At 45.7% G+C, this 42,376-nt stretch carries 36 protein-coding genes (1 of these 36 only partly in view); 23 read left to right on the top strand and 13 right to left on the bottom strand.

What is annotated here, in order from left to right:
* Together BK120_RS25875 and BK120_RS25880 are read right to left on the bottom strand one after the other, a co-directional pair.
* Positions 1-555: the 5' portion of an SDR family oxidoreductase gene (locus tag BK120_RS25875; RefSeq protein ID WP_076270427.1), read on the bottom strand. The gene continues 288 nt to the left of window position 1, outside the view; the window shows 555 of its 843 coding nt (coding positions 1-555); it begins with the start codon at positions 553-555; its stop codon lies off the left edge, out of view.
* Positions 556-590: 35 nt separating this feature from the next.
* On the bottom strand, positions 591-1,493 hold the full coding sequence (locus BK120_RS25880) for a LysR family transcriptional regulator (RefSeq protein ID WP_076270393.1): 903 nt from the start codon (positions 1,491-1,493) through the stop codon (positions 591-593).
* A 171-nt stretch (positions 1,494-1,664) separates the two neighbouring features.
* On the opposite strand from BK120_RS25880, the gene BK120_RS25885 reads away from it, so the two are divergent.
* From BK120_RS25885 to BK120_RS25900, 4 genes are read left to right on the top strand one after another with little or no spacing between them, the layout of a single operon-like run.
* On the top strand, positions 1,665-2,777 hold the full coding sequence (locus BK120_RS25885; RefSeq protein WP_076270394.1) for an extracellular solute-binding protein: 1,113 nt from the start codon (positions 1,665-1,667) through the stop codon (positions 2,775-2,777).
* A 15-nt stretch (positions 2,778-2,792) separates the two neighbouring features.
* Complete coding sequence (locus tag BK120_RS25890) at positions 2,793-4,463, top strand: ABC transporter permease (protein WP_083682448.1); 1,671 nt, start codon at positions 2,793-2,795, stop codon at positions 4,461-4,463.
* On the top strand, positions 4,460-5,644 hold the full coding sequence (locus BK120_RS25895) for an ABC transporter ATP-binding protein (RefSeq protein ID WP_083682450.1): 1,185 nt from the start codon (positions 4,460-4,462) through the stop codon (positions 5,642-5,644). The genes BK120_RS25890 and BK120_RS25895 overlap by 4 nt, the downstream gene beginning before the upstream one ends.
* Positions 5,645-5,653: 9 nt before the next feature.
* Positions 5,654-6,316: a metallophosphoesterase gene (locus BK120_RS25900; RefSeq protein ID WP_076270396.1), complete on the top strand. Its 663-nt coding sequence runs from the start codon at positions 5,654-5,656 to the stop codon at positions 6,314-6,316.
* Between the two features lie 64 nt (positions 6,317-6,380).
* On the opposite strand, the gene BK120_RS25905 is transcribed toward BK120_RS25900, so the two are convergent.
* The 3 genes from BK120_RS25905 to BK120_RS25915 all read right to left on the bottom strand — a co-directional run bounded on the left by BK120_RS25905 (position 6,381) and on the right by BK120_RS25915 (position 9,478).
* A complete protein-coding gene (locus BK120_RS25905; protein ID WP_076270429.1) occupies positions 6,381-6,755 on the bottom strand; it encodes a DUF2500 domain-containing protein in 375 nt (124 codons plus the stop codon).
* A gap of 295 nt (positions 6,756-7,050) precedes the next feature.
* The gene (gene thpR / locus BK120_RS25910) at positions 7,051-7,599 is read right to left on the bottom strand and encodes an RNA 2',3'-cyclic phosphodiesterase (RefSeq protein WP_179089896.1); all 549 of its coding nucleotides are present in this window, start codon (positions 7,597-7,599) and stop codon (positions 7,051-7,053) included.
* Between the two features lie 94 nt (positions 7,600-7,693).
* Entirely contained in the window at positions 7,694-9,478 is a 1,785-nt protein-coding gene (locus BK120_RS25915) for an ABC transporter substrate-binding protein (protein WP_076270398.1), read from the bottom strand.
* A 127-nt stretch (positions 9,479-9,605) separates the two neighbouring features.
* Here BK120_RS25915 and BK120_RS25920 point away from each other — a divergent pair, with 127 nt between their 5' ends.
* From BK120_RS25920 to BK120_RS25960, 9 genes are all read left to right on the top strand, one after another.
* Entirely contained in the window at positions 9,606-11,111 is a 1,506-nt protein-coding gene (locus BK120_RS25920) for a DUF4153 domain-containing protein (protein ID WP_076270399.1), read from the top strand.
* A gap of 24 nt (positions 11,112-11,135) precedes the next feature.
* Positions 11,136-12,098, top strand: coding sequence for an alpha/beta fold hydrolase (locus BK120_RS25925; protein ID WP_256711027.1), 963 nt, complete (start codon positions 11,136-11,138; stop codon positions 12,096-12,098).
* Between the two features lie 21 nt (positions 12,099-12,119).
* Positions 12,120-12,980 carry a metallophosphoesterase gene (locus tag BK120_RS25930; RefSeq protein WP_083682454.1) on the top strand — a complete coding sequence of 287 codons (861 nt, stop codon included), beginning with the start codon at positions 12,120-12,122 and terminating at the stop codon, positions 12,978-12,980.
* Positions 12,981-13,205: 225 nt separating this feature from the next.
* On the top strand, positions 13,206-15,449 hold the full coding sequence (locus tag BK120_RS25935; RefSeq protein WP_483874406.1) for a 5'-nucleotidase C-terminal domain-containing protein: 2,244 nt from the start codon (positions 13,206-13,208) through the stop codon (positions 15,447-15,449).
* 315 nt (positions 15,450-15,764) lie between these two features.
* Positions 15,765-16,919 (top strand): type III polyketide synthase, encoded by a 1,155-nt coding sequence (locus tag BK120_RS25940; protein ID WP_076270401.1) that lies wholly within the window; start codon positions 15,765-15,767, stop codon positions 16,917-16,919.
* On the top strand, positions 16,912-17,646 hold the full coding sequence (locus BK120_RS25945) for a methyltransferase domain-containing protein (protein ID WP_076270402.1): 735 nt from the start codon (positions 16,912-16,914) through the stop codon (positions 17,644-17,646). The genes BK120_RS25940 and BK120_RS25945 overlap by 8 nt, the downstream gene beginning before the upstream one ends.
* Position 17,647: 1 nt before the next feature.
* The gene (locus BK120_RS25950) at positions 17,648-18,793 is read left to right on the top strand and encodes an NAD(P)/FAD-dependent oxidoreductase (protein ID WP_076270403.1); all 1,146 of its coding nucleotides are present in this window, start codon (positions 17,648-17,650) and stop codon (positions 18,791-18,793) included.
* A gap of 54 nt (positions 18,794-18,847) precedes the next feature.
* A complete protein-coding gene (locus BK120_RS25955; protein ID WP_256711028.1) occupies positions 18,848-21,001 on the top strand; it encodes an MMPL family transporter in 2,154 nt (717 codons plus the stop codon).
* 147 nt (positions 21,002-21,148) lie between these two features.
* Positions 21,149-21,769, top strand: coding sequence for an FMN-binding negative transcriptional regulator (locus BK120_RS25960; RefSeq protein WP_076270404.1), 621 nt, complete (start codon positions 21,149-21,151; stop codon positions 21,767-21,769).
* 95 nt (positions 21,770-21,864) lie between these two features.
* Here BK120_RS25960 and BK120_RS25965 read toward each other — a convergent pair whose 3' ends face one another.
* The 4 genes from BK120_RS25965 to BK120_RS25980 all read right to left on the bottom strand — a co-directional run bounded on the left by BK120_RS25965 (position 21,865) and on the right by BK120_RS25980 (position 26,778).
* On the bottom strand, positions 21,865-22,929 hold the full coding sequence (locus tag BK120_RS25965) for a ParB/RepB/Spo0J family partition protein (RefSeq protein WP_076270405.1): 1,065 nt from the start codon (positions 22,927-22,929) through the stop codon (positions 21,865-21,867).
* Positions 22,930-23,517: 588 nt separating this feature from the next.
* On the bottom strand, positions 23,518-24,912 hold the full coding sequence (locus BK120_RS25970; protein WP_076270406.1) for an ABC transporter substrate-binding protein: 1,395 nt from the start codon (positions 24,910-24,912) through the stop codon (positions 23,518-23,520).
* Between the two features lie 82 nt (positions 24,913-24,994).
* Positions 24,995-25,825 carry a carbohydrate ABC transporter permease gene (locus BK120_RS25975; RefSeq protein WP_076270407.1) on the bottom strand — a complete coding sequence of 277 codons (831 nt, stop codon included), beginning with the start codon at positions 25,823-25,825 and terminating at the stop codon, positions 24,995-24,997.
* The gene (locus BK120_RS25980) at positions 25,822-26,778 is read right to left on the bottom strand and encodes a carbohydrate ABC transporter permease (RefSeq protein WP_144376860.1); all 957 of its coding nucleotides are present in this window, start codon (positions 26,776-26,778) and stop codon (positions 25,822-25,824) included. The genes BK120_RS25975 and BK120_RS25980 overlap by 4 nt, the downstream gene beginning before the upstream one ends.
* Positions 26,779-26,962: 184 nt before the next feature.
* On the opposite strand from BK120_RS25980, the gene BK120_RS25985 reads away from it, so the two are divergent.
* The 3 genes from BK120_RS25985 (at position 26,963) to BK120_RS25995 (ending at position 30,409) form a co-directional block, all read left to right on the top strand.
* Positions 26,963-27,640, top strand: a complete 678-nt coding sequence (locus tag BK120_RS25985; protein WP_144376861.1) for a hypothetical protein — start codon at positions 26,963-26,965, stop codon at positions 27,638-27,640.
* Positions 27,641-27,715: 75 nt separating this feature from the next.
* On the top strand, positions 27,716-28,522 hold the full coding sequence (locus BK120_RS25990) for an AAC(3) family N-acetyltransferase (protein WP_076270409.1): 807 nt from the start codon (positions 27,716-27,718) through the stop codon (positions 28,520-28,522).
* A 129-nt stretch (positions 28,523-28,651) separates the two neighbouring features.
* Positions 28,652-30,409 (top strand): methyl-accepting chemotaxis protein, encoded by a 1,758-nt coding sequence (locus BK120_RS25995; RefSeq protein ID WP_076270410.1) that lies wholly within the window; start codon positions 28,652-28,654, stop codon positions 30,407-30,409.
* Between the two features lie 64 nt (positions 30,410-30,473).
* Here BK120_RS25995 and BK120_RS26000 read toward each other — a convergent pair whose 3' ends face one another.
* On the bottom strand, positions 30,474-31,250 hold the full coding sequence (locus BK120_RS26000) for a class I SAM-dependent methyltransferase (RefSeq protein WP_076270411.1): 777 nt from the start codon (positions 31,248-31,250) through the stop codon (positions 30,474-30,476).
* Between the two features lie 254 nt (positions 31,251-31,504).
* Here BK120_RS26000 and BK120_RS36485 point away from each other — a divergent pair, with 254 nt between their 5' ends.
* Positions 31,505-31,705 (top strand): DUF2197 domain-containing protein, encoded by a 201-nt coding sequence (locus BK120_RS36485; protein ID WP_076270412.1) that lies wholly within the window; start codon positions 31,505-31,507, stop codon positions 31,703-31,705.
* 789 nt (positions 31,706-32,494) lie between these two features.
* On the opposite strand, the gene BK120_RS26010 is transcribed toward BK120_RS36485, so the two are convergent.
* Complete coding sequence (locus BK120_RS26010; protein WP_076270413.1) at positions 32,495-33,163, bottom strand: AlkZ-related protein; 669 nt, start codon at positions 33,161-33,163, stop codon at positions 32,495-32,497.
* Positions 33,164-33,298: 135 nt separating this feature from the next.
* Here BK120_RS26010 and BK120_RS26015 point away from each other — a divergent pair, with 135 nt between their 5' ends.
* Genes BK120_RS26015 through BK120_RS26030 form a run of 4 tightly spaced genes read left to right on the top strand, consistent with a single transcriptional unit; the run spans position 33,299 to position 36,538 of the window.
* The gene (locus BK120_RS26015; protein WP_076270414.1) at positions 33,299-34,339 is read left to right on the top strand and encodes a YhfM domain-containing protein; all 1,041 of its coding nucleotides are present in this window, start codon (positions 33,299-33,301) and stop codon (positions 34,337-34,339) included.
* A gap of 21 nt (positions 34,340-34,360) precedes the next feature.
* On the top strand, positions 34,361-35,260 hold the full coding sequence (locus BK120_RS26020; RefSeq protein WP_076270415.1) for a copper amine oxidase N-terminal domain-containing protein: 900 nt from the start codon (positions 34,361-34,363) through the stop codon (positions 35,258-35,260).
* 37 nt (positions 35,261-35,297) lie between these two features.
* Complete coding sequence (locus tag BK120_RS26025) at positions 35,298-35,753, top strand: GNAT family N-acetyltransferase (RefSeq protein WP_076270416.1); 456 nt, start codon at positions 35,298-35,300, stop codon at positions 35,751-35,753.
* A 17-nt stretch (positions 35,754-35,770) separates the two neighbouring features.
* On the top strand, positions 35,771-36,538 hold the full coding sequence (locus BK120_RS26030) for a spermidine synthase (RefSeq protein ID WP_076270417.1): 768 nt from the start codon (positions 35,771-35,773) through the stop codon (positions 36,536-36,538).
* Between the two features lie 14 nt (positions 36,539-36,552).
* On the opposite strand, the gene BK120_RS26035 is transcribed toward BK120_RS26030, so the two are convergent.
* Positions 36,553-37,437, bottom strand: coding sequence for an AraC family transcriptional regulator (locus BK120_RS26035; protein WP_076270418.1), 885 nt, complete (start codon positions 37,435-37,437; stop codon positions 36,553-36,555).
* Positions 37,438-37,581: 144 nt separating this feature from the next.
* Between BK120_RS26035 and BK120_RS26040 the strand changes: the two genes are divergently transcribed.
* Entirely contained in the window at positions 37,582-40,500 is a 2,919-nt protein-coding gene (locus tag BK120_RS26040; RefSeq protein ID WP_305953905.1) for a family 78 glycoside hydrolase catalytic domain, read from the top strand.
* Positions 40,501-40,612: 112 nt separating this feature from the next.
* Here BK120_RS26040 and BK120_RS26045 read toward each other — a convergent pair whose 3' ends face one another.
* Positions 40,613-41,104 (bottom strand): DinB family protein, encoded by a 492-nt coding sequence (locus BK120_RS26045; RefSeq protein WP_076270419.1) that lies wholly within the window; start codon positions 41,102-41,104, stop codon positions 40,613-40,615.
* Between the two features lie 120 nt (positions 41,105-41,224).
* Between BK120_RS26045 and BK120_RS26050 the strand changes: the two genes are divergently transcribed.
* Positions 41,225-42,172, top strand: coding sequence for a helix-turn-helix transcriptional regulator (locus BK120_RS26050; RefSeq protein WP_076270420.1), 948 nt, complete (start codon positions 41,225-41,227; stop codon positions 42,170-42,172).
* Positions 42,173-42,376 lie beyond the last annotated feature (204 nt).

Here is a 42,376-nt window from a genome sequence, read left to right on the forward strand (position 1 = left end):
CGTACCTGCGAGACGCTTTGCCAGCTCATTCGTGAATAAAATATTCGCCAGCTTCGATTGCGCATAACCTTTTGCGACATTGTAGCCCCTCGTCAGGTTCGGATCGTCAAAATGTATTCTTCCGGCCTTATGGGCACCTGAAGATACATTGATAATTCTCCCTTGCGGAGCACGTTGAAGAAGGTCAAGCAGCTCGTTAGTCAGCAAAAAATGACCCAAATGGTTGATGCCGATTTGCGATTCAAATCCATCCGAGGTTATGCTTCGTTTCAAGGCGACAACCCCTGCATTGTTGATCAACACATCAAGCTGGCTATATTTCTGCTTAAATGCAGCAGTGAAGGTGCGAATGCTGGCAAACGAGCCCAAATCGCAGGTCATGAGGACAATATCGCTGCTACCGCTTTGGCTGCGCGCTTGTTCAAGTGCAAGCTCGCCGCGCTCCTTGCTGCGGCATATCATCACGACGTGCGCCCCTTGCTTCGCAAGCTCGACCGTTGTCGCAAGCCCCATGCCGGAATTGGCACCAGTTACGGCTACGACCTTTCCTGTCATATTGCTCATCCAAGCCACCTCCGTCTATTCGTTATTTACAGCTTACCATGTGCAGCAAAGGTATGTCGTACAAATTCAATAAACGATCTGACATGTGGAGACAGCTGATCCTCGTTGCGGTACGCCAAACAAATATGCCGCTGGTTTACATACTGAGGCAGATCGCGCATAACGAGCTCGCCGGCTTCGATTTCTCGGATGACGCTTCGGCGCGGCAGGATGCCAACACCCATATTGCATTTTAGAGCTTCCTTGATCGTTTCGATCGCACCCAGCTCCATAACACTTTCCCACTGCAAGCCAGCCCCGGCTGCCCACTCATCGGACAAGGTACGCGAGGTTGAGCCAACCTCATGCAGCAGAAATGTTTCATGTCTAAGCTCTTCGACCTCTACTTGCGCCTGGTTAGCTAACGGATGCTCAGGCGCAAGCAGCAGCTTCAGCTCATCAGCGACTAACGGCTGTATAATAAGGCCTTCTTCCAGCGATTCGCCAAGAGAGACGATGCCTATATCGATCTCATAGCTGCGCAGCATTGCAAGCACAGAAGCTGCTTGCTTCACGGTCAGCATGAGGCTTACTTTTGGATACAGCTTGCGGTAGGCGGCAAAGTGCGGCGGCATCACATAGGTTGCTGGCGTGTAGCTCGCCCCCAGCCTCAAACGGCCTTCCCCTTGTTCACGGCGCTCCAGCATGGCAAGTCTAGCTTCTTCCATAAGGAAAACGATTCGCCTCGCATAGGGGAGCAGATCTACAGCAGCTTCACTTGGCTGAAGGCTCCGCGAGTGCTTGCGGAACAGCTCCACGCCAAGCTCCTCCTCAAGCCTTTTGAGATGAAAGCTGATTGTCGGCTGCTTAAGTCCCAGCTTATCTGCAGCTTCTGCGAGCGTTCGACCGCTGCATACCTCCATAAACACATGCAGCTGCTGTACATTCATCCCGTGCTCACTCCCTCGCTTTTTGCCTATTAATATAGATTAAATCTATATGTATATCAATATCTATCGATTACATTTCATAATATCTCGACATTACGTTAACAATCATCTGACAAACCGTTGCTAAAGTTAGGAGGTAAGCAAAACAGATAGTGGAGGGAAATCAAAACGATGAAAACGAATGGGAAACGCTGGCTTGGAACCGTTTTGCTAGCTGGATTGATGGCACTAACTGCTGCATGCGGCAACGGAAATGCCGGAAATACGAATAAAGGGGCAGCAAATGCCGGAAATACACAAACGACGGCTCCTACCGAAGAAGCGCAAGCGACAGAAACAGCTGCCACGGAGGATAAAGGAACGCTTACTGTATATTTGAACGATTTTGACAGCATTATCGCTCCATTATTTGAGGAAGCTACCGGCTACAAGCTGGAGGTCGTTGCGGGCAACGGAGCAGAAATTATGTCCCGCGTTGAAGCTGAGAAAGGCAATCCGCACTGGGATGTCATTTGGCTGGATGCGATGCCTTCCATTTATGGACTAGGAGCAAGCGGTCAACTGCTTGAAGGCTGGTCGCCGAATAACGTCGCTAATCTAACTGACTTTGCCAAAGCTTTTGTGCCTGAGAAGCAATGGTATGTTCCTACTGGAGCACATGCTGCGGGAGTTATTGTATATAACAAGAACAAAGTGAAGGCGGAGGATGCGCCTAAATCATGGGAAGACTTCTCGAATGCGAAGTATAAGAGCTTGATTGGTATGGCTGACCCAGCGATCGCAGCTCCTGCTTATCCTTTTGTTTCTTGGTTTTTTAAAGAAAAAACAATCGATGGCGGACAAACGTTCTTTAGCTCGCTGATGGACAATGGGCTTCGTGTATATCCCAAAAATCCAAACGTTGTCAAAGCGCTCGCCGCTGGTGAAATCTCGATCGCTGCGCTGCAAGAGAGCAATGCCTATGCGATGAAAAACGATAACGAGCCTATCGAAATTATTTGGCCGGCAGAAGGCGCTCCTGCATCCGTACGGGTAGCTGCGATTCAGAAGGATACCAAAAACCCGAATGCAGCTAAAGCGTTTATCGAATTTTTGCTCGATCCAAAAACGCAGCAAGCTTTAATTGATCAAGGTGACGAGAGTTATTTCCAGCCTTCCGTAAATGGCGTAAATGCCAAGCAAGATCGCGCAGCCGATGCGAAGCTCGTTGCAGCCGACGCTTCCTGGGCATCTGAAAATGAAGCGGCAATCAAGCAATGGTTCGCCGACCAGTCCGTTAAGTAAACGATGCAAACCTTTATGAAGGATCGGTTAGGATGGTTTGTCAGTATCATCCTATTCATCCTCGTCTTATATCCCTTGGCGGCAGTCATTATTCAAGTCCTGCTGCCTGGGGTTTTCTTCGGCAATTGGCAACTCGGGGATCTTGCGCTGCTGCTCGAAATATTCAAGCGTCCCTTATGGCAAAAATCACTCGAAAATTCCGTTGTGCTTGGACTTGGAACGACGGTGCTCGCTACGATTCTCGGCGGTGTACTGGCAACGATACGCGCCAACTGGTCATTTCCAACAGCTAAGCTGCTGGATGCCTCGGTTTGGCTGCTCATTATTACACCTTCGTTTATTTTAGCGCAGGGCTGGGTGCTGTTTGCTGCCGGAGGCGGCATCGCTGTTAACCTGCTCGGCTGGCACTGGGTTACGAGCGCTGTTTTTCAGCCTGCCGGACTTATTTTTATTATGACTTTAAGCAAATTTCCGTTCGCCTATTTGAGTGTTCATGCGGCGATGGAGTGGAAGGTTGATCAGCTGTCTCACGCAGCTCGCCTATCCGGAGCATCTGCTTTCACGGTATGGCGTACGATCCAAGCGCCTCTACTTATGCCAGCCGTTTGGGCTGGAGCAGCGCTTGTCTTTATGGATACAATCGGCGATTTCGGGCTTCCTGCATCGATTGCCGCTGTTTATCGTTTTCCGACGTTGCCTTACTCTATTTACTCAGCAATCTACACATCGCCCATACGATTCGATATGGCAGGCGTCCTGTCCTTTTATCTCGTATTGTTAATCGGTATTGCGATGTTCGTCCAATTTTATGCGATGCGCCGCTCGCGCTTTGATTTCTTATCGGCACGGGCGCAGCGGTCTGTACCGAAGCCGGCTGGAAAGTTTGCTGTGCTTCTTACCACACTAAACTTGTTATTTCTTGCCGTAGTCATCGGCATTCCGATAGGCGCAAACGTACTGATGTCCATATTCAAAACACAGTCAGGCGGTATGAAGCTAGCGAATCTCACCTTGGAGCATTACCGGGAATTGTTCCATAGCTCAAGCACGCTGCTGAAGGGTTTGTCCCATTCCTTAATGATCGCTGGAGTCGCTGCTCTGCTTGGCCTCTTGTTCGGACTGTGCGTCGCTTATGTCTTAACCTATTCACAGTTCAAATTTAAACGAACGATTGAGGTGTTCTCTGTCGTCACGCTTGCTGTTCCCGGCGTCGTGCTGGGCATTGGGTATATTTTCGTCTGGAATCAAAAATGGCTCGATTCAATAGGCTTGCTCCTGTACGGAACGCCTTGGATTCTTGTGCTTGCCGCAATCGCCGGCGCTATTCCCGTCATTACGAGATTGATGGTCGGCGCAATGGCGAAAGTACCGCTTAGCCTGCTTACTGCCGCGCAGCTGCAAGGGGGTACGCTCGCAAGCCGCGTCCGTTTCATACTTGTCCCTTTAATACGCGGCGCTTTGCTCTCTGCGGGCCTTGCTGCATTTGGCTCCAGCGTGTTTGACTTAGCGGTGAATTCGATCCTGTTCCCGCCAAACTTCCTTACGCTGCCTGTTACGATCAACAAGGCATTTGAGGATTTGGATTTTGGTTATGCTTCAGCGGCAACCGTCGTTGGATCATTTATCGTTATTATGATTATTTTGGCGGTTGAGCTCATGCTCCGCCGCAAGGAGGCAAATACATGACATCGACTGCGATTCAGCAAAGGTATGACGAGGTAAATGAGCCTAAGCCAGCCGCTCTCAAACCGCTGCTTGCAGCATCTGGTTTAATGAAAAGCTACGGATCGTTTCAAGCGCTTAAAGGAATTTCTTTCGACATGCGTGAAGGCGAGATTATTAGCGTGCTTGGACCGTCAGGCTGCGGCAAGTCGACGCTGCTCCAGCTCGTCGCTGGCTTATCGAAGCCAGATGGCGGCCAGCTTAAGCTGGGCGATGAGATTATCGCCTCTCCGTCCGTCATGATGCCCCCTGAGAAACGCGGGGTTAACATGGTGTTTCAGGACTATGCGCTGTGGCCGCATATGAATGTGTTCGATAACATCGCTTATGGGCTGCATAGAAGCAAGATGGCACGGGCGGATATTCAGCAGCGCGTTCAGGAGCTGCTGGCGATGCTACATCTTGAAGGGCTTGAGCGCAGGCTGCCACCGCAGCTCTCTGGCGGCCAGCAGCAGCGGGTCGCTATTGCGAGGGCAATTGCCACTAGGCCGAAGCTGATGCTGCTCGATGAGCCGCTCTCCAACCTTGATATGCGGCTTCGCGTAGAAATGCGTACCGAGATGGCGTATTTATTCCGCCAATTAGGCATGAGCGTTTTCCATGTTACGCATGACCCGGAGGAAGCTTTCGCTATGGCCGATCGGCTGCTTATTTTGCGCAATGGGCAAATTGATCAGATGGGCACGCCGCAGCAATGCTTCACGCGTCCGGCCAGCCGCTGGGCAGCTTCTTTGCTTGGAGCAATTAACGGCTTGCGCGGCGAAGTCATAAACGGAGACAGCGGCAGCGCTGTCCGCATCGGCTCATCGATCATTCACGGTTTGCTCGCGCCAGAGCAGCAGAACCTAAGTGACCATTCGCAAGCGATCATTATGTTCCGTCCTGAGGAAGCTGAGGTCATCGAGCGAAGAGACGCCGCAGCCGTGCTTTCATTAGCTTCACCGCAGGAGCGGACAGACAATACGATTCAGCTTCAAGTGCTTCACTGTACCTTTGAAGGCAATCGCTGGCGTGCAGTTGCACAAACGAGCTGCGGACAGAAGGTATATCTAGTGCTCGCAGTCCCGTTAGAGGCCGGCGAGCATGTAACGATAAAGCTAGCCATTCGCTCTGCTTTCATTTACCCGAATGAAGAAGAAAGGTAGTCGATTCATTTGTATAATCCAACAAAAACAGACTCGCGTCTTTTAGCCATTGCAGATATACACGGTTATGAAGAAGAATTGCTGTTTTTGCTTCAAGAAGCAGCTTATAACCCGCACCATGATCGGCTTATTTTGCTGGGCGACTACATCGATGCCGATAGGCCCGCTACATGGGGCACGCTAGATACGATTCACCAGCTTATCAACGAAGGTGCACAGGCATTGCTCGGAAATCAGGAGCTGCGACTTCTTGCATCCGCTGAGTCCAGCAGTGCGCTTCACCCGGAAACGAAAGAATGGCTGCACAAGCAATCATTGTATGTGGTAGTCGGCCAGTATTTATTCGTTCATGCAGGCATTCGGCCAGGTGTCCCTCTGCATGAGCAAAAAAAGAAGGACCTAACGGAAATTCGCGACGAGTTTATTTATACGCCTTTGCCTGATTCGGACGAGGCGCAGTCGTACACCATTATTTTTGGCCATACACCAACGTTCAAGCTGGATGCTTCTTCCCCTGGAGCCATATGGCAAGGAAATCGACGGCTCGCCATTGATACTGGGGCCAAGCATGGCTGTCGCTTAACACTGCTTGATGTCAGCAGCCTATTGAGCTATTCATGCTCGACTGCGCCAGAGAGCCGCGGCGGCGATTTCAAATTGCTTAAGCTCTAATCCATCTAACACACAAAAAAAGCGCTGCCCGTATGCATTTACGGGTCAAGCGCTTTTTCTCTTTTTAAATAGAGCTGTTTATATTACTATTTCGTTCAAAAGCAACGATCCAATCCCCTTGGACTGCCGCATAACCTGTGTCACCCTCAACAACCAAGCCGTACAAATTTTTGACGTCTACATATTCCTTGCGAGTGCCATTATCGAATTCAAGCGTGATGTAATAATACGTACGGGATGAATTGCTGGTATGCCCCACTCCATCGTGGTTGTGGTGATTCGTATGATGGCGAACGTCAATGCGCTTGGCTACAACGCGCGCGTAAGTCGTTTCTTTTGGCGCGGTCGAATTTTTGAAATATTTAACAATGCTAAAAATAATGCCGCCAATAACGAGCACGAATACAATCATTATAAATATAGGAACCATCGTAAACATAATTCCTCCGCCTGGAGGGCCGAATCCAAATCCATTCACAAACCATCACATCCAATCTTTTCTTTTCATGTCATTAATTTTACTATTAATACGTTCTTCCGACTAGAATGATGCGGTATAGGCTGCAAAAGCTGAGGTTAATTAATAAAAAGGAAGGGAGTAACGAAGTGGATTGTTGGGGCTTAATAGAGTTAGGAGATAGGATCACGCAGAAAAGAGCGGCTGGACGCTGCGCACGTCGGAAAGCTGGATAGCCGCTCAGCGGGATCATTTTTATTTTGACAGCAGTTAAGCCTCATTCCTGCATATGTAACGGAAAACGATCGATGATCTCGTACATAGGAGACTCGTTCATATGGGTGAGCATGAGCACAAATTGATCGATTTCCCAGCTGAACGATGAGGCAATAGACGTCGCTGCTTCAATCGGCATTCGATTAGCGTCAGCGAATCCTTTGGCAAGCGTGATATGCGGCGCGTAGGTACGATCGTCTGGAATGAAGCCTACTGAACTCGTTGCCCGAATAATCTCCTCGTGAAGAGTGGACAGTTCCTTTAAATTTCCGCTAACAGCACCCCATAGAACACGTGGAGCAGCGGGCGGGCCAAATGTTCCGATTCCACTCCAAGTTAAGGAAAAAGCATTTGCTCTTACTTTTTTTAGAGCGGCTGCCAGCTCTTCAAGCTGAGCAGCCGAAGTGTCGCCTAGAAACTGAAGCGTAATATGGTAATCGCTCGGATGCGTCCATTTACGGAAAGGCAGCGTATGTTTATGATCTTCTGCCCAGCTTTCCAGCTCCTTGGACACAGATGGTGATACAGGTATAGCGACGAACAAGCGCATTATTTTTTCCCTCCTAATCTCAGTATGCAGCCATAACACACGGAACATTCATTATGCACGTCAGATCTGGCCTTTTTTTCCATTTTAAATATTTCTAAGTAAACCAAATATCGCGGAAGCGTACCCAGCCCAGCGATTCCAATGAAATGCCGCGCACGGAAGGATGGAACGCGGTTTTCAAATGTTTACGGTAGAGGAAAAACAAGCTGTGCCTGGCTTTGAGCTGAGCCTCTATGTCTATGAATATCGCTTCTCGGCGTGCTCGATCCGGCTCGCCCAATATCATCTGGATGCTGTGCTCCAGCATATCATGAACCTCGGGAAGCGCATGCTGCTGCATGCTTTTGTACAAATCAATTAGTCTGAGCTCGCGATGCTCGTCCAGCATGACTGCGAAAAGCAGCAGATCAGCGGACATGCGCGCTGTGCCTTTAAATTGCTCGGCAGGAATGAGGTTTATTTGCAGCGGAATGCCTGATTTCGCATACACCTTCTGAATGATCTCTGCATCCGCTGCATACTGCGGAATCGTAGCTAGTACCAGCGGCTCGCCTTGATAGCCGGAGCTGGCAAGCGCTTGCTTGATTACGCTCCAATCAATGGGGGCTGCATCCAACGTTTCATCAATCTGGTTCAGCCAGAAGCTGTTAACTCCTTCAATGACATCTCCGGATAGCAGCTGCAAAAGCTCTGTCCGCTCGATAGCGAGGTTAATTGCCGCTCGTATGGCGGGGTTTGCCAGCAAGCCGTGCTTTTGTTCATTAACTGTGATGAATTTACAGGTCATGCCGGACTGTCTAACCTGCTGCCATCGTTCAGCTGCCATATCCGTTAGTCTCGCGTTGTGCATGATTTGAAACGATTGCAGCTCAGCGTGGTTTTCGCGCGTTGCCTCCTCGGCAACGGTCCACACTTCTACACGGTCGAGGAAAGCTCTGCCGCGGAAATAGGCAGCGAAAGCTTCCAATATCCAGACGCCTTGATCATTTCCGGTGAATCGAAACGGGCCTGTACCAATCGGTTTGCTGCCAAATTGCTCGCCAGCAGCCGAACAAGCATCTTGAGGTACGATAGAGGCGCGATTAGTCGTCAAAAAAGAGAGAAAAGCTTCGTTGCGCTCGGATAGTTGAATGCGAATGGTTGTGTCATCCGGTGTATCCATAGAAATGATGTTGGTGTAAGCCCAGCTGTAGAGCCCTTGTGGTGCCAGCCTTTTAAGCCGTTCAAGCGAATATTTGACGTCTGATGAATCCAGCTCACGGCCATGGTGGAACAGAACGCCCTTGCGCAAATAGAAAGTCCAGCGCGTACGCGATTCATCAACCTCCCACGCATGGGCAAGCTGCGGCAAAATCTGCTCTCCCCTCGGATCGATGCGAACGAGCCCGTCAAATATTTGATTAACAAGGTGGGACTCGCCCGTGTAATGGATAGCTGCCGGATCTAGCGAATAGATGGTCTGCGGAAGCGGGAAGCGCAAAATATCTGTGCGCCGCTTGCCCTGCACCTCCGAATGAAATCCGAATTGACCAGAGAGCCATTCCTGAAACTGGTCGCGTAGCAAAGGCGCTTCTTCGATTTGCTGGAGAAGCTCAAGCGCCGAATGCAAATCCTGCTTTTGCATCATTTCTTGCGCTTCCTCCAGCGCGACTTGTTCCTTGCTGACGAGGAAGGAGAGGGCAGAGCGATTGCCTCGTCCCCGCTTTGGCTCCCACACTAACCACTCTTCCTGCTGCATACGCTTCAATAAAAGTACCATATTCCGATGTGTGCAATCGAGCAAATTTGCGAGCTCCTGTGTTGTAACCTCGAAGGGGATATTCTCTTGAATACTCGGATATGAGCGCCTAAGCGCGAGATAATGCCTGCGGATTTTCATGCAAATTACTCCTAACTCGAAAATATGAAATTTTCCAATTATAACTTACACTTTTTGTTCTTGTTTTCTAGGTTACAATAAAAGGAGTAATTTAACAAATCCAGTTTAAAGATGGAGTGAGTGAAAAATGAGAGATCCAGCACCATGGCAAAAAAGGTATGAGAAAATGCTTATTCTTGCCCTTCTGTTTGGTCTAGTCAGTCAATATTTGTTCGTAGGAGCAGCCGCAGGCATTTCGGTTATCGTGTTCATTTCCAGCTTTTATGGGTTGTTTTTCTATTCCATAAAGGGGAGGATGGGGGGCTTTGAGAAATGGCAAGGTCAAGCCCGATCTGGCTGGCTGCTGCTCATTCCAATCTTTTTACTGACGCTAACGTATGCGCTATATGATAACGGTCTGTTCCGCCAGCTGAATATGTTTGCATTGTTTGCGTTGATCATTTCTCAGACGGCGCTTATGACGAGCAGCAGTGTGAAGCCGTGGTACCGAGGCGTATTTTATACAGAGCTATTATTTCTGGCTTTAATTAAGCCGTTTGCTTTTATAGGCGTACCGTTTAACCTAGTTAATGATCGTTTGAGAGGAAAAGAGAAAGGTGAGAACTCGGCGAAAAGCAAGCTTGGAAAAATATCGCTAGGACTGCTCCTGTCCGCACCTATCCTTATTGTCGTTATTGCGCTGCTTGCTTCAGCGGATGAAATTTTCCTATCTTGGCTGCTTGAGATTCCGGGCGTCATGGATCGTTTCTCTTTGGGGGAGAGCATCTGGCGCATAATCGTAGCAGCAGTATTTGCCTTTTATGCTTTTTGCTACATATGGGGATTGCTCTTTAATAAGGCAACAGATACAACAAAAAACTTACCGACAGATACGCCGGGTGCTGCAATACAGCCAAACGGACGTATCGAATTTGATCCCATCACTGCCGGGACGCTGCTTGTCAGTATTAATATCGTTTACGTGCTGTTTGTTATCATTCAGTTCTCTTATTTGTTCGGAGCAGCAAACGGTTTGCTGCCTGAGGGAGCTGCGTATGCCGAATATGCACGCAGAGGTTTTGCGGAATTAATTATGGTTGCACTTATTAACGTTTGCTTGCTTATGTGCGGTTTGCATCTCATTCGGCGCACTAGCGCAGCAGCGGAGTGGATCCGCAAGCTGTCTCTTACCGTGTTGATAGGCTGTACAATCATTATGCTTATTTCCGCTTACAGCAGGCTCTCTTTGTACGAGGAGGCTTATGGCTTCACACAGACAAGACTACTGGTTCATGGCTTTATGATTTATCTGGGCTTTTTGCTCGTCGTTGCATTGCTGCGTATATGGAAAGAGCATTTCTCGATGGGCAAGGTCTATATATGCATTTCTATTATTGCATTTGTTGTGATGAACTATATCAACATAGATGCGCGGATTGCTGAGAACAATGGTGATCGCTACGAACGAACAGGTAAGATTGATATCGCTTATCTCGGTACGTTGTCCACAGATGCGGCGCCGGCGCTGCTAAAGCTGCAAGCGAAGCATCCAGAGTTAAAGGGGCTGAACGGAGTAATCAATAAGCTTCAGAATAAGGCCCATAAGCATAACAAGTGGCAATCTTGGAATCTATCGAAGCAACGGGCTAAATAATTGGAGAAAGGCAAGGTCGTTTGTATGATGAAAATATCCCTTTTTGATCGTAGTATTCGACTTATCCTCTCACTTGTCGGATTTCCACTGTTAATCATACAGTATTTGATAACGGTCTATGAGCAAAAAAAACATAAACCTACAGGGTGGCATGCCGACATCGGCTCACGCAAGCTGCATGTTACCGTCACTGGTCATGGTTCGCCAACGATTATTTTAGAAGCGGGGATGGGCGGTTGCTCGCTGGATTGGGTACTCGTTGCTCCGGCGCTTTCGACGAAGGCGAACGTGATTACTTATGATCGCGCAGGATTTGGCTGGAGTGAGGCGGTGCTTGATCTGCCTACTTGCAGCGCTTATGTTGATGATTTGCGTTCACTGCTGAGAACGCTTGGCGCAGCTCCGCCCTATTTGCTAGTTGGCCATTCCTACGGAGGGATGATTATGAGGCTGTTCGCTTCGCGTTATCCTGAGGAAGTATGCGGCCTTGTTCTTGTTGATGCGACGCACGAGAGCCGCTATCTGCCGGAGCAAACAACCGCTGGCCGGCAAAAACAGCTGTTTAGCCACCGTTCTCAATATAGACTAGGTTATATGCTGGCGCCGCTTGGCATACCGAGATGGCTGAAGCAGCATATCGGCTCTAAGCGTTTGCCGGAAGAATGGCTGGCGCCAGTACGAGCATTAGGTTACAAAGCAAGTGCGTATAGGGCTGTCTATGCTGAGCTGCTTAGCACGACGGAAAGCAGCCTGCAATTAAAAGCTGCCGAGCCGCTTAAGCAGGATTTGCCTGTCATCGTATTAAGCGCAGGGAAACAGAATGAGGAATGGCAGCAGGGGCAGCGGAAGCTTACAAATTTGACCAAGCGCACGAATCAGATTATAGTCGAGGATAGCTGGCACTCTATTCATATTCATAGACCAGATGCTGTAATTCACGCTATTAATCGTTTATTAGATGAAATAGATTTGTCTAGTTATCGCTAAAATGTAAGGAGTTTTGCAGTAATGCGCATGACCAAAAAACGTTTGTTCTGGATATTACCACTAGCTATTCTTGTAGTAGCGGCTTTTCTTTATTACGAGAATAATGCGATCGGAATAACAAAATATGAAATCAGCTCGGCGAAGCTTCCTGAAGGAGTCAGCTCTTATCGTATCGTTCACTTAACTGATCTTCACAGCAAGTCTTTCGGCAAGGAGCAAAGCACAATTACGAGCAAAGTAAAACGGCTGAAGCCGGACCTCATTGTGATGACAGGCGACTTGGTTGATAGCAGAAGATACAATGCAGAAACTAGCCTTACCTTGATGCGCAAAATGACGGAACTGGCTCCTGTCTACTATGTGACCGGAAACCATGAATATGGCCCGAGGTTAACCGCATTACAGAAGGCGTTGAAAGAGCTGGGCGTCCACGTGATGCGTAACAAAAGCGAAATGATAAAGCTGGGTAATGGGGAGATTCGAATGGCTGGCGTAGATGATCCGGTTTTTAATTTAAAGGCTGATGGCGATGTTGCGAAGCTGAATGAAAATATGGCGACTGCTATGCAAGCAACCGAATCGGAAAACAACTCCGACACGCTCACTATCCTTTTATCGCATCGCCGGGAGCTTTTTTCGGTCTACACGCAGCACAAAATTGATTTGACCTTCTCCGGCCATGCGCATGGCGGACAGGTGCGCTTGCCTTTTTTGGGTGGGCTCGTGGCCCCGGGGCAAGGCTTCTTGCCAAAGTATGACGGAGGCAAATATGTGGAAGGCGGCACAACGATGATCGTCAGCCGCGGGCTCGGCAATAGCATTTTTCCGCAAAGAATATTTAATCGTCCAGAGGTTGTATTGGTTGAGCTTACCCGTCCGTAACACTTAGCATCCACGAAACTATGTGGAAAAGCACTCTTTCTAATAGCAAAAGATCCAATGGCAGTACAGAAAAACAACAGCGAAATGAGTTCGATTTCTTGTCGAGCTTGTTTCGCTGTTGCCGCTTTTGCAATAAATAAGTTCGTTTCGGCTATGTCCAAAATACAAGCTATACTATAGAATGAAAACGTTCCTACTAGTCATCCAAACCACCAAAGGAGAGTCATAATGAAGATGAAGAAAAAAGTAAGTTTAGTGATTGCTGCTCTCATGTTGTTTGGAAGCGTTGTCAATTTTGTTCCGGGTTCGGTAAAAGCAGCTGAATCGGCAAGCACGGATACCAAGATTTCCATCTTAGGTACTTCGGATATTCACGGACGGTTTATGCCTTGGGATTATGCTCTTGACGGTCCCAATCCCACGGGGAGTTTAACGCAGTTATTTACAATGATCAAAAAAGTTCGCGAAGAGAACCCGAATACGGTTTTACTGGATGCAGGGGATATGATTCAGGGCAATTCGGCTGAATTATTTAATGATCAACCGAAGTCTCCGATGATGGTGGCCATGAATGAAATGAACTATGATGCATGGGTAATGGGCAATCATGAGTTCAACTTCGGGCTCGATGTGTTCAATAAGATTACCACTCAGTATAAAGGTCAAAGACTGGGCGGGAACATCTATAAGGACAATGGCGATCGATTCTTGCCTGCGTATACCATTATCGAAAAAGCTGGCATAAAAATTGGAGTTATTGGAATGGATACGCCAATGACAACTGAGTTTGAAAAAGGAACAGATCATCTAGACGGCATTGTATTCAAAAATCCTGTTGATGAAACGAAAAAAGCAATCAAGGAATTAGAAGGCAAAGTAGATGTAATGGTTGGTCTTATGCATATGGGGCTGGAGAATGAAAATGGTGTACCAGGTACTGGCGTAGCTGATATTGCCAATGCGAACCCGGAGCTGGCTGCTATTTTTGCAGGCCACATGCATAAGCTTATTAAAGAGGATACGGTGAATGGCGTTTTAATTGTTGAACCGGATAAATACGGAACGCATGTTTCTCGTATCGACCTTACGTTCACGAAGCAAGGTGATAAGGTAGTTCTTAAAGATAAGAAAGCTGCTGCATTGCCTGTTAAAGCGGCGGATGGAACGACTGAAGTATCGGATCCAGCATTGGAATCCACACTGCAGCCGTATCACGATTTTGCAAGGGCAGATGCGAATATCGAGGTGGCACAGCTTAAAGGAATGAATCTTGTAGCTAAAAATGAGATTAATGATATTCCGACTGTACAAATTCAGGAAACACCGTTATCAGACTTCTTTAACGAGGTCATGTTGTATTACAGCAAGGCAGATGTCGTTGCTCATCAGATTGATAACGATAAGGCGCGGCTGGATGTAGGTCCTATTAAGAAAAAAGATATTGCCTATAACTATCAGTTTGCTCTAGGAGAAATTACCGTTTACCAAGTAACGGGTAAAGATTTGAAAGATTACATGGAATGGGCAGCAGGTTATTTTAACTCAACACGACCTGGCGATGTAACAGTTAGCTTTGATAAGACACGCCGCGCTTCCAAATATAGCACCAACGATTTTTTTGGCGGCGTCAAATATGAAATTGATCTAACGAAGCCTGCTGGCAGTAGAATCACGAACTTGCGTAAAATGGATGGCAGCAGCATCAAGTCGGACGATGTAGTCAAACTCGGTATGAACGCATATCGTATGGATGCTCTTAAAGCCAAAGGTGGAGCACTTGAAGGACGCAGCTTTGAGCAGCTTTGGTCTTCGAAGGATGCAAGCACATTTGGCGAAATGGACGGAACCATTCGTAATCGTGCCATTGCGTACCTAAAAGACGTGAAAAAAGGTGTATACGAGCCTAAAATTCAAAGCAATTGGAAAATTACAGGTGTAGATACGAAATCTCCTGAACGTGCTGATGTAGTTGAGCTTATTAATACCGGTATATTGGAGATTCCGAAGACGGAGGATGGCAAATATACCAATGTAGCCTCAATTAACATTTTGGATGCGGTCACTGAAAATGAAATAGCTGAGTTGTCTAACAAAGCAAAGGTGGAGCAAAGTCTATTTGCCGGCGTGAAGACAAAAGGCGAGTTCTATCATAAACTGAATGCGGCGATTAAGGCAGCAGTGACTACCCCAGAGGTAACTACTCCGGAAGTAATCATTCCAAAGGAACCAGTTAAGCCTAATCCTAAACCTGATCCTAAACCTACAGTAAAGCCGGTCGTTAAGAAGCAAGCAAAGGTTACAGCATACTTCTTGAATGTTCGTGCTGAAGCTTCTTCGAAAGCAAAAATTTATACGGCTGTACCAAAAGGTACTGTTCTTGAAGTGTTAGGAACGGAGTACGGCTGGGTGAAGGTTTCGTATAAAGGGAAAATAGCATATGTGTATGGTAAATATGTAGATATGATTTAATATTATATTTTGCTTAGTGCCCAGTCTTTGTAGACTGGGCACTTTTTGGGTAAATACTATTTTCCAAAATAGACAAAAAGAGACCCACAGCATTCGGTGCTGTGGGTCTTCATTATATATATTACAAAAGGGGGTTGTTTTCATTATAGTAGGCTTTCATTAAAACGAGATGAAAATTATATTTCAAGTTTATTACAAATGATTGGAAAACGATGTAATACTCGCTTGCATATCAAGGAGAAGCAATGAATAGACTTGTTAAAAGCAGAATACTTGTCCGATTATGCTTGTCTGGAGAGGGTGGGAAATTACGATATGAAGCATTCACAATCGAGTATTGCGATATTAGGGATAGGTACAGCGGTTCCGCCTCATCTTGTTGATCAAGCGGATACAGCGCGAAGGTTAGTCGATGCATTAAGCGATAAGCCGGATTCCGCCCGTTGGGGAAGAAGGATTTTTAAGCAATGCGGCGTGCAAAGCCGGTATACTTGTGAACCGAATCTGCTAGCGGAAGCAGCTGAATGCCGTTACCTGCCGAGCGCTTCACCGGAGACCGCTCCCTCGACAGCGGAACGTATGGGCATATATAAGCGGGAATCCGTTCCGCTTGGGCTTCATGCAGCGAGACAAGCTTTGGCAGATGGAGAGGTTGATGCGGCTGAGATTACACATCTCATTACGGTCAGCTGTACCGGACAATTTTTGCCGGGAATGGATGCAGCGATCATATATCAATTAGGACTAGCCCCCACGATCACCCGTATCCCGCTTAATTTTCTCGGCTGTGCTGCAGGGCTTAAAGCCATTGGCCTGTCACGTCAAATTGTATCGAATGACAATAACGCTAATGTACTTGTTGTATGCGTCGAGTTATGCACGCTGCATATTCAGCCATCTGGCGATAAGGAATCGTTATTTGCCGCTTCATTTTTCGGGGATGGAGCTTCAGCCTGCGTTATTGGTGAGGGCAAGCCGCATCACAAGCCTATTTTTGCGCTAGGCGAAGAACGTTCAGTTCTGCTGCCTGAATGTGCAGAGGAAATGGTGTGGGAGGTTGGCAACCACGGCTTTGACCTATACCTTTCTCCACATATTCCGAAGCTGATCGGCGAGTTTATACCTGCGGAAGTAAAGCAATTATGCGGGGATGAAGCGCTGGATCTATGGGCAATCCACCCAGGCGGCAAAGGCATTATCGATATTTTGCAAAATAAGTTCGAGCTTACGGATGTGCAAACCTCGCATAGCTTAGGCGTGCTGCGCGATTATGGCAATGTCTCCTCTGCTACGATTTTGTTCGTGCTGAATGCCATGAGATCGCATCTTCAAGAAACAGGCTCAGAGCGAGTAGGCGGCATTGCACTCGCATTTGGTCCAGGCTTAACCGCTGAGATGATTAAGATTGCTTATGTTCCCGCTGTACTTACGGGGGATCAAGAGCAAATGGCGGACGAGGCTTATGTCTAGAAGCTTGCGTCATCGGGCTGCAACTGCCGAGCTTATGGATGATTTCTCAATTGGCGGGGCTGAGCTGCACGAGGCTTTGCGTCAGCTTCGTCAACTGAACCGTATTTTTGCTGCAGCCGCACCGACGATTTACGGCGTCGAACGACTTTGGGAGCAAGCGAATAAGCCGAGAAGCCTGACCATTCTTGATGTTGGAGCGGGCTCAGGCGATGTGAACCATGAGCTGCTGAAGTGGGCTGATGGGCGGGGAATTGACCTTTCTATTCAGCTAGTGGATATAACGGAAGAGGCTTGCGAGGAAGCTAGGCGGTTTTTTCAGAAGGAGCCAAGAGTCCAGATTAAGCAAGGCGATTTGTTTGATTTGGATGATGGCAGTGCGGATATCGTAACGGGGACGCAGTTTTTGCATCATTTCTCCGAGGAGGAGCTGCCGCATGCAGCTGCAAGTATGCTCAAGGCATCACGGCTTGGCGTGGTTATCAATGACATCCACCGTCACTGGGTCGCATGGGCTGCGGTATGGCTGACGACTCGGATCATTTCCACTAATCGATACATTTTGCATGACGGTCCATTATCGGTTGCCAAGGGCTTTCGCGCAAAAGATTGGAAGCTTCTTGGCCAAAAACTGAGCAATGGTTCTATCAGCTACAGCTGGAGGCCTTTGTTCCGATATGCGGTCGTTATTAGCAAGTCACATAACAGTCCATTTGACGGAGCTGAGTAAAATGACGCGTATACTGGATGCAGCTGTGCTCGGAGCGGGCATAGCTGGGAGCAGCTTAGCTAAAGCGCTTGCCGATAAGGGCTGGGAGACGTTGCTGCTCGATCGTCAATCATTTCCGCGCCATAAGGTTTGTGGAGAGTTTTTATCTCCCGAAGCGCAAGGAACACTACAGGTGCTTGGTTTAAGCGAGTCTATTAAAGCGCTGGGACCAAGCCTGATAGAGCGGATACGTTTAATTTTCGAAAATGGCGCTGAGATTAATATTCCGCTTTCAAGTGCGGCATGGGGTCTCAGTCGATATTCGCTTGATGCCGCGCTCCATCAAGCGGCGCAGCAAGCGGGCGCAAAACTGCAAACGGGAACGACAGTGACGGCAGTGAAGGCTACTGATTTTGGTTATTCCATTGAAACAAAACAAAACGGTAAATTCAGCTCAGTTGAGGCTCGTACTGTCATCGCTGCTTGGGGAGCAAATAAGCATGCAGGATTACCGGGCTACAAGCAACATCAGACGGCGAAGCCCTCGTACATGGGCGTGAAATCCCATTTTCGCGGCATAGCTATGGAGCCGGTTGTTGAGCTATATTTCTTCCGCGGCGGTTACTTAGGATTATGCCCCGTAGAAGACGGGCTTGTGAATGCTTCGGCGCTGCTCGCTCGTGATAGCTTTGCAGATGCAGGAAAGACGATACTGGGGATCATGAAAGCCGCCGCAAGGCGAAATTCGAGACTGCATGAGAAGCTCGCGCTTGGGGAGTCTGTTCAAGGATCGCAGGCGGCAGTAGCGCCTGTTCATTTGAACCATAAGCCGCACGCGTGGGATCAGCTTCCGCTTCTCGGCGATGCAGGTGCGATGATTCCCCCGCTTTGTGGAGATGGAATGTCCATGGCACTTCGCTCCGCTGCTCTATGTGCTCCGCTTGCTGACCGCTATTTAAATGGAAGTCTTACTATGGCTGATTGGCAGCTTGCTTATATTAGGGCAATTAAACGTGAATTTGAGGGGCCGCTGCGATGGGGAAGCTTCCTGCAATGGTTATTTCATATGCCGACCGTTTCTAGTTGGCTGCCAAACGCCGCGCGAATAGCGCCTCCACTTGCACAGGGGCTCGTCCGGGCGACGAGATTAAAGCCATTCCGGATGTAAAGGCTAAGCCAATGAGCAGCTTGCGGATTTGACTGACTTTGGAGGTGCATATTCATGGGGATGAACAGCCTAGCACTCCTATCCTTTCGCTTTCCGCGAGTGTGTATTTTCTTATGGTCAATTGCACTTATCTTAGTTGGCAGTCATGCGCTTAGGCTGGATTCCGTCGTACAAGACCATGGCTTGTATCCGCAAAAGGGAAGTTATGCCAAGGTGCAGCAGGTGCTCGCATCCGATTTTAGTCTGTCAGAAGCACCGGTCATGCTGTTATTCGAGAAAACGGACAACTTATCGAAGTCGCGATTTCGTGCTTTTATTGAACAGACGCTTCGGCAGGTGAGCGGGACTCAGGGTCTGACTAATATCATTTCTCCGCTTGAGCGGCAGGAACTGCAGAAAGGGAACTACGCGTACGCGCTGCTTTCATTCGACGCTCCACCTTATCGGATGGAGGATACGCTGAAGCAGTTAAACCAACTTTTGCCCGCCCACAGCGGTATTTCGATAAAAGTGACAGGCAAATCAGTTATTCAAGGCGATGTAAATGAGGCTAGTCATGCGGATTTGGCAAAAGCAGAGCTGATTGGCATACCGCTTGCTTTTCTCATCTTGTGGCTCGTTTTCCGTAAAATCATTATTGCGCTGCTCCCCATCGTTATTGGTATAACGGGAGTGACAATTGCTATGGGAGTTGTATATGGTATAGGCACCAAATTGCCGCTGTCCAATTTTGTTCTGAATGTGATTCCGATGGTGGGACTTGCCCTAAGCATCGACTTTGCACTTATGCTCGTTAGCCGATTTCGCGAGGAACTCGGAGGGTACAAGCAGCCTGTTCAGGCGCTTGCTGCAACGATGAAAACAGCTGGCAGAGCTGTTTTTGTATCGGCAGCTTGTGTCTTCTTAGGTTTGCTGAGCTTTATCTGGATTCCGCTGCCCATGTTTTCATCCATTGCGCTTGGAGCGATGACAGTAGTAGCCGTATCGCTGCTGCTCGCGTTTACGCTGCTGCCTGCACTGCTTGCGATTTGCTTGCCTTCCATGCAAACGAAAAAAACGCGCCCGATTGGTACCAGTCGTTCATCCGTCTGGGATGGGCTTGCTCGTTTGGTAATGAAACGGCCAATGGTGATGGGGATGCTGGCAGGGGGCGTGCTTATCCTATGCTTGTTGCCCCTTAGTAGAATGGAGACTGCTGTTCCAGATGAGACTTCATTGCCTCAAAACTATGAATCTCGGTTGGCCGCTGAGGCTTCAGAGGCTGTTTTTGAGCTGCCCTCCACATCAAAGGTTTGGGTGATTGCTCGCGGGGATAGTCTGTTTTTGGAGCAAGCGGATTGGATGAATGCCTTTGAGCTGACGAAGCGCTTGGAGCAAGATCCGAGCGTCTTGAGGGTGGACTCGGTGTTCTCTAGGCTTAATTTGCCACCCGAGTATTTGACGACAATCATGCAGCGGCCACTGCAAAATAAGAAATTCCAGCCGGCGCTCCAGCCATTTCTGCAAAATAACCAAATGCTGCTGCAAGTGACGATAGCGGGCGAACCATCCTCTCGCGAGACGATGAATTGGCTTAGGGAGTGGGAGCGAAGAGGGGAATCATCAAAAATATTCTTCTCGCTTGGAGGAGAGGCAAAGTATGAGCAGGAAGTATTCGATCATGTTTTCGGAAGCTTAGCTTATGTGCTGCTCTTTCTATTTGTTACGAATTTTATCGTGCTTCTTGTTGCCTTTCGTTCCGTCCTCATTGCTCTCAAAACCATACTCCTCAATCTTCTGAGCATAGGAGCATCCTTTGGTATTCTGACATGGGTCTTCATGGATGGCCGATTGGGAATTGAGGCGAGCAGCATTGCCATTATGATCCCGGTATTTATTTTTGGATTAGTATTTGGAATTAGTATGGATTACGGCGTTTTTCTCATCTCGCGCATAAGCGAGGAATTTCATAATACGCGCAGCAATAAGCAGGCTGTACGAAAGGGCCTTTCCTCCGTCAGTCATGTGATAACCGCGGCTGCAGCTATCATGATCGTCGTCACCGCACCCTTTGCATTTGGCGAAGTAGTTGGCGTAAAGCAGCTCGGCATCGGCATCGCGACAGCCATATTTATTGACGCAACAATCGTGAGAATGGTGCTGGCGCCTTCCTTAATGCTCATGCTTGGAAAATGGAACTGGTGGGCTCCGAGCTGGTTGAAGCAATAGAAATCGTATGCGTATTGCGGCTGCTTCGGCAGTCGTTTTTCATTTGCCTATTTGAGGACAAGCATAATTGCGCCTTATTTTTATTTCTTATAGCGGAAATTAATTTGTGCTATAGTTTGAATAATCATAATGCAGAGGAGATATTTCATGTATATACCTCAATCGTTTGAAGTGACGGATAAAGAGACATTATACGCTCTGATGGAGCAGAATAGCTTTGCTGTTTTATTTTCACAACATGAAGGTAAGCCTTGTGCAACGCATCTCCCCTTGCTTTTAGGTGAAAGCGAAGGTTATTTGTATGGTCATATGGCAAAAGCAAATCCGCATTGGGCAAGCTTAAAAGGGGAAGTACTCGTTGTTTTCACTGGAGCTCATTCGTATATTTCATCCTCTTGGTACGAAACGCCAAATTCCGTGCCGACGTGGAATTATACCGCTGTTCATGTGTACGGTCATGTTGAGCTCATTGAAGATCATGCGGAGCTGCTCAAAATCGTAGACCAATCGGTTAGCCATTATGAATCAAGCATGCCAAACCCGTGGAGCATAAGCCAAGCTGACCCAGCATACATTAACAATTTATCCAGAGGCATTGTTGGATTTAAAATTCATATTTCAAAAATAGAAGGCAAATGGAAGCTGAGTCAAAATCATTCCAAAGAAAGACAAGAACGAGTCATCGATGCGCTGGAATTGCAGAAGGATGTTCAATCTAAGCAGATTGCAAAGCTGATGAAGGACAATGTGAAGAGATCATCTTTGTAGCGCATGAAATAAATAAAAAAGATAATGAAAGAACCAGACGAGCACACTTGTAGTGTTTGTCTGGTTCTTTGATGTACATAGGGCGCTTAGGTTGTTTAATCCGCTGTGGCAACAGCCTGCAGCTTGGCGCTTGCAAGCTCTCGGACGGCTTTCCATTCTGCCAAATGTTTTTCTAATTGGTCGATCAGTGCGCTGACTCCTTGAATGAAATCAACTTGCCCGCTCGCTCGAATCGCTTCAATGGATTGAAGGATATCCGAAGACAAAGTCAGGTGAGAAGGAAGGGCTGCAGTCAGCTCATGAAGAGCAAGCTCAATGGACGCAGCTGAAGCTGGTAGTTGGCTAGTCTTTGGAGCGGGCTCAGAATCAGCTTGTTCTTGTTTGATTTGCTTTTCTACTTTCGAAGCAGCTGCTTTGGGCTCGGCAACAGGTACAGGCTTGGCGCGCTCCGCTTTGTTTTGCTCATGAGTTGACCAGGTTTCGATGAGTCCAGCACCTGACTTAAATAGCAGCTTGTCCTTCGTGCTGTCAGAGATCGTTTTATCTTTGAACAGCTTGGCGATTTTTTTTACGTCGCTTACTGGCAGTTCATCTCTTGCAGCAATAAGCGCTAGTGGATCGCGGTGCTCGATCGGCAAATCCTTAAGAGGGAGCAATTGATCCTCGGTCAGCTTATCCTTCCTAATCTCAGTGCCGCCAACGATCAGCTTCTTTACGGCATTGCCAAACTTCAGCAGCTCACATTTGTTTTTGATATACGATTCAGGCTTGCCCAGCTTGCCGGACAAAAATTTGGTGGAGCTCTTAAACTTCGAATCGTTCAACAGCTTATTAAACGCCTCGGCCTCTTCGATCGGAGAGAAACCTTCGCGCGTCAAGTTTTCCGCTATTTGCTCCAAATATATTTCCATCTCGTCCGTTACGGTTGAGACGATACAAGGAATCGTTGGCCGTCCAAGCATTTTGCTTGCTTTATAGCGGCGGTTCCCATAAATGATTTTATAACGTCCGTTGCCTGTCGTTCTCACTTTAATTGGCGAGAGCAGACCGATTTCTTCAATGCTTTTCATTAATTCTTGCAGCGCTTCTTCGTCAAACTGGTACCTCGGTTGATCGGTATCCTCATCAATTAAATCAGTAACAATTTCAATGATATCCATAGGTCTCTCCTTAACTTTTGGTTTACTAGAATGCATGGCGTCATTTGTTATTCGTTCGTCTGTTATGTAAAAGTATTGAGCATCCGATTATGATAGTGGCTTCCTCTATTATATCGGATCTTTTGTTAAGAATGGTTGCAAGATGACATTTTCAATGAAATGATGCTGGTTCTTCCGAGAGAAGACTCATAAATAGCGTCGTTGTTGATGGGTACAAGCTTGAGTCTAACGGACATATAATCCGTTAAATGAACAAATTTGTGCTTAATCCAGGCAATTGAAGCTCAATATTGGTCTCTATGTCCGTTAGCTCATCAAAAACAGCGAATGTAGAGAAATAAGGTATCTAATGTCCGTTAGCTCAACGGCATTCTCGCTTGTAAAAGCTCATTCAGAGCTCTAGTATTCTGCTGTGCTGCCACCGGTCATTACCTAATAATTTCATTGTTGGACAAACAGGTGTTCTGATTAATTATAGCAGATGGCACGAAATAGCGACACTAACTGGGCAGAGGGTACCGACGTATGGAGGGGAAATAGACAAAAAAAGCCAAACCCCGTGAACGAGGCTTGGCTTAAGCTCACAAATTATTTAACTGTTTTATTATAGTTAGCAATCTTTTCAGTGATCGCTTTAGCGGCATCATCAAGCGCTTTTTGCGGTTCTTTTACGCCAGTTAATGCTTCTTCAATCGCCGTTTCAACAAGCTGACGCGCTTCAGGGAATACGCCCATCACTGCGCCTTGCGAAGCAGGGGAAGGGATAGAAGCGTGCAGCTGATCAACTGCTGTTTGGAACTGTGGATATTTTGCTAGATTATCGGCAACGATTTTTTCGTCATAAGCTTTTTTAGTAATAGGGAAGTAACCAGTATTGATGTGCCAATAAGCTTGTGTTTCCGGCTTAGCTAAAAATTTGATGAAATCCCATGCTGCCTTTTGTTCAGCTTCAGGCTTGTTATTCAGAATCCACAAGCTTGCTCCGCCAACGACAACACCGCCATCTTTCGCATCGGCAGGTTTAGGCAGGAAGCCAGTACCTACTTCAAATTTACCAGCCACTGAATCTACAATTCCGCGAAGCGAAGCGGTAGAATCTAAGGTCATAGCGATTTGGCCAGCTGCGAATGCTTTTTTCGTATCATCTGTTTTACGTCCCAAGTTAAGTGCTGATTTGCTGTCAACAAGATCCTTCCACCATGACAATGTTTTAACACCAGTCTCGTTATTCAATTGCGATTCTGTAGCGGAAGCTGTACGTCCGTTGCCATTATTCAAATATTCTACGCCTTGGTTTGCAAAAAATTGCTCCATGAACCAGCCGTAAATAGCGAATGAAGCACCTGTTTGACCATTTTGCGTAAGCTTAGCAGCAGCTTCCTTCACCGCTTCAAAAGTTGCTGGCGCTTTTTCTGGATCAAGTCCAGCAGCTTTGAACAAATCTTTGTTATAATACAAAATTGGGTTTGATGTGTTAAAAGGCATGGAGTGAAGCTTGCCGTCAAATGTATAGTAATTTGTAATATTTTCTTCTAGCTGAGAAAGATCATAATTTTCTGCATCTACAAAAGTTTGAACAGGTGTAGTTGCTTTGGAGTCGATCATGAATCTTGAACCGATTTCGTATACTTGAATGAGTGATGGCCCAGATTTGGAATCCATCGATGCTTTCATTTTATTTAAACTCTCGTCATAGGTTCCTTGAAACACTTCTTCAACGACTACATCTTTTTGAGAAGCGTTGTAGTCTGTAACGAGCTGGGTTACTGCTTTGCCAAGTTCTCCGCCCATGGAGTGCCACCAAACAACTTTAACAGGTTCTTTTGCCGTTTCGGTAGGAGCTGCTGAAGCTTCAGTTGAGTTCGTAGCAGAAGGCGCCTCTGCATTGCCTTTGTTCCCAGAGTTGTTGCCTCCGCAGGCTGTGACTACAAACAACATTGCCGCCATCATAATCGTCAAACCAGACCTAAACCTTGCTTTCATTCTTTTTCTCTCCCTCTCTACTACTTTTTTTGTTTACAGTACATTTATGGAAACGTCTATGAAGACGGAGCCACCTCATTCATTATCCTTTTACAGCACCAGCTGTAATCCCTCGTACGAGCTGCTTTAATCCAACAATGAGCAGTAATAAGGAAGGCAGCAGCACAATAGCTACGCCGGCTAACACGATGTTCCAGCTTGTCATTTCTTCGAACTGCAGCATGCTAATGCCGATCTGTACCGTTCGCATCTTATCGCTGTTCGTTATGAGCAGGGGCCAAAGGTACATATTCCACGAATTCAGAAACACATAGACAGATAGTGAAGCTATGGCTGGACGTGATAGTGGCAGTACGATAACTAAGAAGTGGCGGATATGCCCGCTGCCATCGATTTTTGCTGCTTCAAAAAGCTCGCGAGGCAGCTGCAAAAAATATTGCCGCAGAAGAAACACGCCAAACGCAGATGCGAGAAAAGGAATCGTCAATCCTTGATAGGAATCCAGCCATCCCCATGATTTTACCGTCAAATAATTGGGGATAATCGTGACTTCCCACGGAATCATCATGGTGGAGAGGAATAAGGAAAACCAATATTTTTTGCCTGGAAAACGGATATATACAAAGGCGTAAGCAGCCATGCTCGCGATAAAAACTTGTCCAACCATAATAATGGTCGCGATAAGAAAGCTGTTCGCTATGAATGCACCAACGGGAATAAGCTCAAATACGGCAGAGATGCTGCCCAAATACACGCTATCGGGAAACAAGTCAGGCGGAAATTGAAGAGACTGCTCAGGTGTCATCAATGCCTGTAGAAATGTGTAAATCAAAGGAAACAGCATGGCGATGGAAAGCAATGAGAGCAGCAAGTACACACTAGAGCGGCGTAAAAATGGCTTTAATCCGATCATTGGTAATACACCTTCTTTTCTACAAACACAAACTGGATAATCGTCAAAATAAGAATGATAGCGAATAGGACTAACGACAAGGCGCTTCCTGTTCCGAATTGATAGTTAATGAATGCTTCTTTATAGATGGAATATACGAATACCTCTGTTGATCCGGCAGGTCCGCCTTTGGTTAGAAGATGGATTTGTCCAAAGGATTGAAAGGAACCGATGATCGAGATAACAACTAGAAAAAATAGAGTAGGCGACAGCAGCGGGAGTACGATTTGCAAAAATGCACGGAATGGGCCTGCGCCGTCAATCTTTGCGCTTTCGATCATGTCATCCGGAATACTCTGGAGCCCGCTCAGCACGATAATATAGTTGAAGCCCGATTGCATCCAAATGGTCATCATGGATATCGATAATAAAGCTGTAGAGGGATTGGTAAGCCATTGGATGGGGGCAATTCCTAGTGATGAAAGGATATAATTCAGCATTCCGAGGCTGGGGTGAAAGAGGATCATCCAAATGACGGCTGCAGTACTCACGGACAATGCGAGCGGCATTGCGAACATGAATTGAAAAATACGCATGGCTGGCAGCTTGATATGCGTGAGCGCAGCTGTAACGATGCCAAGTACAATGCCGACAGGAACGGTGTATAGTGTGAATAGGCCTGTAACCGTCAGGCTATTCCAGAACATTTCCGATGAAAACAGCTGCGTATAGTTATCGAACCCGACATACTCAGCGACTCTTCCTCTGGGATCTGTTAATTGGAAGCTTAAATAGACTGATTTCAGCAATGGATAAAATAAAAATACTGTAAATAGCAAAAGTGAAGGAGCCAAAAACAAATAACCAAGTGCGTTCTCCCTCAATCGATTCGTTTTAGCCAGTAGTCGACTAGCAGCGCGAGAGCTATGTGTACGCTTAGCGGCTAGAGTAAGCTTGCCTTCTTGCATGTTCATTCCCTACCATCCTTTCACATCCATGTTCTCCATATAGTGTAGATTTAGAATGTTCGAGGAATGTTTTGAAATTAATAATAAATTGTAGATCGCTAGCATTAAAGGATAGGCATGCACTGTAAGTGAATTGTAAAATACCGGAACTTTTAAATCGTGATGCTCGTTATTAGTTGAAAGGGGGGTTATGATGAAACGATGGACGAGTGCAGGCCTCATCTTATTTTTGACAGTAGGGATGCTTCTGGCTGGCTGCAGCAGTAAGCCGTATGGCCATTACCGTGATGACCAAATGATTGGTTTTATTAACGGTTTGAACGATCAGGAGAAAAAAATCGAATTCGATATTTCCGAGTGGACGAAGCGCGATGAGCCGGGTCCAGCTATAGAAGATTGGGGCGTAGTATATGAAGCCCTCGTGCTTCCAAGCACCAAAATAAATAATGAAACAGGCGATAAGCTGAAGTGGGAGGACTTGAAGCAAGGACAGATGGTTCAGATCAATCCATCGCGTACGGAGAAGATTACGGATACGCCGGATGAGCTCATTGTTTTATCGATGTCCAATGAGCAGCTTTTTAAGAGAGCAGGCTTGTTGGCAAGCAAAAAAGGCAGCTACCGAACAACAGTTATATACGAGGAAGGTAAGGGAGAGCCTTTTGATATTAATGACATCGAGAAAGAAGCAAGCATCATGCTTAAGGGCGGCTACAGCATGATGGCGTACAATCCAAACGACGTGCTAGATATAAAGAAGATGTTTAATATCGAGCAATTTCCAGTCATCTTAGTATTCAATACGGAGAAGCTAGCGCTAAAAACAGATCGTCTGGAGGATGCAGTATCTTTTTTGAAAGCCAAATAGAGTTGTGCATAAGGCAGCAGCCAGAGATTTTATTTAATGAGATAAAAGATAAAGCATATTAAGGTGGGGCTCAAAATGGAAGAAATACAAGGGGATTTATTAACATCGGAAACGTTGAAATCGGATTTGATGAAGCTCGGCATACAACCTGGAATGACGGTTATGATGCATGCCTCGATGAAGGCGCTTGGCGGTTTTGTATCCGGCGGGCCGACTGCGGTGATTTTGGCGATAGAGTCATGTCTGACAAGCGAAGGTACACTTGTCATGCCAACGCATACGCCTGATTTGTCTGATCCTGAAATTTGGAGATACCCGCCAGTGAAGGAATCATGGTGGCAGCCGATAAGAGATACAATGCCTGCTTTTGAAATAGACCTGACTCCTTGCTTAGACATGGGGGTCATAAATGAATGTTTTAGAAAACAAAATGGCGTCGTTCGAAGCAATCATCCACAGGTTTCTTTTGCAGCGTGGGGCTCCCAGAAGAGTAGGATACTTGCAAATCATAGCTTGGAATACAGTTTGAGTGAGCAGTCTCCGTTAGCGAGGCTTTATGATTTGGAAGGCTGGGTGCTGCTGCTGGGCGTTGGTCATAATAAAAACACTACTCTTCATCTAGCGGAGTATCGAGCTGAGTATGCAAATAAAGCAGAAACGATTAATAAAGCACCGATGCTTGTAGACGGAGAGAAAAAATGGGTTGCGCTGCGCGACGTTGATTTTGATACGGATGATTTTAATCATTTAGGCGAGTGTTTTGAGAAAGAAACGGATTATGTTCGCAGAGGAAAGGTCGGCAATGCGGACTCGCTGCTCATGCCAGTTAAAGCTTTAGTTGATTACGGAGTAAAATGGATGGAAGCTAATAGAGGCCGCTAGTTTCCCTTTTGTAATATTTTTCCCCAATGTCGAAATACGGTGGTATGATGAGAAATATAACCATATTCATCAGGCAAAGCTTTCAAGAGCAATAACTTGCTAGTGAGCGAACAGAGGGGAAGCGAACGAATGATAACGCTATTGAAAAAGCATCTGATTGTCCGTGTTTTATGCGCTATGACCGTAGTTATGATATTGATCGCGGGAGGCTACATAGGAACACAAGTAGTGCAAACCAATTCTGCAGTTGAAGAGGCGATTAACAGCTACAATATTCGAATTGCAGAGAGCTATGCGGCCACGCTTGAGTCGGGGGAATTTACGGAATTTCTCAAGCAGCCTGAGGAAACAGAGCTATACTGGTCTATTCGTGAGGAACTTAGTTATTTCCGCTCGCAAATAGGCGCAAGGTACGTTTATTTTGTTCGTTTCGATGAAAATCGTGAACCGAGAATTATGATCGACGGTTTGCCTAAAGATGATAGCTCAGCTTCCCCTATTAATGAAGTAACAGATATGCCGGCTTCGGCGGTTGAACATATTTTTGCTGGAAGAAACGCAAGCTCTCCACTAATTGAAAACCCGGTATATGGTTCTTACTTGTCTGCCTATGTACCTTTGAAAGATGACAGTGGCGCAGTGGTTGGAGCAATTGGCATTGATACGGATGCAGCTGTATTCCAACAGCTGGCTAAGAGTGTCATAAAGGAAAGCATCCCACTCTATATCATGATGCTAGTCATCACGCTCGTTTTAATCGGGGCGATCATCTGGTTTGTCCGCCGTTCGCTTCAGCCTCTGGAGACGGTAACTGCCAGCGCTGAGAAAATGGCTTTAGGCGATCTGGTGGAAGCGAATGCGATTTTGCGAGCAAAGCCAGTCAAATCTGTTGATGAAATAGGTACGGTATACAAAGCGATGCTTACGATGTCCGAGCATTTGAATGAGCGAGTTCGCGGAGTAGTTGTCAATGTAGAAAAGACGTCTGAGCAGCTCGTTTCATCAACACAATCCTTTGCAAGCAGTGCTGATCATATGCTGCAAATGGGCGAGGCGATGAATGGTTCAGTTCAGCATATTTTCGAGGGTGCACATGCCCAGAAAAAAAGTGCAGATGACAGCGCACTTGCGATGGAGGAAATTGCGCAGGGAATCGTTAAGATTGCGGAATCTTCATCCACCGTTTCAAGCGCAGCGGTACAGTCACTAGAAATCGCACAATCGGGCGAACAAGCGATGATACAACTGAACACACAAATCAAAAATATTTCGGCTTCTGCCGGTCAGACGCTGCATATTGCAAGGCAATTGCAGAGCTATACAGGTGAAATCGGTCATGTCATTGGTTCCGTTCGCGATTTTGCTTCCCAAACCAAGCTCCTAGCACTAAATGCATCGATTGAGGCAGCGAGGGCTGGTGAGCATGGAACAGGCTTTATGGTTGTAGCGAAAGAGGTAAGCAAACTGGCGGAAGCTTCTGCTTCCTCCGTACAGCAAATTTCATTGCTGCTTGGCAATATAGAAATAGAATCAGGGAAAATTAGCGAAGAGATGGAGAAAGCCTCAAGAGATATTGAAGACGGAGTTTCTTTATCGGGTGAAGCAGCCGAATCGTTCTTGCATGCTGTTGAATCGTTCCGACTTGTGAGCGAGCAAATTATGGAGGTATCGGTGACGACGGAGCAGCTAACAGCTGGTTCTGAGGAGGTAGCCGCTACAGTGAGCAGTATTGCGCATATCGCAAGAGATGTATCGGATCAAACGGAGCAAATTCAAATGCTGACTGCACAGCAGCTGGATATGATGAAGCAAGTACATGAAGTGTCTGTGGTGTTAAGCTCTAATACGAATGATATGAGACAAGCTATTGCTCAGGTAAATGTTTGATTTAAGCAAGAAATAGGCTGCCAATGCTGGCAGCCTATTTTTTATTTGCATATTTACTTATTACTTAAGCTTCTATGGGCTTAATCGCTTCATATACGTAATTTTGTTTGCCGTTTGATGGGGCTTGGCCATAGTTGTAATCAGCTGACACAACCACATCGGAAAAACCAATGTTTTCTAAAATAAGTTTAAACTCTTCGACACCGTACCAACGTAAGGCAAAGCGCTGCAGCTCAGTTTGGATAAGAGCGCCGTTGTGCCATTTTTCATATTTAATATATGAAATCTTATATTGATTGTATAAGTCGGCTTCAACAAGTTTGTCTTCCATGGTAATGATGTCTCCATCCGGCAGGTTGAATGTCGACGTACCGCTATATTGCCCACAACTGAAATTGTTGTCAGGCAGGAACAGGTCAAGTATGATACGTCCGCCTGGCTCAAGATGGGTATACAAATTTTTTAGAGCCAGAAGTGATTCGTCTCGGTTCTCTATTAATAAGAATGAACCGCCTGGGATAATGATGGCTTCATAGCGATGAGGCAAATCAAGCTGTTGTAAATTTGACTCATACAGCTCAGTAACGAGCCCGCGTTCCTCACAGCGTTGACGGCAGGATGCGAGCATTTCCGCTGAATAATCAACACCATCGACTTGCAGCCCTGCTTCTAGAAGCGGAACGAGAACACGGCCAGAACCGGCCATTGCTTCGAGAATACGACCCTTGCAATCTTTCAGTCGATCTTGGTAAAATTCTAAATCGCCACCGATAGATTGACCTGTTTTCTTGGATAAATCATAGACCACTGTGCAAAGTTCTCCGTAATAACTAAACGACATAATTAATTCCCTCCGATAATTAGATGTTTACGGAAGGGATTGTAATGCTTATCCCTTACGCACCTTAATAATGAACGTACCGGAATGTAGTTTTTGCATGATAACCACTCGCTTTCTTATAAAGTTATTATAAGTATAGGTAATAGGTAAATATAGGTCAATATTTCCAAGAAAAAGGGATTTCTGAATTCTCATTTACAACGGGTTCATTTATACTATTAATGAATGCTGGTCTATGAGAGGGTGATTATGGAATGCATGTAAACTGTATGTTGTGCAGAAAACCATATGATATTAATCACAGCGATTCTCAATATCGAAAGCTCATTGAAAAACAAACGAAGTATTATATTTGTCAGTCATGTCATTCCAAAACAACAAAAGAAGCAAGTGCTATGAGCGAGATTAAGCCAGAAAGCCTTGATCCCAACGGGTATGACAAATTAATAACTTAATTGTTTATGCATTATGATGACGAGTGCTATGTTTTTTTGATAACTAGTGCTATGTATCTATGATGACCGATGTACTGTTTTTATGATGGGGAGTGCTAGCCATCATTTCAAAGACGAATTTTGATCACTTCTTTCAACTTAACGGACATGAGAGACCTTATTTGCCGTAAATCGTCCTTTTTCTCGATCTAACGGACATAGGGTCTCTTATTCCGTGATATTCGAAGGAATTTGCGGTTATTTTGGGCAAATAGAGGATCCTATGTCCGTTAGAAAGCAAATTAGCCTTTATTTTGAGAAATAACGGCTTTTATGTCCGTAAGGACGGAAGTTAAACCTAAGTCTAAACGTGAAACCTAAACTTAAACCGAAGACGAGACTAAAATCTAACCACATATCCTAAACGCACTGCCTAAACACACAACCTAAGACGAAACCCGAACCACAAACCCGAACCACAAAAGCCAACCACAGAACCCAACCTAAAAAACCAATCACAAAACCAAATCACAAAACCTAACCACACAACCTACAAATGAAACCTACACACAGCACTCAGTAACGGACATGAGAGACCTTATTTGCCGTAAATCGTCCTTTTTCTCTCTCTAACGGACATAGGATCTCTTATTTCGTAATATTCGAAGAAATTCGGGGGCATTTTGAGCAAATAGAGGATCCTATGTCCGTTAGAAAGCAAATTAGCCTTTATTTTGAGAAATAACGGCTTCTATGTCCGTTAGGACGGAAGCTAAGCACAGTCGAGGTAATCAACGAGCCGCATCGTTTTTATTTATTGAGATGAAGCTTTTTATCCAAATATTTAAGAGCTTTCTCCGTGCAAACATCGCTCAGCTCTGCTTTGACGATAGCTCGGGTCTCTGCTAGATTATCGTGAGCAACAGCCTCTTTACCAAGTGTGGTTTGAAGCCAGTGATCTGAGCTTTCAAAGCACATACTGCTCCAACCACCATCGAAGTCAGCTTCTTGTGCCCCGGTAATCACAATGTCAGCAAAGTTTTGAAGATCAACAAGCGCCCGATCGTAGTCTTTCTTCTGCTCTTTAGCGGTCAGCCGGCTTTCCTTACGCAAATTGCGTGAGTCGATATTGCCTGCTTCCTTAATAATATGATAAATATTTCTGGCTTCTTGGGACATAAGGCCGCTGCTATAACGTTCCTCAACGCTTTTTCCTTGGGATAACAAGAACGGGATATGAGGAAACAAGTCAACGTGAATAAAGGTTAGTTTGCTGCCAAAAAACTTGCCATATGCCGCATGCTCATCCTTTACGATTTTAACCCGCCATATCCACGGATCAAACTCAGTTTCTGTATGCCAGCTGTCACTAGGAACCACGGCAGTGAGGGACGGATGCTCAGGGATAAGGTCAGAGAATGGAAAAATCTTATATTGCTCGACCAGCTTTACGAACTCTGGATAAGTGGTAATGCTCATATATACACTCCTTATATCGTTTACTCCTTTATTCTAGTTTTCACCTGTCTAATCCTTCCATACAGCGAGTTATTAAATTAGATCAAAAAAAGTAACTTTTTTACAGTAACTGGCGTCACTATACATGAGGTTAAAATGGAACAGCTCTTTGCTCATGAAAGGACTGGCGAAAAAGTGAAAGGAACATTCGTTTCAGCTGTCATTACAGTGCTGCTTCTTGCTGGTTGTGCAGCCGAAAGTGTTGACCCAAAAGCAACAAATGTACAGGAGCAGCAACTGGTTCAAGCTAAACTAACAGGGTTATTGGATAAGAAGATTAGTCCTTCATTTAACATCACAGATGCGAAAGAAATATCTATTTCCAGAGTAGCGGGTGCCAAGTCCGTTGAGTCAGTGTACACGGATCAAAGGAGGCTGGAGGCTTTTGTCAGCGCGATAAATACGGCAGTACAAATACAAGGTATTTTAAATATGTCGAAACCGATTTTTACGATTACGGTGAAACAGTCAATCGTGAAAAACACCTTCAACCTTTGGATAAACGAGAGTTCTAAACAGGGCGTTATTATGGACGTGAAAGATACACATAAGGGTTATGTATTAACAAAGGAAGCGACGAATGAATTACTCGAAATCATTCAAGAGGACTCACAGCTCACTGAGCAGAGTGAGTTCGTTATGCCGCTTACCTATGAGAAGGTTGAAAATACTCAGAAGGTTGTGAAGGTAGATCACATTCAAATGGAGCAGCTTATTAAAGAACAGATCATTAATGGCGGAAAAATTAGCATTTATTCGAAGTCGGGTGACGATGAGCTGGTGTATGGTGCTTTCGAATCTGAAGCTGGTCTTTATGAGCTTGGGGCAGTTGGAGGCATGCATCCACAAAACAATGATGAGCTGCTGTCGATTAAAGAGCTAGAGCTTTATGGCAAGTTGCTTATTCGAATCGACGGTGTCTTTGGGGCAAATGCACCGATACACAATTATTTTGAAATGAAAGATGATAAACCCATTCCATTCCTGCTCGTAGATACTGGTCATGCGGAAGAAGTGGATCTAGACGGAGATACCATCGAAGAAGTGGTCTCGAAACACGGTTTACCGCTGCTCACTTTTGTTTACAAATGGGAGGATGGCGCTTTTAAAGTTGGCGAAGTGGAATCGCAACAATAATAAAATTCGCAGGAGGTTTTAATGATGAAAAAATGGATAAAAGCAACGACAGCTGCACTAACAATAGCGGGTGTGCTTAGTGCGGGTTCTGCAACGATGGCGGCGTCTGCACCCAAGGCACCCATTAAAATGTTCATCGACGGCAGGCTTCAAGAAGATGTGCTGAACGTGAACGGCAGAACGATGGTGCAGCTCACAGCCTTTAATGATCCTGAAAAACTCAAATATTCCTACGAAACGGCTAGCAAGACAATTGTGATCCAAAATCCAGCTCGGAAATTGACTGTTCGATTAAAGGACGGACTAAAATCAGCTGATGTAAATGGGAAAAAAGTTCCTCTGGATGCCCCAGTTACCGTAAAGAAAGGACGTACTTATGTTCCAGTTCGTTTTGTTACGGAAACGCTTGGCGGAACAGTAGGAACCGACAGTACAGGGAAACAGATTATTGTAAGAACACCGTCGGGTGAAGAACGGTTTAAAACGCTGAGAAATGGCGACTTAACAGAGGCTCGTAAGGTTGCGCTAGATACATTTGGAATAGATAATGGTATTAATATTACGCCTTATGGTGAAGGCATGACTTTTGAATATATTTTCCCTCAAGGGGAAGCACTCCGTTATACCATGGAATATAGAGGGTTAATCACCTATTATGAAATCAACGAAAACGGCATTAAGGAAGTAATATGGGAAAAGGACTTATACGGGAAAAACGGAGAAGCGGGCAAGGAACCAAAGCCGTTTGGTGATTCTGTCTATTTTTCAGATCGAATTATGGCAGATTGGCTGGCGTATGGGACGGTTGACAGCAAGGGCAAGCAGACGGAGTTGGGCTTTATTGATCGCAATAAGAATAAAGAGCTTCCTAAAATTATTATTATGCCGATCGAAGGAGAAGTACGAACTGATATTAAATAAGTAAAAGATTCTATAGGGAATTAGAGAGGAATTAACATTGATTAGAAAAATAGACATCACAGATGCTGCCTTAGCAGAGGAAGTATTGCATATACAGATTCCGTCCTATAGGGTGGAAGCAGAACTCATTGATTTTTATGAGATACCTCCATTAAAAGACACAGTAGATACGCTGCGAAATTGCGGTGAGACCTTCTATGGTTATTATATTAATAATGAGTTGTGCGGAGCCATCGCCATCATGATTGAAAATAACATCATAGACATTCATCGGCTCATTATCCACCCTAACCATTTTAGAAAAGGAATCGCAAAGCAGCTGCTTCAGCACATCGAAAGTGTTGGAGTCAGCGGAAGCGTGATCGTCGTATCAACAGGATCTAAAAACGCACCTGCGGTTAACCTTTACAAGCAAAGCGGATATGTTGAAACGGGGGTTATTGAAGTGGAAGAACGGCTATCGCTCACCTCCTTCCAAAAAATATTAAATTAACGCACCTCTCACACGTACTGAAGGAGTTTGATGATTTGTATCAGTTAGCCAAGGAGCTTAGCGGCTCTCAAGAGATTACCGTCTATGAAGCCAATCAATTATTTGGGGAGATCGGAAAATATCGCTTCTTGCAGTTCTCTGATCATGCGATTCAAGGAGCGATAGATTTGAAGGAGCCGAATCGAGTCGTCATGGAATATCCGCGTGCGATCATGCATCTGATGGAAAATAACGATCCATCGTTCGAAGATGTTTTTATGATTGGTCATGGAATTGGAACTATCGCCGGACACTATTCCGATAAACGATTTGTGATAGCGGAAATCAATGAGAAGGTAGTTGAGCTGAGCAGAACTTATTTTAGCTATAGCGAGGACAATGTTGTAATTGGAGATGGGCGGCAAATTCTTGAAAATCAGGCGTCCGGCGGTTTTGATTATATTATTTTGGACGCCTTCACGAAAGAGGGGACACCGTATCATTTAACGACATTGGAATTTTTTGAGTTAACGAAAGAGAAGCTGAACGCAAGTGGTTCGATTATTATGAATCTCTTCGGAAAAGTCAAAAACGATAAATTAATTAATTCAATTTATTCAACATTGAAAGAGATCTATCCGTATACGAAAGCCTTCTCTCTGCCAGCAGAAGATCTAGCCGATACTCGTAATATGATCATCGTCGGCAGTAACAAAACGCTCAGCTTTCAATCACGGGAAATGGCTGGTTTCGTCGAAATAGAATTAGAAGAAGGGCATCGTATGGCGGACAAACGAAAAGGATGAACCGACTATACAGATTATTTATTGTCACGTATGATTTTTCGATATTCGCGCGGCGTCATGCCGACAATTCGTTTGAAATGGGTGAGGAATGCATCGATATTTTTGCAGCCGACCTCTTCCGCAATGCTGCTAATTTTTAGCTGGGAGTTCCTAAGGAGCTCGCAGCTTTTTTTTATGCGCAGATGCTGCAAGTAATGCAGGAAGGTTTGTCCGGTATGCTGCTTGAACACTCGGCTGAAATGCCGCTCGCTCCACTCGCAGCGATTTGCAAGCTGGCTGATGGTTACATTCTCATGAGCGTGCTGCTCAAGGTAGTTCAGCACATGATGGAAGCGGGCGGAAGAATTCTCTTCTAATAACAGCTCCTTAGCGTCCTTCATTAATCGATAGACGGATAGAAACAGCTGTACTAGCAGCGTTAGCAAATAAGCCGATGACCCACTCCGCGGGAGCTCATATTCACGCAGCAGGCTGCGAAATAAATCTTCGATAACACTGTCCGAGTCGAACAAGGAGTGGAAAGTCGATGCATCATTAAAACAGGTTTCCAGAAAATCAACGATCTCCTGATCACCAATCCAGTCTTTCTGAGATTGAAGGAGCGAGGGCATGAAGACGCAATTATATACAATTAATGGCGAGCTGTTGCGTGAAGGTGTTGAAGGCCGAAAGACATGCGGAATGCCAGGCGGCAAAATAAATAACATCCCTTTATAAACGGGGACGACGTCATCCCCTATATGATGAAAGCCCTTGCCTTCAGCTACATAAGCAAGCTCAATAAAAACATGATTGTGCAGCGGCAGATCAAAGTCTTCCTCGGCGCGGTTTACGAAGATGAATTTACTCTTTTGAAAATATTGCTCGCTCTCGTAAAGCAGCGTATGCTTGCTTGTCATCAGCTTTCATTCCTTTCATCCGATGTCGTTTTTCAGGGAATAAATGTCCGAAACAGGGGTAATTGAGTAGCATGATTTTACTATAATTAGAGGTAGAATGCACGTGCAAACCTACGATTACTCGCTTAGAAGGGGCGGAATAACATGATGGATTGGGATTGGAAGGCGAATTGGATTTGGGGCGGAGAAGCTGAAAGCCCTCGCAATGAATGGCGCTGCTTCAAAAAGAGCTTTGATGTTGCACCATCATCGGATGATTTTGACCAAAATACTCAAACAACACTGCGAATTAGTGCGGATTCTCGTTATGTTCTTTATATTAATGGCAAGCAGGTAGGACGCGGCCCTGTACGTTCATGGACCGTTGAGCAATTTTATGATGTGTACGATATTGGCCATCTGCTGGTACCTGGGCAGTCGAATACGATTGCGGTGCTCGTGCATCATTTTGGCGTAACGACCTTTTACTATTTAAGAGGCCGCGGCGGGCTGCTTGTGCAGTTGGATAGGAGCAGTGAAGAGGGAACGCAAACGCTGCTTGAATCAGATGATACTTGGAGCACAGCTATTCATGAAGGCTATCATACACGTACGCCTCGAATGTCTTGTCAGCAAGGCTATTCTGAGTATGTTGATGCTGGTTCATGGGACAGCGATTGGACTACAGCCACGGGTAGTGGTGATGCTTGGGAGAAAGCAGCGTTACTAGGCGTTGTTGGCACTGGACCGTGGAAGACGCTAATAGAGCGGGACATTCCGCTGTTAGCAGAGTACCCTGTGTATCCATCCCGCATATTATCTCTGAGCAGCGTTAAGTCCTTCAGCTTCTCTACGTCAATTGATATACGCAATCAAATGGTTGAAGGCAGTGAGGACCATGCAAATGTTGTCGGCTTCACGGGTTATGCGGCTACCATTCTCTCTGTCCAAGAAGACGCGGATATTATACTCGGGTTCCCATTTGCGAGTGAGTGCGTAAGAGCTGTCTCAATTAATGGGGTGAAGCTGGATTCGGATCAGTTCACGGGAGTGCTCCCTGAACGCTATGCAGAAGTGACAATTCAAAAAGGCGAACATTTACTCTTAATTGATGTGAGTGGAAGCATGCATACAGGTCAGCTGCACCTGGGCATCTACAGTGAAGTTCCGATTGAGGTTCGATCACCGTTAGCTTCTGAGCAACAGTCAGTAGGTGCATCTGCTTTTATTAGTATTGGTCCCTTTGACAGTACCGTATATTTGGATCATCAGGAATCGAGACAGATTGATTTTGAGGATGCGTATTATAAGCAAGTAATAGATAAGGTATCTTCCATTCAAGATTTGGATGCCTATTCTCCATATATTCGTTCTATTAATGAGAGTCTCGTAAGTGAAGTAGATGTATTCGGTCTCTCTGTGTGGAAGAAGGAAAGCACTCCGCATGTTATTCCGGTGGCTTTGCAAAATCTTGTTATTCCGAACGCATCGCCGGGAGTTATTCCGATGTATCCAGGTCTAGATACAGAAATTATTATTGATTTCGGCAAGGAGCTTACGGGTTATCTGTCATTTGAGGTTGAGGCAGAAGCGGGTGCTATTTTAGACTTTTACGGATTTGAGTATATGACAGAGGATTATCGCCAAGATACGTTTGGGCTGGACAATACTGTGCGCTATGTATGTAAAGAAGGGAGACAGACTCATGTCTCTCCAATTCGCAGAGGCTTGCGATACTTGATGCTGACTGTCCGAAATGCGAATACGCCGGTCAAAATACAAAATGTTCATTATATAGCAAGCCATTATCCAGTAGCAGAGATTGGCAGATTCCAAAGCTCAGATCCTTTATTGAACGACATATGGGAGATTAGCCGCCATACGACGAAGCTATGCATGGAAGATACTTTTGTGGATTGCCCAGCTTATGAGCAAGTTTTCTGGGTGGGTGATAGCCGCAATGAAGCGCTGGTTAGCAACTACTTATTCGGCGTAAATGATATGGTTAAACGATGCTTGCGTCTTGTACCGGGGTCGAAGGATCAAACGCCTTTATACGTAAATCAGGTTCCGAGCGGCTGGAGCAGCGTTATTCCGAACTGGACCTTTTTCTGGGCTATTGCATGCCGTGAATATGTAGAGCAAACAGCGGATCTTCATTTTGCCCAAGAGATGTATCCGCATATCCGTTTTACGTTAGAGCATTATTTGAAGGAAATCAATGAGGATGGCTTGCTAGCAATTAAGGGTTGGAACCTACTGGATTGGTCGCCGATTGATCAGCCTAACGATGGCATTGTCACACATCAGAACTGCTTCCTAGTGAAGACGCTGCGTGTTGCCTCTGAGATGGCTGGTTTCTCCGGTGATGAGGAAGGGCGCGTACGTTTTGCGGCAGCAGCCGATGATCTTCAAGCGGCGATTAATCAGCATTTGTGGTCCGAGGAACAGTCTGCCTACTTGGATTGTATCCATGTGGATGGACGCAGATCAGACATCTTCTCCGTGCAAACACAGGTGGTCGCTTATTTGACAGGTGTTGCGCAAGGAGTACGTAGAAGCATTATGGAGAAGTATTTGCTGGAATCGCCTTCGCATTTTGTTCAAATCGGCAGTCCATTCATGTCTTTCTTCTATTATGAAGCATTGTCGGCATCGGGACAGTATTCTACGATTGTTGAAGACATCCGTCGCAATTACGGGCAAATGATCGAGCATGACGCGACAACTTGCTGGGAGATGTATCCGAACTTCTCGGAAAATAGAGCGAATCCTAATATGCTGACTAGAAGTCATTGTCATGCTTGGTCGGCAGCGCCAGCTTATTTCCTCGGACGCGAGGTGCTTGGCATCCGCAGTACAGCAATGGGATGGACTGAGGTCGAGATTAGTCCTAATCCTTGCGGTCTCACTTGGGCGAAGGGAAGCGTTCCTCTCTCCGATGCAGGGCAAATCGATGTATCGTGGAAAGTGATCGATGAGAAAATCATTGAGGTTTCCATTCAATCCCCTGCATCGGTAAAAGTGAATGTTATAATACCAGAAGGATACGAAGGTGTCGTTCGGGAGAAAAAAATCTTTTAGCAGAAGTATCGGTTGATTCACGCTGAATGGAATGTAGATGCAAAAAAGCTCTCGCTGTCAGTAGACAGTTGAGAGCTTTTTTATAGGAGCGGTGAAATGCATTTGAATTATTTTAGTATAGATCGAACATGTTGACTTCATAGCCTTGTATCTTCAAATATGTAAACATCTGCGCCCGATGATGCTGAATATGGGTCGTAATCTCAATCAGCCATTTTGCCTGTACCGAGCCGTGTTCTAGATAAAATGGTTTTGTTTTCTTGTGCAGGAAATCCTCATCCGGAAGACTTTCCATATAAGCTCTGACTTCATGCAAACCGGTCGTGAGCCAAGCAATTAGTTTCTCGTGGTCTTGATCGGCAGCTATATCCGCTTCAAGCTTGCGGATGACGGTTTCATCGTTCTCCTGAAGAATGAGCAGATCAACCGAAGGAATAGATACGATATGTTGGACAAGCTCCAGCAGCGTCCTCATATTGTCATGCGGTCTGTATGACCAATGATCGGTTGAGATTTTGCGAATCAAATTGGAAGAGGTTTTCGCAATATGATCCAATTCCTCCAGCAGTAATCCTTTTACTTCATTAATAGGTTGAGATTGCATTGCCTTCACTCCATTCTTCTTAATTGTAGTATTGTGGTCACCCTTAGTGGGCTTAATACTGATTGTAGCTTATAATAGTGACAGTAGTTGTCATAATTAAGAAATGAATGGAGAATCAATATGTCAAAATCGAAACGGCTCATTGAATTGATGATGACTGTTAATAGAAAACGTAAGTTCACCGTCAAAGAACTCGCGGTTGAGTTTGAAGTGTCGACAAGAACGATATTGAGGGATTTGCAAGAGCTGAGTGAGCTGGGCGTTCCGTTGTATTCGGAGGTAGGACCGCATGGCGGGTATCAGGTTTTAAAAGAAAGGATATTGCCTCCAATCGCTTTTACGGAAGAAGAGGCTGTTGCGATATTTTTTGCCAGCCATGCTTTGAGGCACTATTTATATCTTCCCTTTGAACCTGAATCATCCTCGGCACTCAGCAAATTCTATTATTACATGCCGGGTGATGTGCGGGATCGTATTGATCAAATGAAAAATCGTGTTGATTTTTTCACGCCTGCTCGGCAAATGAAATCCCCTTATTTATCGATCTTGCTTGAAGCGGCTATTCATCAAAAAGTGTTGGTTATCGAATATGAATCACGAGAAGGTCGGTCAAGCCGTCAAATACAACCGATTGGCATATATGCAAGCAACGGATTATGGTACTGTTCCGCTTACTGTTTTTTGCGTGCTGAATTGCGGTTGTTCCGTTGTGATCGAATTCACTCCGCTGTAGAAGATACATCTGATTTGGAAGCGCTGGATTTGCGATATGTAAACCTTGGGAATAGCGATGAGGTGTTTCAGACGCAGGAGACATATGTTAATCTTTATGTAGAATTAAGCAGAGAAGGCTTGCAGCGCTGTGAGTCTGAGCTATGGCCGCTGCCCAAGCTGAATATTCGCGTAGATGGTACAGGCTGGATAGATGGCGATATTCGAAAGGTGGATCTTTCGTTTTATTCGAAGTTTTTTATGGGTTTAGGTAATGAAGCAACAGTTAAGGAACCGGTTGAACTAATAGATCGCATGAAAAAGATATTAACTGAAGTCATGGCTAAATATGCGTGAAGTTAAAGGATAAACAACAAAATAAAATTAATTTCAAAAAATACTTGCATTATTAGGTGAATGCATGGTATATTCTATTTCTGGCCGAGAGACACACGCGGACAGCAAGCAAAACAAACATGACAAACGAAAGAAAAGATTGCTCTTTGAAAACTGAACAACGAGTAATAACTGCCTTGCAAATCCTTCGGGATGAGCAAATAT

It is taken from the genome of Paenibacillus sp. FSL A5-0031 (assembly GCF_001956295.1).
Lineage (GTDB): Bacteria > Bacillota > Bacilli > Paenibacillales > Paenibacillaceae > Pristimantibacillus.

What these genes read in the sequence shown, in the direction of transcription:
- BK120_RS25880 (WP_076270393.1), bottom strand. Translation starts at nt 1,493, where the DNA reads ATGAATGTACAGCAGCTGCATGTGTTTATGGAGGTATGCAGCGGTCGA.
- BK120_RS25885 (WP_076270394.1), top strand. Translation starts at nt 1,665, where the DNA reads ATGAAAACGAATGGGAAACGCTGGCTTGGAACCGTTTTGCTAGCTGGA.
- BK120_RS25890 (WP_083682448.1), top strand. Translation starts at nt 2,793, where the DNA reads ATGAAGGATCGGTTAGGATGGTTTGTCAGTATCATCCTATTCATCCTC.
- BK120_RS25895 (WP_083682450.1), top strand. Translation starts at nt 4,460, where the DNA reads ATGACATCGACTGCGATTCAGCAAAGGTATGACGAGGTAAATGAGCCT.
- BK120_RS25905 (WP_076270429.1), bottom strand. Translation starts at nt 6,755, where the DNA reads ATGTTTACGATGGTTCCTATATTTATAATGATTGTATTCGTGCTCGTT.
- thpR (WP_179089896.1), bottom strand. Translation starts at nt 7,599, where the DNA reads ATGCGCTTGTTCGTCGCTATACCTGTATCACCATCTGTGTCCAAGGAG.
- BK120_RS25915 (WP_076270398.1), bottom strand. Translation starts at nt 9,478, where the DNA reads ATGAAAATCCGCAGGCATTATCTCGCGCTTAGGCGCTCATATCCGAGT.
- BK120_RS25920 (WP_076270399.1), top strand. Translation starts at nt 9,606, where the DNA reads ATGAGAGATCCAGCACCATGGCAAAAAAGGTATGAGAAAATGCTTATT.
- BK120_RS25925 (WP_256711027.1), top strand. Translation starts at nt 11,136, where the DNA reads ATGATGAAAATATCCCTTTTTGATCGTAGTATTCGACTTATCCTCTCA.
- BK120_RS25930 (WP_083682454.1), top strand. Translation starts at nt 12,120, where the DNA reads ATGCGCATGACCAAAAAACGTTTGTTCTGGATATTACCACTAGCTATT.
- BK120_RS25940 (WP_076270401.1), top strand. Translation starts at nt 15,765, where the DNA reads ATGAAGCATTCACAATCGAGTATTGCGATATTAGGGATAGGTACAGCG.
- BK120_RS25945 (WP_076270402.1), top strand. Translation starts at nt 16,912, where the DNA reads ATGTCTAGAAGCTTGCGTCATCGGGCTGCAACTGCCGAGCTTATGGAT.
- BK120_RS25950 (WP_076270403.1), top strand. Translation starts at nt 17,648, where the DNA reads ATGACGCGTATACTGGATGCAGCTGTGCTCGGAGCGGGCATAGCTGGG.
- BK120_RS25955 (WP_256711028.1), top strand. Translation starts at nt 18,848, where the DNA reads ATGGGGATGAACAGCCTAGCACTCCTATCCTTTCGCTTTCCGCGAGTG.
- BK120_RS25960 (WP_076270404.1), top strand. Translation starts at nt 21,149, where the DNA reads ATGTATATACCTCAATCGTTTGAAGTGACGGATAAAGAGACATTATAC.
- BK120_RS25965 (WP_076270405.1), bottom strand. Translation starts at nt 22,929, where the DNA reads ATGGATATCATTGAAATTGTTACTGATTTAATTGATGAGGATACCGAT.
- BK120_RS25970 (WP_076270406.1), bottom strand. Translation starts at nt 24,912, where the DNA reads ATGAAAGCAAGGTTTAGGTCTGGTTTGACGATTATGATGGCGGCAATG.
- BK120_RS25975 (WP_076270407.1), bottom strand. Translation starts at nt 25,825, where the DNA reads ATGATCGGATTAAAGCCATTTTTACGCCGCTCTAGTGTGTACTTGCTG.
- BK120_RS25980 (WP_144376860.1), bottom strand. Translation starts at nt 26,778, where the DNA reads ATGAACATGCAAGAAGGCAAGCTTACTCTAGCCGCTAAGCGTACACAT.
- BK120_RS25985 (WP_144376861.1), top strand. Translation starts at nt 26,963, where the DNA reads ATGATGAAACGATGGACGAGTGCAGGCCTCATCTTATTTTTGACAGTA.
- BK120_RS25990 (WP_076270409.1), top strand. Translation starts at nt 27,716, where the DNA reads ATGGAAGAAATACAAGGGGATTTATTAACATCGGAAACGTTGAAATCG.
- BK120_RS25995 (WP_076270410.1), top strand. Translation starts at nt 28,652, where the DNA reads ATGATAACGCTATTGAAAAAGCATCTGATTGTCCGTGTTTTATGCGCT.
- BK120_RS26000 (WP_076270411.1), bottom strand. Translation starts at nt 31,250, where the DNA reads ATGTCGTTTAGTTATTACGGAGAACTTTGCACAGTGGTCTATGATTTA.
- BK120_RS36485 (WP_076270412.1), top strand. Translation starts at nt 31,505, where the DNA reads ATGCATGTAAACTGTATGTTGTGCAGAAAACCATATGATATTAATCAC.
- BK120_RS26010 (WP_076270413.1), bottom strand. Translation starts at nt 33,163, where the DNA reads ATGAGCATTACCACTTATCCAGAGTTCGTAAAGCTGGTCGAGCAATAT.
- BK120_RS26015 (WP_076270414.1), top strand. Translation starts at nt 33,299, where the DNA reads ATGGAACAGCTCTTTGCTCATGAAAGGACTGGCGAAAAAGTGAAAGGA.
- BK120_RS26020 (WP_076270415.1), top strand. Translation starts at nt 34,361, where the DNA reads ATGATGAAAAAATGGATAAAAGCAACGACAGCTGCACTAACAATAGCG.
- BK120_RS26035 (WP_076270418.1), bottom strand. Translation starts at nt 37,437, where the DNA reads ATGACAAGCAAGCATACGCTGCTTTACGAGAGCGAGCAATATTTTCAA.
- BK120_RS26040 (WP_305953905.1), top strand. Translation starts at nt 37,582, where the DNA reads ATGATGGATTGGGATTGGAAGGCGAATTGGATTTGGGGCGGAGAAGCT.
- BK120_RS26045 (WP_076270419.1), bottom strand. Translation starts at nt 41,104, where the DNA reads ATGCAATCTCAACCTATTAATGAAGTAAAAGGATTACTGCTGGAGGAA.
- BK120_RS26050 (WP_076270420.1), top strand. Translation starts at nt 41,225, where the DNA reads ATGTCAAAATCGAAACGGCTCATTGAATTGATGATGACTGTTAATAGA.